General features: G+C 33.3%; 50 protein-coding genes (1 of these 50 running past the window's edge). 39 read left to right on the top strand and 11 right to left on the bottom strand.

From position 1 onward, the window contains the following. A protein-coding gene (locus tag ACR9ES_RS02980; protein ID WP_435255033.1) for an SIR2 family NAD-dependent protein deacylase crosses the window boundary here: on the bottom strand, positions 1-227 show its 5' end (the start). It extends 457 nt beyond the left edge of the window; the window shows 227 of its 684 coding nt (coding positions 1-227); its start codon is at positions 225-227; the stop codon falls past the left edge of the window. 87 nt (positions 228-314) lie between these two features. Here ACR9ES_RS02980 and ACR9ES_RS02975 point away from each other — a divergent pair, with 87 nt between their 5' ends. Continuing rightward, positions 315-986 (top strand): TrmH family RNA methyltransferase, encoded by a 672-nt coding sequence (locus tag ACR9ES_RS02975; RefSeq protein ID WP_435255032.1) that lies wholly within the window; start codon positions 315-317, stop codon positions 984-986. On the opposite strand, the gene ACR9ES_RS02970 is transcribed toward ACR9ES_RS02975, so the two are convergent. Continuing rightward, positions 979-3,306 carry a DNA topoisomerase 3 gene (locus ACR9ES_RS02970; protein WP_435255031.1) on the bottom strand — a complete coding sequence of 776 codons (2,328 nt, stop codon included), beginning with the start codon at positions 3,304-3,306 and terminating at the stop codon, positions 979-981. The two genes, ACR9ES_RS02975 and ACR9ES_RS02970, sit on opposite strands and share 8 nt — an antisense overlap. Before the next feature lie 319 nt (positions 3,307-3,625). On the opposite strand from ACR9ES_RS02970, the gene ACR9ES_RS02965 reads away from it, so the two are divergent. Further along, a complete protein-coding gene (locus ACR9ES_RS02965) occupies positions 3,626-4,303 on the top strand; it encodes a protein deglycase HchA (protein WP_435255030.1) in 678 nt (225 codons plus the stop codon). A 60-nt stretch (positions 4,304-4,363) separates the two neighbouring features. Here the strand turns inward: ACR9ES_RS02965 and ACR9ES_RS02960 are convergent, their stop codons facing one another. The 3 genes from ACR9ES_RS02960 to ACR9ES_RS02950 all read right to left on the bottom strand — a co-directional run bounded on the left by ACR9ES_RS02960 (position 4,364) and on the right by ACR9ES_RS02950 (position 5,973). Next, positions 4,364-4,729, bottom strand: a complete 366-nt coding sequence (locus tag ACR9ES_RS02960; protein WP_435255029.1) for a hypothetical protein — start codon at positions 4,727-4,729, stop codon at positions 4,364-4,366. 152 nt (positions 4,730-4,881) lie between these two features. After that, positions 4,882-5,295, bottom strand: coding sequence for a hypothetical protein (locus ACR9ES_RS02955; protein ID WP_435255028.1), 414 nt, complete (start codon positions 5,293-5,295; stop codon positions 4,882-4,884). 273 nt (positions 5,296-5,568) lie between these two features. Next, positions 5,569-5,973: a hypothetical protein gene (locus ACR9ES_RS02950; RefSeq protein ID WP_408035885.1), complete on the bottom strand. Its 405-nt coding sequence runs from the start codon at positions 5,971-5,973 to the stop codon at positions 5,569-5,571. A gap of 346 nt (positions 5,974-6,319) precedes the next feature. Here ACR9ES_RS02950 and ACR9ES_RS02945 point away from each other — a divergent pair, with 346 nt between their 5' ends. From ACR9ES_RS02945 to ACR9ES_RS02815, 27 genes are all read left to right on the top strand, one after another. Continuing rightward, the gene (locus ACR9ES_RS02945) at positions 6,320-7,432 is read left to right on the top strand and encodes a site-specific integrase (RefSeq protein ID WP_111126203.1); all 1,113 of its coding nucleotides are present in this window, start codon (positions 6,320-6,322) and stop codon (positions 7,430-7,432) included. Beyond that, the gene (locus ACR9ES_RS02940) at positions 7,425-8,429 is read left to right on the top strand and encodes a DUF6617 family protein (RefSeq protein WP_111126202.1); all 1,005 of its coding nucleotides are present in this window, start codon (positions 7,425-7,427) and stop codon (positions 8,427-8,429) included. The genes ACR9ES_RS02945 and ACR9ES_RS02940 overlap by 8 nt, the downstream gene beginning before the upstream one ends. Positions 8,430-8,640: 211 nt before the next feature. Continuing rightward, positions 8,641-8,937, top strand: coding sequence for a helix-turn-helix domain-containing protein (locus tag ACR9ES_RS02935; RefSeq protein WP_093026613.1), 297 nt, complete (start codon positions 8,641-8,643; stop codon positions 8,935-8,937). Positions 8,938-8,939: 2 nt separating this feature from the next. Then, entirely contained in the window at positions 8,940-9,236 is a 297-nt protein-coding gene (locus ACR9ES_RS02930; protein WP_093026612.1) for a helix-turn-helix domain-containing protein, read from the top strand. Continuing rightward, on the top strand, positions 9,223-10,131 hold the full coding sequence (locus ACR9ES_RS02925; RefSeq protein ID WP_148456726.1) for a BT4734/BF3469 family protein: 909 nt from the start codon (positions 9,223-9,225) through the stop codon (positions 10,129-10,131). Before ACR9ES_RS02930 ends, ACR9ES_RS02925 begins: the two co-directional genes overlap by 14 nt. After that, the gene (locus ACR9ES_RS02920) at positions 10,128-11,867 is read left to right on the top strand and encodes a DUF3987 domain-containing protein (RefSeq protein ID WP_262733143.1); all 1,740 of its coding nucleotides are present in this window, start codon (positions 10,128-10,130) and stop codon (positions 11,865-11,867) included. Before ACR9ES_RS02925 ends, ACR9ES_RS02920 begins: the two co-directional genes overlap by 4 nt. Before the next feature lie 163 nt (positions 11,868-12,030). Then, on the top strand, positions 12,031-12,324 hold the full coding sequence (locus tag ACR9ES_RS02915; RefSeq protein WP_262733142.1) for a helix-turn-helix domain-containing protein: 294 nt from the start codon (positions 12,031-12,033) through the stop codon (positions 12,322-12,324). 20 nt (positions 12,325-12,344) lie between these two features. Beyond that, positions 12,345-14,408, top strand: a complete 2,064-nt coding sequence (locus ACR9ES_RS02910; RefSeq protein ID WP_370104310.1) for a Piwi domain-containing protein — start codon at positions 12,345-12,347, stop codon at positions 14,406-14,408. Between the two features lie 58 nt (positions 14,409-14,466). Continuing rightward, positions 14,467-14,778 carry a DUF6660 family protein gene (locus ACR9ES_RS02905; RefSeq protein ID WP_105045957.1) on the top strand — a complete coding sequence of 104 codons (312 nt, stop codon included), beginning with the start codon at positions 14,467-14,469 and terminating at the stop codon, positions 14,776-14,778. Between the two features lie 117 nt (positions 14,779-14,895). After that, positions 14,896-19,230, top strand: a complete 4,335-nt coding sequence (locus tag ACR9ES_RS02900; RefSeq protein ID WP_435255027.1) for a CusA/CzcA family heavy metal efflux RND transporter — start codon at positions 14,896-14,898, stop codon at positions 19,228-19,230. Between the two features lie 4 nt (positions 19,231-19,234). After that, the gene (locus ACR9ES_RS02895; protein WP_435255026.1) at positions 19,235-20,440 is read left to right on the top strand and encodes an efflux RND transporter periplasmic adaptor subunit; all 1,206 of its coding nucleotides are present in this window, start codon (positions 19,235-19,237) and stop codon (positions 20,438-20,440) included. 2 nt (positions 20,441-20,442) lie between these two features. Further along, positions 20,443-20,856, top strand: coding sequence for a Fur family transcriptional regulator (locus ACR9ES_RS02890; RefSeq protein WP_036122963.1), 414 nt, complete (start codon positions 20,443-20,445; stop codon positions 20,854-20,856). Positions 20,857-20,917: 61 nt separating this feature from the next. Beyond that, entirely contained in the window at positions 20,918-21,511 is a 594-nt protein-coding gene (gene merTP / locus ACR9ES_RS02885) for a mercuric transport protein MerTP (RefSeq protein ID WP_036122966.1), read from the top strand. Further along, positions 21,511-21,717, top strand: a complete 207-nt coding sequence (locus tag ACR9ES_RS02880; protein ID WP_084176750.1) for a GDCCVxC domain-containing (seleno)protein — start codon at positions 21,511-21,513, stop codon at positions 21,715-21,717. Before merTP ends, ACR9ES_RS02880 begins: the two co-directional genes overlap by 1 nt. A gap of 11 nt (positions 21,718-21,728) precedes the next feature. Further along, positions 21,729-23,678: a heavy metal translocating P-type ATPase gene (locus ACR9ES_RS02875; RefSeq protein WP_435255025.1), complete on the top strand. Its 1,950-nt coding sequence runs from the start codon at positions 21,729-21,731 to the stop codon at positions 23,676-23,678. A 71-nt stretch (positions 23,679-23,749) separates the two neighbouring features. Next, complete coding sequence (locus ACR9ES_RS02870) at positions 23,750-24,163, top strand: HYC_CC_PP family protein (RefSeq protein WP_036122971.1); 414 nt, start codon at positions 23,750-23,752, stop codon at positions 24,161-24,163. Between the two features lie 107 nt (positions 24,164-24,270). Then, the gene (locus ACR9ES_RS02865) at positions 24,271-28,017 is read left to right on the top strand and encodes an efflux RND transporter permease subunit (protein ID WP_115839037.1); all 3,747 of its coding nucleotides are present in this window, start codon (positions 24,271-24,273) and stop codon (positions 28,015-28,017) included. Further along, positions 28,014-29,249, top strand: a complete 1,236-nt coding sequence (locus ACR9ES_RS02860) for a TolC family protein (RefSeq protein ID WP_435255024.1) — start codon at positions 28,014-28,016, stop codon at positions 29,247-29,249. The genes ACR9ES_RS02865 and ACR9ES_RS02860 overlap by 4 nt, the downstream gene beginning before the upstream one ends. A gap of 3 nt (positions 29,250-29,252) precedes the next feature. After that, complete coding sequence (locus ACR9ES_RS02855) at positions 29,253-31,526, top strand: multicopper oxidase domain-containing protein (protein WP_036122979.1); 2,274 nt, start codon at positions 29,253-29,255, stop codon at positions 31,524-31,526. 14 nt (positions 31,527-31,540) lie between these two features. Continuing rightward, positions 31,541-34,036, top strand: coding sequence for a heavy metal translocating P-type ATPase (locus ACR9ES_RS02850; RefSeq protein ID WP_221258485.1), 2,496 nt, complete (start codon positions 31,541-31,543; stop codon positions 34,034-34,036). Positions 34,037-34,040: 4 nt separating this feature from the next. Continuing rightward, on the top strand, positions 34,041-34,832 hold the full coding sequence (locus ACR9ES_RS02845; RefSeq protein WP_435255023.1) for a cation transporter: 792 nt from the start codon (positions 34,041-34,043) through the stop codon (positions 34,830-34,832). Between the two features lie 26 nt (positions 34,833-34,858). After that, a complete protein-coding gene (locus tag ACR9ES_RS02840; protein ID WP_106678902.1) occupies positions 34,859-35,344 on the top strand; it encodes a DUF305 domain-containing protein in 486 nt (161 codons plus the stop codon). After that, on the top strand, positions 35,331-37,109 hold the full coding sequence (locus ACR9ES_RS02835; protein ID WP_147130664.1) for an efflux RND transporter periplasmic adaptor subunit: 1,779 nt from the start codon (positions 35,331-35,333) through the stop codon (positions 37,107-37,109). Before ACR9ES_RS02840 ends, ACR9ES_RS02835 begins: the two co-directional genes overlap by 14 nt. A gap of 32 nt (positions 37,110-37,141) precedes the next feature. Next, on the top strand, positions 37,142-37,636 hold the full coding sequence (locus ACR9ES_RS02830) for a heavy-metal-associated domain-containing protein (RefSeq protein WP_051881039.1): 495 nt from the start codon (positions 37,142-37,144) through the stop codon (positions 37,634-37,636). Between the two features lie 850 nt (positions 37,637-38,486). Then, positions 38,487-38,783 (top strand): helix-turn-helix domain-containing protein, encoded by a 297-nt coding sequence (locus ACR9ES_RS02825; protein ID WP_111126185.1) that lies wholly within the window; start codon positions 38,487-38,489, stop codon positions 38,781-38,783. Positions 38,784-39,029: 246 nt separating this feature from the next. Next, complete coding sequence (locus ACR9ES_RS02820) at positions 39,030-39,503, top strand: DUF6943 family protein (protein ID WP_111126184.1); 474 nt, start codon at positions 39,030-39,032, stop codon at positions 39,501-39,503. Between the two features lie 88 nt (positions 39,504-39,591). Further along, positions 39,592-40,233, top strand: coding sequence for a DUF6266 family protein (locus tag ACR9ES_RS02815; RefSeq protein WP_111126183.1), 642 nt, complete (start codon positions 39,592-39,594; stop codon positions 40,231-40,233). Between the two features lie 215 nt (positions 40,234-40,448). Here ACR9ES_RS02815 and ACR9ES_RS02810 read toward each other — a convergent pair whose 3' ends face one another. Next, positions 40,449-41,105, bottom strand: coding sequence for a hypothetical protein (locus ACR9ES_RS02810; protein ID WP_408035868.1), 657 nt, complete (start codon positions 41,103-41,105; stop codon positions 40,449-40,451). Positions 41,106-41,410: 305 nt separating this feature from the next. Here ACR9ES_RS02810 and ACR9ES_RS02805 point away from each other — a divergent pair, with 305 nt between their 5' ends. Both ACR9ES_RS02805 and ACR9ES_RS02800 read left to right on the top strand, forming a co-directional pair. Next, a complete protein-coding gene (locus ACR9ES_RS02805; protein WP_435255022.1) occupies positions 41,411-42,844 on the top strand; it encodes a hypothetical protein in 1,434 nt (477 codons plus the stop codon). A 12-nt stretch (positions 42,845-42,856) separates the two neighbouring features. Further along, entirely contained in the window at positions 42,857-43,819 is a 963-nt protein-coding gene (locus ACR9ES_RS02800) for a succinylglutamate desuccinylase/aspartoacylase family protein (protein ID WP_299003322.1), read from the top strand. Positions 43,820-43,897: 78 nt separating this feature from the next. On the opposite strand, the gene ACR9ES_RS02795 is transcribed toward ACR9ES_RS02800, so the two are convergent. Beyond that, positions 43,898-44,740 (bottom strand): DUF2911 domain-containing protein, encoded by an 843-nt coding sequence (locus ACR9ES_RS02795; RefSeq protein ID WP_299035203.1) that lies wholly within the window; start codon positions 44,738-44,740, stop codon positions 43,898-43,900. Between the two features lie 112 nt (positions 44,741-44,852). Between ACR9ES_RS02795 and ACR9ES_RS02790 the strand changes: the two genes are divergently transcribed. Both ACR9ES_RS02790 and ACR9ES_RS02785 read left to right on the top strand, forming a co-directional pair. Further along, the gene (locus ACR9ES_RS02790) at positions 44,853-45,518 is read left to right on the top strand and encodes an MIP/aquaporin family protein (protein WP_435255021.1); all 666 of its coding nucleotides are present in this window, start codon (positions 44,853-44,855) and stop codon (positions 45,516-45,518) included. After that, positions 45,505-46,263, top strand: a complete 759-nt coding sequence (locus ACR9ES_RS02785) for an NAD(P)-binding domain-containing protein (protein ID WP_435255020.1) — start codon at positions 45,505-45,507, stop codon at positions 46,261-46,263. The genes ACR9ES_RS02790 and ACR9ES_RS02785 overlap by 14 nt, the downstream gene beginning before the upstream one ends. 54 nt (positions 46,264-46,317) lie before the next feature. On the opposite strand, the gene gldG is transcribed toward ACR9ES_RS02785, so the two are convergent. From gldG to ACR9ES_RS02765, 4 genes are read right to left on the bottom strand one after another with little or no spacing between them, the layout of a single operon-like run. After that, positions 46,318-47,958: a gliding motility-associated ABC transporter substrate-binding protein GldG gene (gldG, locus tag ACR9ES_RS02780; RefSeq protein WP_435255019.1), complete on the bottom strand. Its 1,641-nt coding sequence runs from the start codon at positions 47,956-47,958 to the stop codon at positions 46,318-46,320. Continuing rightward, positions 47,951-48,670, bottom strand: a complete 720-nt coding sequence (gene gldF / locus ACR9ES_RS02775) for a gliding motility-associated ABC transporter permease subunit GldF (protein WP_435255018.1) — start codon at positions 48,668-48,670, stop codon at positions 47,951-47,953. Before gldF ends, gldG begins: the two co-directional genes overlap by 8 nt. Before the next feature lie 54 nt (positions 48,671-48,724). Then, positions 48,725-49,021, bottom strand: a complete 297-nt coding sequence (locus tag ACR9ES_RS02770) for a putative quinol monooxygenase (RefSeq protein ID WP_435255017.1) — start codon at positions 49,019-49,021, stop codon at positions 48,725-48,727. Positions 49,022-49,025: 4 nt separating this feature from the next. Then, positions 49,026-49,886: an SAM hydrolase/SAM-dependent halogenase family protein gene (locus ACR9ES_RS02765; protein ID WP_435255016.1), complete on the bottom strand. Its 861-nt coding sequence runs from the start codon at positions 49,884-49,886 to the stop codon at positions 49,026-49,028. Between the two features lie 119 nt (positions 49,887-50,005). Here ACR9ES_RS02765 and ACR9ES_RS02760 point away from each other — a divergent pair, with 119 nt between their 5' ends. The 6 genes from ACR9ES_RS02760 to ACR9ES_RS02735 all read left to right on the top strand — a co-directional run bounded on the left by ACR9ES_RS02760 (position 50,006) and on the right by ACR9ES_RS02735 (position 57,000). Continuing rightward, positions 50,006-50,959 carry a PhoH family protein gene (locus ACR9ES_RS02760; protein WP_274634972.1) on the top strand — a complete coding sequence of 318 codons (954 nt, stop codon included), beginning with the start codon at positions 50,006-50,008 and terminating at the stop codon, positions 50,957-50,959. Between the two features lie 63 nt (positions 50,960-51,022). Next, complete coding sequence (locus ACR9ES_RS02755) at positions 51,023-51,973, top strand: phosphoribosylaminoimidazolesuccinocarboxamide synthase (RefSeq protein ID WP_435255015.1); 951 nt, start codon at positions 51,023-51,025, stop codon at positions 51,971-51,973. Between the two features lie 114 nt (positions 51,974-52,087). Continuing rightward, on the top strand, positions 52,088-52,549 hold the full coding sequence (locus ACR9ES_RS02750; protein ID WP_120186915.1) for a (2Fe-2S)-binding protein: 462 nt from the start codon (positions 52,088-52,090) through the stop codon (positions 52,547-52,549). Positions 52,550-52,560: 11 nt separating this feature from the next. Continuing rightward, the gene (locus ACR9ES_RS02745) at positions 52,561-54,777 is read left to right on the top strand and encodes a molybdopterin cofactor-binding domain-containing protein (RefSeq protein ID WP_435255014.1); all 2,217 of its coding nucleotides are present in this window, start codon (positions 52,561-52,563) and stop codon (positions 54,775-54,777) included. Between the two features lie 131 nt (positions 54,778-54,908). Continuing rightward, positions 54,909-56,162: an aminotransferase class I/II-fold pyridoxal phosphate-dependent enzyme gene (locus ACR9ES_RS02740; protein ID WP_435255013.1), complete on the top strand. Its 1,254-nt coding sequence runs from the start codon at positions 54,909-54,911 to the stop codon at positions 56,160-56,162. Between the two features lie 106 nt (positions 56,163-56,268). After that, positions 56,269-57,000 carry a DUF4294 domain-containing protein gene (locus ACR9ES_RS02735; protein ID WP_435255012.1) on the top strand — a complete coding sequence of 244 codons (732 nt, stop codon included), beginning with the start codon at positions 56,269-56,271 and terminating at the stop codon, positions 56,998-57,000. Positions 57,001-57,671: the final 671 nt, after the last annotated feature.

Genomic DNA, 57,671 nt, shown 5'->3' with positions numbered 1-57,671 from the left:
AAATCAGCTAAATTTAAATGTGCTTTGTTAGGAGCTACTTCCAAAAGTTGCCTTCTACGTTGGTTGTAAAAATCTAAAACTAATTCTGGGTTAGCTCTAAATCCTTCAGGAGAAGCTACTTCATAAATATCATGTCCTTCCCATAAACCATCAGCATCTCTAAAGGTTTTTAAACCACTCTCAGCACTCATACCAGCTCCTGTTAATACTACCAAACGTTTTTTCATAATATAGATTTCGTTGCAAGTTTAAGAAAATAAATACTTAGCTATCTCCTTGCGATTAAAAATAGGAAAAATTACTATGTTTGTTGTATGATTGATGAAGGATTATTAACCTATTTGGAAGGATATATTACTGAGAATAGGAAGGAAACGTTTGAAAAGGTATTAAGCGAGCGAACACGTCATTTTACAGTAGTTTTAGAAGATATTTACCAACCGCATAATGCCAGTGCAGTAGTGAGAAGTTGCGATATTTTTGGTGTACAAGATGTGTATGCTATCGAAAATAGTTTTACCAATAAAGTGTCAAAACACGTTGCTAAAGGAAGTCAGAAATGGTTGAATATACAGCGTTTTAAAGAAGATGGTGATAATACCAAAGCATGTTTAGATGATTTAAGAAAAAAAGGGTACCAGATTATAGGAACTACACCGCACACGGATTCTTGTGTTTTGTCTGATTTTGATGTAACTAAAAAATCAGCCTTTGTTTTTGGAACTGAAAAAGAAGGGATTTCTGATTACATAAAAAAAGAAGCCGACGGTTTTTTAAAAATTCCTATGGTAGGTTTTACTGAAAGTTTGAACATTTCGGTAGCAGCAGCAATTATTTTACAAGATGTTACTACTCGTATGAAGAAGTTACCAATTGATTGGAAATTATCGGATGTAGAGAAACAAGAGTTGTATTTTGAATGGATTAAAAACACGGTTAAAAATCCAGAGAAATTAATAGAACACTATTATAAAGGGCTTACTTAGAAGTTAAAATATTATAGACTAATTCTTTTGTCAATGGTTTTCCATTGGCAATTTTTTTGATGTTTTCAAACGTAAATACAAAGTCACAACCATTTTTGTATTCAGAGCACCCGTAGGCAGATTTCCCTTTTAAAACAGTTCCTTTGTTACATTTAGGACAGGCTAAAGTGTCTGAAATTGATTTATCTTTATCACTCGAAATGACATTTGAACTCGTTTTTTTGGGTTCAAACTTTAAATTGAAAGCATCATCAAAACGAACTAAACCTTCTATTTTTTCTGAACCTTGCTTGAAACCTTTCAAATTAGTTGTACATCCCTTGTCTAGTAATCGGATTAATTGACTTTCAGATATTTTTTTATTCATAAACTCAAATGGAAGTTTAAAATCACATCCGTTTTTATAAGAAGAACAACCATATGCAGTGCTACCTTTTAATAATTGTCCGTTGTTACACTTCGGACAACTTTTACCAACAACTTCTTTCTTTTTAGAAGTTGATTTTTTCTTGGTTTTAGTTGTGTTTGAAACCGTACTTTTTTCGGCAGATAATCGTACAGATTTAGTATTAGATCGTACTTCGTATACCAAACGATCTACCATTTTTTTCATTTCATTAATAAAATGCGCAGCACTGTATTCACCACGTTCAATTTCTTTCAAACGTTTTTCCCACAATCCAGTTAGTTCTGCAGATTTTAAGAGTTCGTTGTCAATCAAATCGATTAAGTCGATACCCGTTTTGGTAGGAATAATCAATTTTTTTTGACGCTCAATATATTTTCGTCTGAATAGGGTTTCAATAATACTTGCACGTGTAGATGGGCGACCGATACCATTTTCTTTCATCAATTCGCGCATTTCGTCATCATCTACTTGTTTTCCTGCAGTTTCCATAGCACGTAATAAACTAGCTTCGGTATAATTACGAGGAGGTTTGGTTTCCTTTTCTAAAAATGAGGGTTCGTGTGGGCCTTTTTCTCCTTTGATAAAAGTAGGTAAGACATCTTTTTCGGTATCTTTTTTAGGCTCTTTTCCGTATTCAAAAACTTCACGCCAACCTTTGGTCAAAATTTCTTTTCCTGTGGTTTTGAATGAAACTTTATCAGCTTCACCTATTACAGCAGTATTCGAAATATCACTATCAGGATAAAAAACGGCAATAAATCGACGAACAATAATGTCATACACTTGCTGCTGATTGTATTGCAAGTTGATTTCTATTCCCGTAGGAATAATCGCATGGTGATCGGTTACTTTTTTATCGTTAAAGACTTTACTCGATTTGCGTATTTTTTTTCCTAAAAGAGGTTGCGTTAAGGTTGCGTATTGCTTTAACCCTTTTAAAATATTCGGAACTTTTGGATAAATATCATTCGGTAAAAAAGTAGTGTCAACCCTAGGGTAGGTAACTACTTTCATTTCATAGAGTTTTTGAACAATTTTCAAGGTTTCATCCGCAGAAAATCCAAATTTGTTGTTACAGTATACTTGCAAACCAGTTAAATCGAATAGCTTAGGTGCGTATTCTTTTCCTTTCTTTTTGGTGACTGAAGTGATTTCAAAATCACTTTCTTTTACTTTATCAGCAAAGGCTTGTCCTTCTTCTTTCTTCAAAAAACGACCTTCTTCACAACTAAAAAGGGTGTTGCGATATAAGGTTTGAAGTTCCCAATAAGGTTCTGGTTTAAAATTTTGAATTTCTTTATAACGGTCTACCAACATTGCTAGGGTAGGAGTTTGTACTCTACCAATTGATAATACTTGTTTATAACCCCCAAATTTTACGGTATACAAACGTGTTGCATTTAAACCCAATAACCAATCGCCAATTGCACGAGAGTAACCTGCATAGTATAAGTTATTGTAATCGTCGTTGTCTTTTAGGTTGTCAAAACCTTCTTTAATGGCTTCTTCAGTAAGAGAAGAAATCCATAAACGTTGAATTTTACCTTTATAATTAGCTTGATTAATTACCCAACGCTGAATGAGTTCTCCTTCTTGTCCCGCATCTCCACAGTTAATCACTACATCAGCTTTTTCAAATAGAGATTTTACAATTTTAAACTGTTTTTGAATACCACTATCGTTGGTAACCTTAGTATCGAAGCGCTCTGGTAGCATAGGGAGGTTGTTTAAATCCCAGCTTTTCCAGTGCGGTTTGTAGTCTTTAGGCTCTAAAAGTGTACATAAATGACCGAATGTATAAGTAACCGCATAACCATTCCCTTCGAAATATCCATCTCGTTTGGTATTGGCTCCTAAGATATTAGCAATCTCACGGGCTACACTGGGTTTCTCGGCGATACAAACTTTCATAAAACAGAGTTTATGTGAACAATTATAATTATGTAAATGCTTGTAAATTAGTTTAAAGCATTATACATGTGTAATTATTAATAAGGGTATTTACAATACAATTTAGAAGGCCGAAATTACTAAATTATTTGTGAATGTTATAAGTTGATAGTAGAAAGAAGTTTTGAATTATAAACAAAACATTTTGAACATTTAGGAGTACTATTTAAACTTTAAGAGTTAATAAATGGTCTGTTTATATAATAGATTTGTAATGTTAATAAAGATTGTAACTTATAAATTAATTTTAAGTAGTAGAAAACTAGTAAACTGAATTAGTATGAGTAGTATAAAAAGTATGTTAGGGGTTGAACCAAAACAGGTTTCAGAAAATATATATTCTCCTTCAAAATTAGCTTTAAAACTAACTGTAGATAAAAAGACAGACTATGATCATTCAGTTTTTGAAGATAAGAATACAGATAGAAATCGAAAAATCTTAGTAATTGGAACAGAACAAACACTACTTGAAATGCAAAATGGAAAGAATTTTTTAAAAGGAAATCATCCTGTAGAAATGTTTGTGCCAATGTTACATTTTATGAAAGCTGGGTTTGAAAAGGATATAGCTACGCCAACAGGGAAACCATTAAAACTAGAAGAAAGGGCTTTTCCTGAAGAGGATAGAGAAGTAATGGCTATTTATGAGACGTTTAAATCACAAATTCTAGCACCTTTAAGTTTACAGGAAATAGTTACAAAATTAGATAAAAATAGTCCGTATACAGCGGTATATATACCAGGAGGACATAAAATGCTTCCGTTAACAGGATATATACCAGGAGCAATGCCTTGGTATTTTGGAGAAAGATTACAAGTATTGGGTGTAACTATTGTAAATAAAATGCCGAATGGAAAAGTGTGTCATGATCGTAAACTTATTACTGGAGATAGCCCAAAAGCAGCAAATAAATTAGGGAAACTAGCTGCAACATTAATGCTTTCAGAAACAGTATAAGAAATAAATTATTAGAACAAATAAATCGTAAAACAGAAAAAATGCCTGTATATTTTATTATTAGTTATGACATTGTAGATTTTGAATTGTTTCAAAATTAACTTGATCAATAAGGTATAATTCCTTTTCATTTCCAGTAAATTTTACCTCCTCGAAATCAAGAGTGAAATATTTTGTCTCTTGCCAATCACTTGATAAAAAACCACATTCATAATTTGGTTCGTAAGTGCTTTTAGGTTTTCCAAGCTTTTTAATTATTTCTGTTTTTGTTGAATAAAATTGAAGTCCATTATAACTTATTAAATCAAATTCAATAGTTTGAGTAAATCCAACCTGACTAACAATAGCTAATAATACTGTGATTAATAGGGTTCTCATTTTCAACTTGTGATTAGGGTTGTAGTTGTGTGCTATTGTTTGCTTCATTATACAAATTATATACTCAACGGCTTCGTTTATGGTTTAGTTGCGTTAGCACTAAGATAGCAAATAGGAGTGAACCTAATGTTTAGAAGCGACAGAAATTCCCGGTAGGAATTCAAAGCAATGAGTTATTCACGGTGTCGTAGCACTTTTTTTTATTTCTTTTCAGTTAGTATTAAATATCTATTTTTTCCAAATGTTATATAATACATTGGATATAAAAATGTAATTGCCATTATCCAAATCAAAAAATTTAAATCAAAATTTAGAGCATTTTTTCCAAGAAAATAAAGTAACATACTTCCGAAAATGATTGGTAAAATCCAAGTTCCGTATTTGAAACCGGTTAATTTTAGAATTGCTGTTTCGTTTTCCGCAACATTTAGTTCGATTTTTTGACTTCTGCACCAATCAATTTTTGCATAAACTTCGTGTTTCCCATTTTCAACTACATAATCTTGAGTTTCTCCATCATTTATAGTTCCGACTTTTTCTCCGTCAATATAAATTCCGATTTTACGAGCTTTATTATTCCATTCAGAATTTCTTTCTATTCTAATTTTTGTCATTGATTTCTGGTTTTTTTAAATGTGCTACAACGGTAACCTTTACTTTGATATTATTAAATTTAGCAAGAGTAGAGAAGAGAACTCGAACGGTCTTTAGGTAGTACCTATTACACGTAATAGTCCTCTCTACTTCTTGCACGACATTTAGTTGAGCTACTTGGTATACCTCAAGCAGTAATGTATCATTATTGAACCGCCGTATACGAGATCCGTACGTACGGTGGTGTGAGAGGCGAACTCCGTGCCTATTTGGGTGCGGAGCCGTCTACTCGATTAGGTAACGTTTTTATTTATTTTTTCATTCAATTTTTTATTTTCAGCTAGTATTTTTTCCTGCTGTTTTCCTCTGATATAAAATGAAATTCCACCAAAAGTTACTATTATTCCAAATAATAAAGAAATAAATACTAAAAGTAATATTCCTGCAATAGTCAGAAAAATTCCATAATTCATATTCTTTTTAGGGTTTAAGGATCCATTTTGAGACCTAGCATTTCCAGCTGCATCAAGTTTCATTTTTAGCTTTCTTTCAGCTTCTTTTTCGTCTTTCAAAAAGTCTCCACAACTGTCTTCAAATTGAGGTTTTTCATTCGTTAAAGAGCAAACTAATCCAGTTTTAAAGTCAACGTGTCTGTTTTGACAAATTTTGCAAAATTCAAGACATTCATTTAAAGTCATAATCAATTTTTTTAAGTATAATATTTGGTTTGAGTATATTCTAATTTTTCAAAGTCTTTCCTTTTACCTAGCAAATGTTACCTAACGGTTTGTGTATGATTTCGTTGCGTGATTTGGTTACTAATTTAGTTAAAAAAACAAAGGCATTAATTCAGTGCGAGTATTTTCCGAGAGGAAATTCATTATATTTCCTTTGTTTGTTATCTACCTATTAATCATTGGTTTATATAATATTTCACGTTCTTTTTTGTTGCCAAACTACCCTTTTTTGCTTATATTTGTTGCCGTATTGTTGCCCATATAACACTCTTAAAACGCATAGTATAACACAGTAAATATAAGGAAAATGAAAGTTACTTTACGCCAACGTAGAAAAGGGAAACGAATTAGTTTATATCTTGATTATTACGAAAACGGAAATCGTAAGTACGAGTACTTGAAATTATATTTAACGCCAGAACCCGACAAAGGGTCCTTAACTAAAGCGCAGAAATTAGAAAACAAGAAAATCTTACAACTTGCTGAAAGCATCAGAGCCAAAAGACATTTAGAGGTACAGAATAATATTTATGGTTTTGAAAATAAAGAAAAGAAACAAGGCAATTTTTTCGTGTATTTAGAACAATGGATTGAAAGACGTTCAGAAAGTAAAGGTAATTTAGGTGTATGGAATAGTACTCTAAAACATTTAAAAGATTATCATCCTACGGGAATTTCTTTTGAAAGAATAGATGAAGAGTGGGTAGAAGGTTTTAAAGAGTATTTAGACAAAAAAGCACTTTCCAGAAGTAAAAGACCATTAAGCCAAAACACAAAATCAGCATATTTTAAAAAGCTTTTAGCTGTATTACGACAAGCTGTTAAAGAAAAAGTAATTCAATACAATCCTGCTATTTCAGTTGAAAATTTTAAAGAAGAAGATACACATATGGAATTTTTAACTTTAGAAGAAGTTAGAAAGCTTTTTAATACAGATAGCAGACATCCACAATTAAAAAATGCTTTTCTATTTTCCTGCCTTACAGGTTTACGTTGGTCAGATATTACAAAACTTCAATGGTCTGAAATCCAATATTCAGAAACCTATGGAAATTTTATTAGATTTAAGCAAAAGAAAACTAAAGGAGCTGAAACCTTACCAATTTCCGAACAAGCATTTGAATTGTTAGGAGAAAAAGGCGAATCGACTAAAAAAGTTTTCGAGAATATTAATAACGTTCAGAGAAATTATGACCTACTAAAAGAATGGGTTGGTGATGCAGAAATTAAGAAGAATATCACGTTCCATTGTGCGCGACATTCATTTGCAACATTACAACTGACTTTGGGTACTGATATATATACAGTATCAAAAATGTTAGGTCATAAGAATTTGAAAACAACTCAAATTTACGCTAAAGTAATTGATGACAAAAAGAAACAAGCAGCTTACAGAATAAACCTTAACCCAAATGGCTAAAGACTTATTTATCGACTTACTGTATGTGGAAAAGGTTACTGATGATAAAAGAACCGAAAACCAATTTAAAGAGCTTTTAAAAGGCTTTAAAAAGCAATACCTCAATACAACGCCTAAATATGAAATCGACTTCAAAAAGGCGTATTCTAACAAGCGTAAATACTATTTAAAATTAATAGAAAACGAGTACATCAAAAATTTTAATCAAATTAATGATGCACTTGATGCAAACTCAACAGCTGATCACTTGTCTTTTCTATATGATAATGCTCACCGTAAATTTTTAAATTATTTAACCCAGATTAAAAATTACATTTCAGATAATGTTATTGTTGAAAGTTTGTCTTTAAAGCCAATTCAAAATGATAAATCTGATGAAGCCTATATCATTTCATTTTTAAAAGCAAATGCGATGATGCTTTTTATGGAACTTCAAGAACGATTTTCAGAATTAAGTGATGCTGAAATTTATACAATAGAAGAACTGCACGAAGTATTTTTTAATGAAGAACCACCTCAAGAGTTAATTGTAAAATCCTATTCCGGTGCAGAAATAAAAACGGTCAGGAAACAAGTAAAACAAAGTTCAATTTTCAACGCTATACAAGGTGATTTTAGAAAGGAAAACAATGATGTCTTATCCTATAACGCACTTATTAATAAGATTAAACAAAGAGAATTTGCAAAATTAGAGGAGCTATTAAATGAAAAAGGCATTATAGATGATGAATATAACTTCATAAAGGATAGAGGTAATAAAATATTACTTGCAGCTTTTATGGTTAAGTTAACAGAAACTAAATATTTTAATGAAAGAATATTTTTTGACAGTAAACCATCTAAAAAAATAGAGCCTAAACACATTTATAAATTCTTTGCTTATAGGTATGGACCAAGTAGTAATGCAGGTAAAGAATACCGTAGATTTTTAGGTACTGAAAAAAGAGCCTATCAAAAATTAGTTGAAGCCAATTTTTGGCTTGACCAAATCAAATAAAACTTCACCTTTTAAAAGTGGTATTTTCTCTACTTAATACCAAATAGATAATACCAAAAACGGTGTAAAACATTGTTTTGCAATGGTTTAATAATACCATTTTTTCTCTTTTCTGTTATACCAAACACCTTTTTCAATATTTGTTATGTCCTTGACAATCAAGGATGACTTTTGCGCAGAAGTCCATTTTTAAATTAAAATTTATAATAAGATGGACGTTAAAATAATTGAACGTTTAGAACGCATCGAAAAGTTGTTAGTAGAACAACAAACGTTGCAAAAGCAAGTATTGAATTTCAATGAAACTTGCCAGTATTTAGAACTATCACAATCGCACTTGTATAAACTTACAAGTACGGGAGCCATTCCACACTATAAACCGAATGGTAAAAAAATCTATTTCCAACGTCAGGAGTTAGACCAATGGTTACTGCGTAACCGTATGGATTCCCAAGATGAAATCGAGCAACAGGCAGCTAATTATTTAATCAAAAAAGGAAGGATTTAGTTATGACTGAAATTATCGATTTACTCTTGGCACTCTCACAAGAGATTAAGGATTTAAAAGCACGTATCGAATTAATAAGAGCTACGAGAGCAGAACGCTTAAAAGATATGTGGATTGATAATCAGGATGTAATGCAAACGCTACATATTAGCCAACGCACATTGCAAACATTCCGTTCAAATGGCACGATTCCATATAGCAAGATACAAGGTAAATTTTATTACAAAGTATCTGATATAGAGGAACTATTACAGAGCAATTATTATAACCCAAATTTTAAATGCGATGGAAATAAGTAAAGAAAGTATCTTAAAGAAAACGCATTACGGGTTAAATATTTATGCTTATGTATTAAGGCAGTATTATCCTAAATCAACAGTCCTTTCCTTAAAAGGAAGGGACTGTGGGATAACCCGCAATCCTTTTAACGGTGGTAAATCAACATTACAAATTAATGTTGTTGAAAATAAAGCAATCCATTACGACACAGAATTAACCGATTTTAAAGGCGATGTATTCGATTTTGCATCCTATCATTTTAAAAGTATTAATGAAGAAGAATTGTTACTTAAAATTAATGAGGAACTGCATCTAAATTTTGAAGTTAAAAAAGAAGATGAATTATCCTGGTTAGATGCACCCGATGATACTTGGTATGCTTACAGCAGTTTTTATAGAGCACCAATTAGAAATGTGTTTCCAACAGAAAAAGTAAGATTACATCAAATATTTGAGCGTATTACAAGCAATAAGTATAAAAGTATCACAGAGCAATTTAGAGCGATTAAAGACCCTAAAGAAGCACGGAAATTTAAAGCAAATCATTTTGATTATGTAACATTTTCAGGTGTGTTTTCTAAACGTAATGATGATAGCTTAATTGAGCATTCATCATTACTAACAATCGATTTTGACCATTTGCAGAATCTTGAAGAACTAAAACAACAATTATTGAACGATGAATATTTTGAAACCGAATTGTTGTTTACATCACCTTCAGGGGAAGGCTTAAAATGGATAATTAGAATCGATGTTTCCAAAGTGCCACACAACGAATATTTTATTGCGGTGGCCAATTACATAAAGCATACATATAACATAGAGGTTGACCAATCGGGTAAAGACATTTCCAGAGCGTGTTTTTTATCCCACGATCCATTGGCATACCTACATAAAAGACATCAAAAGATATGACAAAGATATTCAACCCGAAAGATTGGTTAGCTGTTCCAGAGCAAAAAGAAGTACCTAAAAAACCAATCAACAACTACCCAACAACGATTGTTGCAAATGATATAGAAACATATATCAACGCTTTAGAACAATCAGGTATAGATATTACAGATACTTATGAAAAGTGGCGTGATATTGGTTTTGCTATTTCAGAAGAATACGGAGAAGCTGGACGTGATTACTACCATAGAATTAGCAGAAATTATTCAGGTTACGACCATAAAGAATGTGACGAACAATATAACAAGTGTTTACAAGCAAAAGGGCACGGTATAAGCATAGCAACCTTATACCACCATTTGCATCAAGTAGGTATTAAACCTAAACAGCAACAACAAATTGTTGAAGTATTGCAACAGCCAGAGGAAGTAAAACAACCGTTGCCAACAATACCTACAACAGTTTACAACAACATACCAACATTTTTGCAACAAGTGGTACAACCATCAAGCAGTAATGAAGAACGTGATATTTTGTTGTTGGGTGCATTAACAGCATTTAGCGCTTGTTTCCCAAAATTGTTCGGTGTGTACGACCAACGTAAAGTGTTTAGTAACTTGTATTTATTTGTTACAGCACCAGCTTCAGCAGGTAAAGGAAGATTAAACCAAATTAAAAATTTGGTAAATCCTGTTCACAAACAAAAACGCGAACAATCCAAAACCCTAAAACAACAACATCAGGTTGAAATGGCTACTTATAATATGAATAAGGGCAAAAGTGAAACTATGGAAAAACCGAGTAAACCACCTGAAAGAATGTTGTTTATTCCGGCTAACAATAGTGTAACAGGTGTTTATCAATTAATATCTGACAATGAAGGTAGAGGGTTAATTTTTGAAACAGAAGGAGATACATTGGCACAAGCCTTTAAAAGTGATTACGGTAATTATTCCGATGGTTTCCGTAAAGCTTTCCACCACGAAACCATTAGTTACTATCGTAGAACCGATAAAGAATATGTAGATATTGAAAGACCTTGTTTGTCAACGGTACTATCTGGTACACCAAAACAAATTCAAGCATTGGTTCCAAGTGCTGAAAATGGGTTGTTTAGTCGATTTATGTTTTATTATATGAATATCAAACCTACTTGGAAAAACGTTTTTCAAACCGATACAACCAATGGTTTAGATGAATATTACGACCAGTTAGGAAATGAATTTTTTGGGTTATACAAAACCCTAAAAAACAATCCTGATATTGAAGTAAGGCTAACAACAGAGCAACAACAAAAGTTTAATGTGTTTTTTGAGAAGCTTCAAACAAAATACCTCAATCTTCAACCCGATGACTATATAGCAACAGTTAGACGTTTGGGGTTAATAGCATTTAGAATTATAATGTTGTTTTCTGTATTTCGCATTATGGAAGATGGTGATGTAAACCAAGTAAGATATTGTGAGGATATAGATTTCGAAAATACATTGGAAATGATAAGCGTATTAGTAAAGCACAGTAGTAAGGTGTTTAACGATTTACCTATCGAACAAAAAGAAGTAAAAAGAGCCAATCGTAAAGAACGTTTTTTAGAAGCACTACCTTATCAATTTTCAAGACAAGATTACCTAAATATAGCCGACAAAAACAAGATTCCTCATAAAACAGCAGAAGGCTATATTACTAAATTTGTTGATGCTAGTCTAATACATAGGGAAGCACATAACAATTATACAAATCCCACAAAAGCACAATAAGGATTTTGAGGATTTTAAGGAAACGAGGATTTATAAAAATACTTTATATCCTCAAATCCTTAACTTCCTCATTTCCTGTTTATAATTGTTAATATCTTTTTGTTAGTTCTTATTTTCTTTTTCTTACATTAGACAAATATTGACAAGTCAAAATATCCCCAAAATGACATTTGGCGAATACATCAGAGAAATACGAGAGGAACAACAATTACTATTAAGAGAAGTTGCTTCTCAAATGAATATTGATACGGCACTTTTAAGTAAAATTGAACGTGGTACTCGTATGGCTCGTAAAGAGCAAGCTGAAGCATTAGCCAAAGTATTAAAACAAAATAAAAATGAATTGCTTCAATTCTGGATGGCAGATAAAATTGTCTTTATGTTAAAAGATGAAAAGAACAGTACGGAAATCCTCAAAATTGTAGAACAAAAAATTAATAGATTGAGCAAGAAGTAGAATTAATAAACCCAAGTCTTATGAGTCAGGAACTTTATTTCAATATCATAACGTTTGATTTACCAGACAAACCAATAACTTTTTATTTAAGTAAAGAGAAAATTGGTAATGCTCAAAAGCTCTATAAAACAAAGTTTCCAACCAATATTGAAGAATTGTTTCCTGGTATAAAAGAAGAAAACCCTGATTTCATATACACATCGTTTATTTACGAAAAAGAAGGCTATCATCCCTTATCACTCAATCTAAAGGAACAACCAACCGACTTAATTAAACACTATTATAATTGGCGTATCAAAAAATTCTTTAATAGCATTAAAAAACTTGTTGGTCAAAACTTTGTGAATGATAATCAAATTTGGATAGGTAATAGATCATATCAAAATAAAAGTTTCGCGCAGTATTATAAGTTTACGGTCAAAGTACAAATTAAAGAAGTTAGTGAATATGGTGAGTTAGTTATTTCTTATGATGGTATGGCTAAAGTGTTTAAAAAACCTATTTCTGAAATTATAAAACATACCTCAACAACAAATCTTAATAAAGTTGTATATAAAATGAGGTTATTAAAATATCATAAGGAAAAGGAATTTATTGATGATAACACAAAGGCTTTTGCCATTTTGAATAACGATTTACGTAATGCGTTTAAAATTAAACCAGAACCCAAAGATGATTCCAATAAATATATTGGTTATAAACACAAAATTGATAAGTTTATTCAACATTTCATTTTAAGTGATGAATTTAAGAAAGTTATCCCTGTAAATAATGATGATTACCTGCCAGTAGAAATAAATCGCATTGGTGAAGTAACTGATGAAAGTAATGATTTATTGTTCCAAAATGGTGTTGGTAGAAATCCCAAAATAGATTTTAAGAACTTAAAACCTTTAAATCCTTGTCAGTTAGATAATGTGCATTTCTTCTTTATACATCATACAAGTTATGCTAAAGAAGTAGAAGCATTGCAAAAATTATTGGAAGATGGTACAAGTTGGTATAAAGGTTTAAACATTTATGCAGGTGTTTTAGCACATTTCGATAATGATGTCAATATAGTATTTGATGATTTAGAAAATCCATTACCTCAAATTTCACAAGGTATAAAAGACTTTAAATCAGACCCTAACATTAATTACGTTGCTATTTATTTAAGCCCTTTTAACAAGCACGAACCCAATCTTGAAAAAAAGTTAGTGTATTACAAGGTTAAAGAACAGCTTTTATATAAAAGAATTATATCTCAAGTAATAGAGTTTGATAGATTTAGAAGAAATCAACATAAGTTCATATACGATTTAACAAACATTTCATTAGCCTTATTAGCAAAATTAGATGGTACACCTTGGCAACTAAATGTCAAACCTAAAAATGAATTAGTTATTGGTGTGGGTGCATTTAAAAATACCGAAGAAAACATTCGATATGTAGCAAGTGCATTCAGTTTTAAAAATAATGGAAGGTTTAATGAATTTCATTATTTCAGTAAATCTGATGTTAAACAGTTAGGGGGTGCATTAAGTGATGCTATCTATCAATACGTACCAACAAACCAAATACCTGAAAAAATAGTTATTCACTTTTATAAGGATATGAAGGATGAGGAAATACAACCTGTTTTAGAAATGATGGATAAACTTAAATTGCCTTGTCCTTTATTTGTTTTAAATATCAATAAAACAAAATCTCAAGATATAATTGCTTTCGACCAAAATTGGAATGGTGAGCTAATACCTATGAGTGGTACTTTTATAAATATAGGCAGGAAAGATGAACACAAATATCTTTTATTTAATAATTTAAGGTATAAGACAACAGTTCAATACCCAAGTCATTCAAGTTACTCATTTCCAATAAAACTTAAAATATCAAGTCCTACACCAGAGGCTTTAAATGATAGTAAAATGATTAGAAAGCTAATAGAGCAAGTGTATCAATTTAGTAGGCTATATTGGAAATCCTTACGTCAACAAAACGTACCAATAACAATTAAATATCCTGAAATGGTTGCAGAAATAGCACCTCGTTTTGAAAGCAAGGAAATACCACCTTTTGGTCAAGAAACCTTATGGTTTTTATAATCCGAAGCCTTTTTTCTTTGCACAACCATTGCATTAAAAAATTCTTATATTTGCCTTAATGAAATTTTTAGCATTCATATTGTCAATCTATATCTTCACACTAAATTTAGTGCCTTGTGAAGATACAGGTACTTTTGACAATGAAGTTAAAACAGAAATTTCTCAAGATTTAGGTGATAACCACCAACATCAAGATGCAGATTTATGTTCCCCATTTTGTATTTGCCAATGTTGCCATTTAAACGTAACTTATTTCAAATTCGCAGAAATAAAATTTGAGTTTAAATACATTTCTTCTCAAGATTTTCTCTACTTAAACGGTATAAAAAAAGATTTTACCACTTCCATTTTACAGCCACCACAGGCATAATTCAGTTTTTTAAAGGATAGCTATATCCTTACGCAATGCTTTTTAACAAAAGCATTGCTTCGCTTTTATTTTGCGCGAAGCGCAAAATGATATGTTTAACTGAATTAAAATTTTACTATGATTAATAAAATCATTGATTTTTCAATCAATAACAAATTCATTATTGGTTTGCTTACGCTTACCATAATTGGAGCAGGTATTTGGAGTATGACCAAAGTGCCAATCGATGCTGTTCCAGACATTACCAATAACCAAGTACAGGTTATTACACAAGCACCTAATTTAGGTACAGAAGATATTGAACAATTTGTAACCTACCCTGTGGAAGTTGCAATGAGCAACCTGCCTGATGTAAAGGAAATTAGGTCAATCTCTCGTTTTGGCTTATCGGTTGTTACCATCGTATTCGACGATGATATGGGAACCTATCTACCTCGTCAATTAGTAGCCGAAAAACTAAACGAAGTCAAAGAACAAATTCCAGCTGGTTTTGGAGAACCTACTATGGGACCTATTTCCACAGGATTAGGGGAAATTTATCAATACACCTTAAAAGTAGCACCAGAGTATAAAGACAAATACGACATTGCAGATTTACGCTCAATGCAGGATTGGATTGTACAACGTCAAATGGCAATGGTAGAAGGTGTGGTTGAGGTTAACGCCATAGGCGGTAAAATTAAACAATACGAAGTCGCGGTTGACCCAAACGATTTAAACGCAATTGGATTGACCATTACAGATGTCTTTAATGCACTTGAAGCCAATAATCAAAATACAGGTGGTGCATATATTGAAAAGAACCATCAGGCTAATTTTATTCGTGGAGAAGGCTTGGTACGGAGTTTAGAAGACATTAAAAAAATTACGGTAAAAACCGTTAATAATATTCCTGTAACTATTAATGATATTGCAACTGTGCAATTCGGTTCTGCCATACGTTACGGTGCATTAACCCAAGATGGTGAAGGTGAAGTTGTAGGTGGATTGGTGATGATGCTAAAAGGTGCAAATTCCAATGATGTTATTGCCAATGTAAAAGAGCGAATGGCTCAAATTGAAAAGTCATTACCTGAAGGTGTAATTATTGAACCCTTATTAGACCGAAGTAAATTAATTGGAGAAACAACTTCTACTGTAACCACAAATCTTATTGAAGGTGCATTGATAGTTATTTTTGTGCTTATCTTCTTATTGGGTAATTGGCGAGGTGGTTTAATCGTTGCTTCAACAATACCATTATCCTTATTATTCGCTTTTATTTTAATGAACGTGTTCGATGTTTGGGTAAACTTAATGAGTTTGGGAGCAATAGATTTCGGTATTATAGTTGATGGCGCTGTAATTATTGTAGAAAGTACAGTATTTCTCATTGCATCACAAGTACTAAAAAAGAAACAGCTTACATCCAAAGAACGAGATAAAGTGGCGTCTAATGCTTCAAAAAAGATGATGAACGCTGCGTTTTTCGGTCAGTTGATTATCCTTATCGTTTTTCTACCCATTTTAGCCTTACAAGGTATTGAAGGAAAGATGTTTAAACCAATGGCATTGACCTTTATTTTTGCTATGATTGGTGCAATGGTACTGTGTTTAACCTATGTGCCAATGATGTCTGCTTTAGTGTTAAGAGCACCAAAAAATGATAAAAAATCTTATGGAGATAGATTTGTACATTGGGTTGAAGACAAATATCAACCTATATTGGCTAGAGCCTTGCGAAAAGGTAAATGGGTAATTGGTATTGCAGTTGTGTTGTTTGGGATAACCGTTTTTATGTTTTCAAGAATGGGTGGTGAATTTATCCCGCAACTCGATGAAGGTGATATTGCATTTCACGCAATATTAAAACCAGGTAGCTCACTTACAGAAACTATTGAAACTACGACCAAAATAGAACAAATAGTAAAAGCCAAATTTCCAGAAGTCGAAAAAATTGTGAGTCGTATTGGTGTTGCTGAAATACCAACCGACCCAATGCCAATGGATTTAGCTGATGTTTTTGTTATTCTGAAACCTAAAAGCGAATGGACAACAGCAGAGACAAAAGATGAATTGATTGAGAAAATGAAAGAAGCGGTTGAAATCGTTCCTGGTGTTAATTATGAATTTACTCAACCTATCGAAATGCGTTTTAATGAGTTGCTTGAAGGTGTGCGTGAAGATATTGCCATTAAACTCTATGGTGAAGACATTGACATACTATCCCAAAAAGCTGAAGAAATATCTAAAATTATTGCAGGTACTGAAGGTATTGGAGATATGAAAGCGGAAGCCACAACGGGTTTACCACAAATGACCATCAATTACAACCGGAATAAATTAGCACAATACGGACTTCAAATAAATACGCTCAATCAAACCGTACAATCTGCATTTGCAGGTGGTACAGCAGGTGTGATTTTTGAAGGTGAAAAACGCTTCGATTTAGTGGTGCGTTTAAGTTCTCAAAACCGAAAGGATATAACAGATGTTCAAAACCTGTACATCAATTTACCTTCAGGTGCTCAAATTCCTTTACGTGAAATTGCAGATGTAAGCTACAAAGCAGGACCAATGCAAATAAGTAGAGACAATACCAACAGAAGAACCTATGTAGGTATCAATGTCAGAGGTCGAGATGTAAAATCTTTAGTAACTGAAATAAAATCAAAATTAGATGCACAATTGGAACTACCATCGGGTTATTTTATTCGCTATGGTGGTGCATTTGAAAATCTGGAACGTGCCAGCAACCGATTACAAACCGTTGTGCCTATTGCATTGTTACTCATATTTATTCTAATATACTTTGCATTAAAATCTTTACCACAAACCTTAATGATTTACATAGCCATTCCAATGGCAACCATTGGTGGTGTTGTAGCCTTATGGTTGCGTGATATGCCATTTAGTATTTCAGCAGGTGTTGGTTTTATTGTGTTGTTTGGCGTTGCAGTTTTAAATGGATTGGTAATGATAAGTGGACTTAACGAATTAAAAGACGAAGGAGTAACCAACCTAAAAGACAGAATTGTTGAAGGCACTAAACGAAGAATCAGACCTATTATGCTAACTGCTTTTACAGATGTGTTAGGCTTTCTACCAATGGCGATTTCATCATCAGCAGGTGCAGAAGTACAACGTCCATTGGCAACTGTAGTTATTGGTGGATTATTAACTTCAACTTTGCTAACACTATTTGTGTTACCTATTTTATACCATTGGGTAGAAAATAAATCTTTTACGTTTAAGCCAAATAAAAAGTTAGTAACAGCAACAGCAGTTGTATTATTACTATTTGGCTTTTCACCACAAAGTAATGCGCAAGAGTTGAATGATACAATTCCCGAAATTTCATTACAGGAAGCTGTTAAACTCGCAAAAAGTAATTATCCATTATTGAAGCAAAAGCAGTTGGAAATTACAAAACAAGAACAATTAAAAGCGACTGCCTATGATTTCGGAACGACTCAAATTTTTACAGGTGGTGAAGAAATTAATAGTGGTAATGGCATCTATACAACCATAGGTGTTGGTCAATCCAACATTGATTTATTTGGAATTGGTACAAAAAAGAAGCTGCAAGAACAACGCATTCAATTGGCACAAAAAGCCTTTCAACTTTCCGAATTAGAACTGGAATTGGAAGTCAAAAAAGCGTGGTCAAAATGTTATCAAATGAAACGAAACTATGATTTGTATAAGGAATTGGATTCCATTTATTCCAAATTTGAACAAGCAGTAGCTTTAAATTATGAAGTCGAAGCCATTTCTAAATTAGAATATTCGGCAGCAAAAAATCAAGCGTTTCAAATTAAAAATAAAAAAGCGCAAGCCTATAGTGATTACCTTATTGCCTTACAGCAATTCAATTTGTGGTTGGTATCAGAAGAAATTTTTACAGTTTCAGATGAATTTGAGGTAGCGATAGATAGTGATATGGAAACGATTAGTATTGAAAACCATCCGTTGTACAGTATGTCGCAGAACATTGTAGATGAAGCGGAAGCTAAATATAAAGCTGCAAAAGCAGATAATTTGCCAAAGTTCAATCTTCAAGGTGGTATACAGAAAGTAAATGGCAATTCAGGGTTTTACACGTATCAAGCAGGTATTTCCATTCCGTTTTTATCAGGTACTAACAAAGCACAAATTAGAAGTTCCAAAATTGATAAAGAAATAGCAGAAACCAATGTAGCGTTCAAAAAACAGGAAGTACAATCAAGGTTTGTTCAGGCTAAAGAAAACTATATAAAATGGAAAACATCTTGGGAGTTTTACAAAGACCAAGTTTTACCATTAACAAAAGAGCAAAAAACAGGTGCATTACTGGCGTACAGAGAAGGCGAAATAGATTATACTGCATTTACGCAGTTGATAAAAGAAGCCATTCAATCGGAACTTGAAGCACAGACTGCATTAGTAAACTATTTAGAAAGCACATTTCAATTACAATATTTTAATCAATAAGACAATGAAAAATAAAATATATAAAATTCTTACCGTAATGGTGTTAACCATTTTTGTTTCAGCTTGCGGAAATAAAGAAAATCATAACGAGAATGATGGTCATTCCCACGATAAGGAAGAAAAAACAGAAGTTAATGAAGAACATAATGAAAGCGAAGAAGTAATGCTTTCACAACAGCAATTCGATGATTTAAAAATGAAAATAGATACGTTGGCATTACGTAATATGAGCGGCTATGTAGAAGCAAACGGAACGTTAGAAGTACCACCGCAAAATGAAGCTGCCATCACTACTGTTATTGGTGCTAATGTTGTTTCAATTGAAGTGATTGAGGGTGATAAAGTCAATAAAGGTCAAGTTGTGGCTTATCTATCGCACCCAAATATCATACAAGCGCAAACGGATTATTTAAACGCTTATAGCAATAGCGAGCTTGCAAAGAAAAATTATGAACGTCAACAAAAATTATACGATGCTGGTGTTGGTTCTGGTGCTAATTTCCAGAAAGCAGAAGCAGAATATCAAGCATCAAAAGCAATGGTTAATGGTTTAGAAGCGCAATTAAGAATACTCAACGTTAACACTACATCAGTTCGCAATGGAACAATTGCACAGCGCATAGCATTGCGAAGTCCAATAGAAGGCTTTGTGCAAAAAGTTGAAGTAAAAACAGGTCAATATGTAGAGCCACAAACCGAATTATTTGAAATTGTAAATACGCATCACGTTCACGCCGATTTAATGGTTTTTGAAAAAGATGTTTATAAAGTACAGAAAGGTCAGAAAGTTAACTTTACGGTACAATCCATACCAGATACAGAGCTTACCGCAGAAATCTATTCCGTGAGTAAAACGTTTGAAGACAGCCCGAAAGCAGTTCACGTTCACGCAGAAATAGAAAACAAAAAAGGTAATTTAATTCCTGGTATGTATATTCAAGGTAAAATTCAAGTAGATAATACCCAAACAAAAGCTTTACCAGAAAGTGCAATTATAAAAGAAGGCGAAAGATATTATGTGTTTTCAGTAGAAAAAGAAAATGACGATTGGAGCTTTAAACCTATCGAAGTTGTGTTAGGTACTAAAGATGGTGATTGGGTATCGGTTCAATTTATTGAAGATATAGAAAGTAACACACAATTTGCCTATAACAATGCTTATTACCTTAACGCAGAAATGAAAAAAGGAGAAGCAGAACACGAACATTAATTATGCAGACAATAGAACAATTATTAGAGTCAAAACAAATTCGTATTACAGCAATGCGTTTGCTTATATATAAGTTTCTTGCAGAAAAAGAAATAGCAGTAACATTAAGTGACATTGAAAATGCTTTTGAAAAAGCAGATAGAACTACCTTATACAGAACTATTAAAACATTTGAAGATAAAGGAATAGTCCATCAAATAGACGATGGCACAGGGATAACAAAATATGCGTTATGCGAAGAGGGATGTAATTGTGATATTAAAAACGATTTGCATTTACATTTTCATTGTAATAATTGCAATGAAACCATTTGCTTAACAGAACATAAAATACCTCAAATAAAAGTGCCAAATGGTTTTGTGTCAGAGAATGTAAATTTGGTGGTAAAAGGTATTTGCGATAAGTGTAGTGTCTAATTATTGCACTTCCATTGCACTGTTTTTAATTGCATTTTTGTAATCAAAGAATTAAGTAATTATGAAAAGTAAATTAGCGATAACAAGTTTGCTTACAGCAATTACAGCTTCATTATGTTGTATAGCCCCAGTTTTGGCTCTAATCGCGGGAACAAGTGGATTTGCTTCAACTTTTTCTTGGATAGAACCATTTAGACCTTACTTAATAGGGCTAACAATAGTAGTTCTTCTATTTGCTTGGTATCAAAAACTAAAACCAGAAAAAGAAATAGACTGTGAATGTGAAACGGATGAAAAACCAAAATTTATGCAGTCAAAAACCTTTTTAGGTGTTGTAACAGTATTCGCAATAGTGTTGTTGGCTTTCCCATACTACTCAAGTATGTTTTATCCCAATTCAGAGAAACAAATTGTTGTCGTTGATAAATCAAATATAAAAACAACAGAGTATAAAATAAGTGGAATGACTTGTGCCAGTTGTGAAGCTCACGTAAACCACGAAGTAAATAAACTTAACGGAATTGTAAACTCAAAAACATCATACGAAAATGGTAACGCAATCATTGAGTATGATAAAACTAAAACAAATGAAGCGGAAATTGAGAAAGCAATTAACGCAACAGGTTATAAAGTAACTGATAAAAAAGAAAATTAATGAAAACCATATTAAAATCGGAAATCACTTGCCCTAACTGCGGACATAAAAAAGAAGAAGATATGCCAACAAATGCTTGTCAATTCTTTTACGAGTGCGAGAATTGTAAAACGGTACTAAAACCAAACGAAGGTGATTGTTGTGTGTATTGTTCTTATGGTACAGTTCCTTGTCCACCAATTCAACAAAACAAAAGTTGTTGCTAAAACAAAACTAAATGAAAAAAAAGAAAGTCAATTTAAGAGATTTAAAACCAAATTCAGAAGTGCAACACACGCATAATGATGGTCATAATCACGGTAATGGAAGTGCATTCAAAACCTACGTGCCTGCAATAATAAGTTTTACAATGCTTATCATTGGTATAGGTTTAGATTATTTTGATGTTTCATTCTTTAAGGATTGGATTCGTATTGCTTGGTATGGTATTGCATATCTTCCTGTAGGGTTTCCTGTTGTAAAAGAGGGTTGGATTAGTATTAAAAAAGGTGATGTTTTTACAGAGTTCTTTTTAATGTCTATAGCAACCATTGGTGCATTTGTTATTGGTGAATATCCCGAAGGTGTTGCAGTAATGCTATTTTATGCAGTAGGCGAATTATTTCAAAGTGCTGCTGTAAATCGTGCAAAAGGAAATATAAAAGCATTATTAGATGTTAGACCTAAAGAAGCCAATGTATTTCGTGAGGGAGATTATAAAAGTGTTTCGCCTGAAGTTGTCAATATTGGAGAGAAAATTCAAATTCGTGTAGGTGAAAAAATTCCATTGGATGGCATTTTATTATCCGAAAAAGCATCTTTAAATACAGCTGCGTTAACAGGAGAAAGCAAACCAGATTCCATTCAAAAAGAAGCAAAGGTTTACGCGGGTAGTATTAATTTGGAAAGCGTTATTGAAGTTGAGGTAACCAACAAGTTTGAAGATAGTTCTATTGCGAGAATATTAGACTTGGTTCAAAATGCTACAGCTCGTAAGTCTAAAACAGAATTATTCATTAGACAGTTTGCTCGTATCTACACACCAATTGTAGTGTTCTTGGCTATTGGTGTTACTTTTATACCTTACTTTTTTGTAGATGATTATGTGTTTAGAGATTGGTTATACAGAGCATTAATTTTCTTGGTAATATCTTGTCCTTGTGCGTTAGTGATTTCAATTCCATTAGGATATTTCGGTGGATTGGGAGCAGCTTCAAAAAATGGAATCTTATTTAAAGGTGCTTCATTTTTAGATGCAATGACCAAGATAAATACTTTGGTAATGGACAAAACAGGAACCGTAACTAAAGGTGTTTTTAAAATCAAAGAAGTAAAAGCAATTGATTGGAAAGAAACCGAATTTATGCAATATTTAATGGCGATGGAAGAACAATCCACGCATCCAATTGCTAAAGCAATTTTAGAGTATAAATCAGAAGGAGAAGATTTTGAAGCTCAAGACGTTTCTGAAATTGCAGGTAAAGGATTAAAAGGAATTGTAAATAGTAAAACAGTTTTAGTAGGTAATAAAGCATTAATGATTGCTAATAATATAGAAGTCCCAGCGGAAACGGAAAATATTGTAGAATCTATTGTATTAGTTGCAATAGATAACAAGTTTGCTGGTTATGTGGTAATAGCAGACGAATTAAAAGAAGATGCCAAAGAAACAATTGTCAAATTACAAAAAGTTGGTATCAAAAATATTATGATGCTTTCCGGTGACAAAGATTCCATTACTCAACAAGTCGCTAAAGAGTTGAACATCGAAAATGCAAAAGGTGATTTACTTCCAGAAGATAAGTTAAACGAAGTTGAAATTTTAAAAAAGAATCCTGAAAATAAAGTAGCATTTATAGGGGATGGTATAAACGATGCGCCTGTTTTAGCAGCAAGTAACGTTGGAATTGCAATGGGTGGTTTGGGTAGTGATGTAGCTATTGAAACAGCAGACGTTATCATTCAAACCGACCAACCTTCAAAAGTAGTTAGAGCCATTAAAATAAGTCGTTCCACACGAAAAATTGTTTGGCAGAATATCATTTTAGCTTTTGGTGTTAAAGTCATTGTCTTAATTTTAGGAGCAGGTGGTTTAGCTACAATGTGGGAAGCAGTTTTTGCAGATGTAGGAGTAGCATTATTAGCAATTTTAAATGCAGTTCGATTGCAGAAAATGAAATGGGATTAAGCAGATTAATCAATTAAACTTCTGTTAAACAAAATCAATAGTTGTTAAAATTTCGTAACTTCGCAATCAATATGAAGCAGATTTTCCATAAAATAATGTCTTTAGCAATGACTTTTGTAGTGTTATTCTCTACAATGTCATTTACTGTGAATATGCATTATTGTGGAGATACTTTAGTAGAATCTGCTATCTTTCAAAAAGCCAAAGGTTGCGGAATGGAAATGGAAAAGCCTTCAACCGAAGAATGTTCTATTACCAAGAAAAATTGTTGTGATGATAAACAATTAGCAATTGAAGGTCAAGACGAATTACAATTGCAAGTTGACAAAATCACGTTTGAGCAACAAGTATTCATCGCTTCATTTGTTTATACTTACATTAACCTTTTTGAAGGTTTAGACAGTAATGTATCTACCTACGAAGAATACAAACCACCACTCGTCATAAGGCAACTCTACAAGATTGACGAGACATACTTAATTTGATTTTTAAACAATAGACTCTTTTATCCTATGACTGCAATGTCGTAAGGATAATTTACTGTATTCGGTGTTTTTACAACACTATTGTCTAATTGTTTAAAATCAATCATATGCTAAATAAAAGCATCAAATTTTTAATAGAAAACAAACTCGTTGCAGTTTTACTACTTGTCCTTTTTATTGGATGGGGAACTGTTAATGCACCTTTTAATTGGGATACAGGATTTTTGCCAAGTAACCCTGTAGCAGTAGATGCTATTCCCGATATAGGTGAAAATCAACAAATCGTATTTACCAAGTGGGATGGTCGTTCCCCACAAGATATAGAAGACCAAATAACCTATCCATTAACCACATCATTATTGGGTATTCCTGGAGTGAAAACCATTCGTAGTTCCTCTATGTTTGGGTTTTCAAGCATCTATATCATTTTTGAAGAGGATATAGAATTTTACTGGAGCAGAAGTCGTATTCTCGAAAAACTTAATTCCTTACCAAGTGGTTTATTACCCGAAGGTGTTAATCCAGCGTTAGGTCCAGATGCCACAGGATTAGGACAAATATTTTGGTACACACTTGAAGGTCGTGATGAGAACGGTAATGTAACAGGTGGTTGGGATTTACACGAATTACGTAGTATTCAAGATTACTATGTTAAATATGCTCTATCTTCTGCAAGTGGTGTTTCAGAGGTTGCTTCTATTGGTGGCTATGTTCAGGAGTATCAAGTGGACGTAAATCCAGAACTAATGCGTCAGTATAATATTGGATTGCATCACGTTGTAAAAGCGGTTAAGGAAAGTAATAAGGATATTGGTGCACAGACTTTGGAAATTAACCAAGCCGAATATTTAGTGCGTGGTTTGGGTTATGTGAAATCCATTTCAGACATCGAAAATGCAGTAGTCACTTCAGAAGATTATACTTCAATTAGGATAAAGGATATTGGTAAAGTTTCATTAGGTCCTGCAACAAGACGTGGTTTATTAGATAAAGAAGGTGCAGAGGTTGTTGGTGCTGTTGTGGTGGCTCGTTATGGCGCAAACCCAATGGAAGTTATCAATAATGTGAAAGAGAAGATTAATGAATTAAGTGCAGGATTACCTTCAAAAGTATTGGCGGATGGTAGAACTTCCCAAGTAACAATAGTCCCATTTTATGACAGAACAGAACTGATACAAGAAACTTTAGGTACACTCAATGAAGCATTGACTTTAGAAATCTTAATTACCATCCTGGTAATTATCATTATGGTATTTAATCTTCGAGCTTCCATACTAATTTCTGGACTTTTACCAGTAGCGGTTTTAATGGTGTTTATTGCGATGAAACTCTTTGGTGTTGATGCTAATATTGTGGCATTATCAGGTATTGCTATTGCTATTGGTACAATGGTCGACGTAGGTGTCATACTATCAGAAAACATTATAAGGCATTTGGATGAAAACGAAAATGTCATTCCGACAGAGCAAGGAACGAGCGACGAGGAATCTCATAAAAAGTTACCCATAAACACAGTAGTCTATAACGCAACAGCTGAAGTGTCTGGTGCAATCGTAACCGCAGTTATGACAACTATTATCAGTTTCATTCCTGTATTTACAATGATTGGAGCGGAAGGAAAACTATTCAGACCATTAGCCTTCACAAAGACTTTTGCATTAACAACTTCTATAATAGTAGCGTTGTTTTTAATTCCACCGTTTGCTGCATTTTTATTCAGAAAGAAAAACATCAAAAACACTTTTAAATATGTTTTAAATGGTGTTTTAATAGCATTGGGAATCGTAGCCATAGTCTATGGATATTGGTTAGGATTAATTTTAATTGCGTTTGGGATTACAGCATTTCTCAATCTTCAAAGTAAGATAACAGACAAGCAAGCTAATCTTATCAATATCATTATTTCGGTATCAGCTATTGTATTCTTGTTAGCCGAATATTGGAGACCATTAGGCGTTGATAAAAGCATTTTTTGGAATCTCATTTTTGTGAGTGTTATTTGCTTTGGTTTATTAGGTGTTTTCTCATTATTTATAAAATACTACACACGTATTTTAAGGTGGTGTTTAGATAATAAGTTATTGTTTTTATCTGTACCAACGGCTATTGTAATTGCAGGTTTTTTCATTATGAAAAATACAGGCAAAGAGTTTATGCCCTCATTAAATGAAGGCTCATTTCTACTAATGCCAACCTCGATGCCTCATTCTGGCGTGGAAGAAAATAAACGTGTTTTACAGCAATTGGATATGGCAGTAGCTAGTATTCCAGAGATTGAAACCGTAGTTGGTAAAGCAGGTAGAACAGAATCAGCGTTAGACCCAGCACCTTTGTCGATGTATGAAAATATCATTCAGTATAAACCAGAATATATGCTGAATGAAAACGGAGTACGCCAACGCTATAAAGTCAATGATGATGGTGAATATGTGTTAAAAAACGGAATGTCATTGCGAGCGGAACAGCGTGAAGCGTGGCAATCTCTTAAAGCAAAAGAACAACTCATTCCAGACGATGATGGCGAGTTCTACCGTAATTGGCGACCAGAAATACAGTCACCGGACGATATTTGGAATGAAATCGTAAAAGTCACGAAATTACCTGGTGTCACTTCTGCACCTAAACTACAACCTATTGAAACCCGATTGGTAATGCTTCAAACAGGAATGAGAGCACCTATGGGAATTAAAGTAAAAGGTCAAGACTTAAAGCAGATTGAAGCGTTTGGTGTGCAATTAGAAAACATCATCAAGGAAGCTGAAGGTGTTAAAAAAGAAGCTGTTTTTGCAGACCGTATTGTTGGTAAACCCTATTTGTTAATTGATATTGATAGAGAGAAAATTGCACGTTATGGCATTTCGATACAAGATGTTCAAGATGTATTAAAAGTAGCAGTTGGTGGTATGGTCTTAACCCAAACGGTAGAAGGTCGAGAGCGATATGGTGTACGAGTACGATACCCAAGAGAATTACGAGCAAACCCAACAGACTTACAACAGATTTATGTGCCAGTTGAAAAAGGAAGTCCTGTGCCTTTAAGCGAATTGGCAACTATAAGTTACGAACAAGGTCCACAGGTCATTAAAAGTGAAGATACCTTTTTAGTTGGCTATGTATTGTTCGATAAACTAGATGGTTTTGCCGAAGTCAATGTAGTTGAAAGCGCACAAGCTCTAATTCAGCAAAAGATAGATAGTGGCGAATTAGTAGTTCCAAAAGGTATTAACTACCAATTTACAGGAACATACGAAAATCAGTTGCGAGCCGAAAAAACCTTGTCGGTTGTTGTGCCTTTAGCATTGGCCATCATTTTCTTAATTCTGTATTTCCAATTCCGTTCTGTAGGTACGTCATTAATGGTATTTACAGGTATTGCAGTAGCATTTGCAGGTGGTTTTATTATGATTTGGTTGTATGGTCAAGGATGGTTTTTAAACTTTAATTTCTTTGGCGAAAATCTACGTGATTTATTCCAAATACACCCGATTAATTTAAGTGTTGCAGTCTGGGTAGGGTTTATTGCACTATTCGGAATTGCAACCGATGATGGTGTAGTTATGGCAACCTATTTAACTCAAACATTCGGTAGAAATACACCGGAAAACAAAAAACAGGTTAGAGCATCAGTTGTTGAAGCTGGTGAAAAACGAATCAGACCGTGTTTAATGACTACAGCTACGACCATTTTAGCATTATTACCAGTATTAACCTCTACAGGTCGAGGAAGCGATATAATGATACCTATGGCAATACCAAGTTTTGGTGGAATGCTTATAGCCTTAATCACTTTGTTTGTTGTACCAGTATTGTATAGCTGGAAAGCAGAAGTTCAACTTAAAAGAACATCAAAATGAAATATAAATCAATACATATAAAAATCGTCTTGGCTCTTGGCTCTTGTTTCTTGAGTCTTTTTGCGAACGCTCAACAATTAGAAATACTTATCGATGAAGCCTTAACAAACAATCCAGAAATTCAAAAGTTTGAGTTACAATACAAAAGAGCTTCCGAAAAGGTAAACGAGGTCAACACCATTCCTAATACCGAATTTGGTGTTGGTTATTTTGTGAGTGAGCCAGAAACACGAACAGGTGCACAACGCTTTAAAGTATCTGCTAAACAAATGTTACCGTGGTTTGGGACTATTACTTCGAGAGAAAATTACGTGAGTTCATTGGCAGATGCTAAATACGAAGACATTGTCATCGCAAAGCGAAAACTAATGGCTTCGGTATCACAATCCTATTATAATCTATACGCTAACAAAGCAAAGCAAGAGGTTTTAACTGAAAACATCAAACTATTAGAAACTTATGAAACGTTGGCATTAACTTCTGTAGAGGTTGGTAAAGCATCCGCAGTAGATGTGTTGCGATTGCAAATGCGTCAGAACGAAATGCAACAATTAAAAGATGTATTGCAACAACAGTTTTTAGCAGAACAAACTAACTTCAATAATCTATTGAATAGAGATAATGATGTTACCGTGAATGTGGTAGATAGTTTAATGATACCTTCTGAAGACTTTGATATTACTTTTGAAAAATTAGCATTACATCCTGAATTACTAAAATTTGATAAACTCTATCAATCCATAGAGCAATCAGAATTATTGAATCAAAAAGAAAGCAGTCCAATGATTGGTTTTGGATTAGATTATATCAATGTTGCTGAAAGACCAAATATGGATTTTAGCGACAACGGAAAGGATATTGTAATGCCAATGGTTTCGGTATCTATCCCAATTTTCAATAAGAAATATAAATCCCAAACCAAACAAAATGATTTGCAACAGCAGGAAATTACTGCTCAAAAACAGGAACGTTTAAATGCATTGGAAACGCTTTTAGACAAAGCGAATAACGAACGCATTTCTGCAAGAATAAGTTATGCTACCCAAACCAAAAACCTACAGCAAGCCAAAGATGCAGAAGACATTTTAATCAAAAGCTATGAAACAGGAACGATTGATTTTAATGATGTTTTGGATATTCAAGAGTTGCAGCTAAAGTTTCAAATGAACCAAATAGAATCTGTGAAGACCTACTATGTGCAAAGTACAATCATTAATTATTTAATTCAGTAAACAATGAAAACATTTAACACAATATTTCTCTTGTTTCTAACTTCAATGGCATTTGCCCAAGTTGGTACAAATGGTCAAGATAGAAAAGAAGAAGGCCGAAACATACAAGAGTATAACCTTACTATAGAAGAAAATGAAATAACTCTTTCAGGTGTAACCGCCAAAGGAATGACAATTAATGGTGGAATTCCAGGTCCTACATTAGAATTTAATGAAGGTGACCTCGCTATTATTAACGTAACCAATAAAATGGATGAAGAAACCTCTGTACATTGGCACGGTTTAATACTTCCTAATTTTTATGATGGTGTACCTTATTTAACTACGCCACCTATAAAACCAAACACTACATTTCAATATAGAATACCTATAAACCAATCTGGCACATATTGGTATCATTCCCACACGATGTTGCAAGAGCAAAAAGGAGTTTATGGCTCAATAGTCATTCATCCTAAAGAAAAGACCTTGGACTATGATAAGGATTTAGTCGTAGTCCTTTCAGATTGGACAAATGAAAAACCAATAAATGTACTGCGAAACCTTAAACGAGGAAATGAGTGGTATCAGGTTAAAAAAGGAACAGCGGTACCATTAAGCAGAGTTATAAAAGAAGATGCATTAGGCGCACAATTCAAATTTTGGCGCGATAGAATGGAAGGTGCAGATATTGCAGATATCTACTATCCTGCGTTTTTAGCCAATGGTAAAAAAGTTGCAGAATATCCAGAGTTTAAAGCAGGTGAAAAAGTACGACTACGTTTTATTAATGCATCTGCTTCATCTTATTATTGGCTGGATTTTGGTGGTGGTAACCCGATGATTGTAGCGAGTGATGGTGTGGATGTAACACCAAAATATAAAAACCGATTTCTTTTTGCAATTGCCGAAACCTATGATGTGATTGTAACCATTCCAGAAGGCACATTGGAAATTACCGCAACAGCACAAGATGGTTCTGGTAATATGTCCATTCGTTTAGGTAGCGGAAAACTGTATCCAGCAACAGTTATAGACAGACCAGATAAAGTAGCTATGATGAAGCAAATGGCAAAAATGGATATGAAGATGGGTGCACCTGCTTTAGTAGGAAATAAAAACAGTAACACACCAGAAGTCCTAATGCAGAAATATGGGATGAAGATGAATATGGATATGAAAGATGGACAGATGGAGAATGAAATGAATATGGAAATGAAAAAGGATGTGATGCCAATGAATCATAAGATGATGCAAAAGGACACCACTTCATTTAATTATGACACACGTAAAACCTATTTCAATTATGATTTTTTAAAGGCAAAAGAAAACACGACTTATAAGGCAGACATACCTGTAACCGACCTTTTACTTAATCTAACAGGTAATATGCAACGTTATGTTTGGAGTTTGAATGGCATACCACTTTCGGAAACAGACAAAATTAAAATTAAAGGTGGAGAGGTTACTAGAATTACTTTGAATAACCTAACAATGATGCATCATCCAATGCACTTACACGGACATTACTTTAGGGTCATCAATGAAAATGGCGAACGTTCCCCATTAAAACATACCGTCAATGTACCACCTATGCAAAAAGTGGTCATCGAATTTTATAACGAAGAATATGGTGATTGGTTCTTTCATTGTCACGTGTTATATCATATGATGGGTGGTATGGCAAGAGTATTTAGCTATGATACACCACGCGATGAAAGGATGAAACCTTATCCAGTTCAAAAACTAATTGATGAAACTGACCATTATTACTCTTGGGGAGCTGCACGTGTAGGTTCAAACTTTAATGAACTTTTATTGATGTCAAGCAACATTCGTAACGAATTTGGACTACGTGCCGAGTTTGATTATAACCAAAATGCCGAGATAGAAGTAAATTATAACAGGTATCTCAATGATTGGGTACGTGTGTATGCAGGTGTAAATACTGAAACTTCTACACCAAATTCTTATGATACATTTAATACTGTAGGATTAGTTGGAGTTAAATATTTCACGCCTTACAGATTTAATGTGGATGTGAGTATGGACCATCAACTGCGCCCAAGAATACGTTTGGACAGAGAACTATTGATTTTTCCTAGAATTTTTCTCGAAGGAGAATACGAGTATAGAGCGGATTTTGGATGGGTCAATGATTTAGAAAACAACAATTCTTATGAAGGTGAAACTCAATGGTTAATTGGAGCATCGTACATCTTATCTCGAAATTTTTCAATTCAAGGGAATTATAACAACCGATATGGTTGGGGTGGTGGACTTTCAATTAGATTTTAAATAAAATTATAACAATGAAACACACATATCACATACACGGAATGACTTGCAACGGTTGTCGCAGTCACGTTGAGGAAACGCTCTCTAAAGTAGGAGGTGTTTCAAAAGCAACAGTCGATTTAGATAAGGCAGAAGCTAACATAGAAATGGAATCACATATTCCCATAGAAACATTTCAAGAAGCCTTAAAAAAAGATGGTGGTACATATAGCATTCATAAACAAGGTGAACACCATCAGCATTCAGAAGCTAAAAAGGAAAAGCAACCTAAAGGTACAGGCACATTTTATTGTCCTATGCATTGCGAAGGCGATAAAACTTATGATAAACCAGGCGATTGTCCTGTTTGCGGAATGGATTTGGTGGAAGAACAAAATCTATCAGCAACTTCAAAGGAACAATGGACGTGTCCGATGCATCCAGAAATTGTCAAAGACGAAGCAGGTTCGTGTCCTATTTGTGGGATGGATTTAGTGCCAATGGAAGCAGATAGTTCAGCAGAAGAAAAAACGTATAAAAAGCTATTAAAGAAATTTTGGATTGCCACAGCATTTACCTTGCCCATTTTCTTAATGGCTATGAGCGAAATGCTCAATAACAATCCGTTGTACGATATAATGGAACAGAAATATTGGAACTGGATTCAGTTTGCATTATCAATTCCAGTAGTGTTTTATGCCACTTGGATGTTCTTTGAACGTGCCTATAAAAGCATTAAGACTTGGAATCTCAATATGTTTACACTTATTGGGATTGGTGCAGGTGTGGCGTGGTCGTTTAGTGTTTTTGGTATGTTCTTTCCAGACGTATTTCCAAGTCAATTTAAAACAGAATCAGGTGCAGTTCACGTCTATTTTGAAGCAGCAACTGTGATTTTAACGTTAGTGCTTTTAGGTCAATTGTTAGAAGCTCGTGCACATAGTAAAACCAATTCGGCAGTAAAAGAACTGTTGAAATTAGCACCTAATAAAGCCATAAAAATAGTAGATGGTGAAGAAGTTGAAGTCAGTATTGACGAGATAGAACTTAATGATATTCTAAAAGTGAAACCAGGAGATAAAATTCCTGTGGATGGTGTGATAACTGAAGGCGAAACAACTATTGATGAATCTATGATTACAGGCGAACCTATTCCTGTAAACAAATCTCAAGAAGATAAAGTAAGTAGCGGAACCATTAATGGGAATCAATCCTTTTTAATGAAAGCAGAAAAGGTAGGAAGTGACACTTTATTATCACAAATCATTCATATGGTTAATGATGCCAGTAGAAGTCGTGCACCTATTCAAAATTTAGCAGATAAAGTTTCAGGCTATTTTGTGCCAGTTGTAGTTCTTATTTCTATTATCACATTTATTGTATGGTCTATTTGGGGACCAGAACCAGTTTATGTGTATGCGTTTGTCAATGCAATTGCAGTACTAATCATTGCTTGTCCTTGTGCTTTAGGTTTAGCAACACCAATGTCTGTAATGGTTGGTGTGGGTAAAGGTGCTCAAAATGGTGTATTGATTAAAAATGCTGAAGCTCTTGAAAAAATGGATAAGGTAAATACGCTTATCGTTGACAAGACAGGAACAATTACCGAAGGAAAACCAACAGTTGAAACCGTTGGAGCTTTTAATGATGCTTTAAACAAAAATGAGCTACTTCAATACATCGTTTCATTAAATACCAATAGTGAACATCCTTTGGCAGAAGCGACAGTTAAATATGGCAAAGAACACAACGCAGAAATTTTAAAGTCCGAAGATTTTAGTGCTGTTACAGGAAAAGGTGTTGAAGCTAAAATTGATGGAAAAAATGTAGCATTAGGTAATCCTAAAATGATGGAATATGCTAAAGCGGATATTACTTCTAAAATGAAAGACGAAGCTAAATCTTACCAAGAACAGGGTAAAACAGTTTCTTATTTGTCAATAGATGAAACCGTAGTTGGATATGTAGTTATAGGCGATAAAATAAAAGAAACAAGTGCTAAAGCCATTAAAGCACTTCAAGATAAAGGCATTGATGTTATAATGCTTACAGGCGATAATCACGATACTGCAAAAGCAGTAGCATCAGAACTTAATCTCGCAGATTTTAAAGCCAGTATGCTACCAGAAGATAAACTCAAAGAAGTAGAGAAACTGCAAGAAAAAGGGAAAGTGGTTGCTATGGCAGGTGATGGTATTAATGATGCACCAGCATTGGCAAAAAGTGATGTAGGTATTGCAATGGGAACAGGAACAGATGTAGCGATAGAAAGTGCTATGATAACTTTAGTAAAAGGCGATTTACACGGTATTGTAAAAGCAAAAAATTTGAGTAATGCTGTAATGAAGAACATTAAGCAAAACCTATTTTTTGCACTTATCTACAACACTTTAGGTGTACCTATTGCAGCAGGTGTGTTGTTTCCATTCTTCGGAATACTACTCTCGCCAATGATAGCAGCTTTAGCAATGAGTTTTAGCTCGGTTTCGGTAATAGGTAACGCATTACGATTAAGAACAAAAAACATTTAATTATATGCAGAAAACAGTTTTCAAAATATCAAAAATGGATTGTCCTTCTGAAGAAAATCTAATTAAGATGAAGCTATCTGATATAGATGGTATCAAACAACTTGATTTTAATTTAGAAGAAAGAATCTTAACACTATATCATAATTCAAATGTAAATGAAATTGGTAATGCCTTAAATGAATTAAAATTAAATGAAAGTTTAATCAGTTCAGAAGATACAGACACAATTATTACTGAATCTACAAGGAGTCAATCCAAACTGTTGTGGACAGTTCTAATCATCAATTTTGCATTTTTTATTATCGAAATGAGTACAGGACTTATTTCAAAATCAATGGGATTAGTTGCTGATAGTTTAGATATGTTGGCAGATTCATTTGTTTACGGATTGAGTTTAATAGCGGTTGGTGGTACAGTTTTAAAAAAGAAACGGATTGCAAAATATGCAGGCTATTTTCAGATAACACTTGCAATTATCGGAATCGTTGAGGTAATACTTAGATTTTTAGGCTATGAAGCTTTACCTGTATTTTCAACAATGATTATAGTTTCAGTATTTGCTTTGATTGCAAATGGCATTTGCTTGTACCTCTTACAAAAATCTAAAAGTCAAGAAGCACATATGCGTGCCAGTATGATTTTTACCTCTAACGATATTATAATAAATCTTGGCGTAATTACAGCAGGCGTTTTAGTCAATTGGCTGCATTCTGGTATTCCAGATTTAATTATAGGAATCATTGTATTTGGATTGGTGATACAAGGTGCATTCAGGATATTAAAATTAAGTAAGTAAAAAGTTTAACTATAAAATCAAAAAATATGGAAAATTCAAAAGAACACTCAAACAAAGGAAATTACAAAACCTTCTTTATAATGTTGGCTTGCTCATTTGTAGCAATGTACATCACAATGTATTTAAACACCTATTCCATAGACCACGTATGGTTTAGTCTAACACGATTCTATATGACGTGTTTAGGGATTTCAACAATGGCAGTAATAATGTGGTTTTTTATGCGAAAAATGTATAATGATAGAAAGAAAAACATAGCAATTCTTGCAGGTAGTTTTATTCTGTTTATAGGGGCTTTGGGGTTAGTAAGAGCACAATCACCAATAATTGGTGATGTCCTTTGGATGAAAGCAATGATACCGCATCATTCTATCGCTATTTTAACAAGTGAAAGAGCAGATATAAAAGACCCAGAAGTAAAAAAACTGGCAGAAGATATTATTGAAGCACAACGCAAGGAAATAGAAGAAATGAAAGCAATGATAAAACGATTAGAAAATGAAAACAAATAAAATATTAATCTATTTAGGATTATTAGCAGTTGGTCTATTATTGGGTTGGTTGCTTTTCGGTGGTTCATCAAAAGAAGAAGCAGACCATAATCACAATGAAGTTGAACAAACCAATCAAATGTGGACTTGCTCTATGCATCCACAAATTATGCAGCCTGAACCAGGCGATTGTCCTATTTGTGGGATGGACTTAATTCCTGCCGAAAGTGGAGCAGATGGTTTAACAGCAGATCAGTTTAAATTAACCACTAATGCTATGGCTTTAGCAAACATTCAAACCACGGTGGTTGGTAATGGTTTAGTAGAAAATGGAATCATAAAACTTTCAGGAAAAATTGCCGAAAACGAAGAAGCCAATGCAGTACAGGTAAGTTATTTCGCTGGAAGAATTGAACGTTTGAATGTGAGTTTTACAGGCGAAGAAGTTCGTAAAGGTCAATTATTGGCAACCATTTATTCGCCAGAACTCTATGCAGCACAACAAGAATTAATCACAGCAGCTTCTTTAAAAGAATCTCAACCTGCTTTATACAAAGCAGTCCGTAATAAATTGAAATTATGGAAACTCTCTGAAAATCAAATCAACCAGATTGAAGAAACAGGAAAAGTAAAAGAAAACTTTCCTGTTTATGCAACCGTTTCGGGTACTGTTACAGAAAAATTGGTAGAGCAAGGCGATTACATCAAACAAGGACAACCCTTATTAAAAATTGCCAATCTCAACACAGTTTGGGGAAACTTTGATGTGTATGAAAATCAGATTGACCGCTTTAAAAAAGGACAGGAAGTGATGATAACAACCAATGCTTATCCTAATAAAGAGTTTAAAGGTAAAGTTGATTTCATTGACCCAGTTTTAAACACGAAAACAAGAACTGTAACCTTACGTGTTGTTTTAAGCAATAAGGACGATGTATTTAAACCAGGAATGTTTGTAACCGCAAATATTGAAGGCAGTACAGCTAAAAATGATGAAGTAATATCAATTCCTGCATCTTCTGTATTATGGACAGGTGAACGTTCTGTGGTGTACCTTAAAACAAATCCAGACCAACCTATTTTTGAAATGCGTGAAATTAAATTAGGCAATCAAATTGGTAATGAATATGAAGTTGTAGAAGGTTTATTTGTTGGAAATGAAATAGTGACTAACGGAACATTTACGGTTGATGCAGCAGCACAATTACAAGGCAAAAAGTCTATGATGAATAAAGATGGTGGTAAAGTAATGACTGGACACGAAGGTCATTTAGGTATGGATAACAATGCATCTAACAAAGAAAGTGACCACACTAATATGAATGAGCGTTTGGAAGTATCAGAGAAATTTCAACAACAGTTAAATAGTGTTTACAATGCGTATATCAATTTAAAAGATGCTTTAGTAAAAGAAGATTCAATAAGTACTTCAGCAAACGCAACAACTTTATTAAATAAATTGAACAAAGTAGATATGAAATTGTTGTCAGATAATAAGGCGCATAACCATTGGATGTCATTAGAAGGCGAAATAAAATCTTCTGCAACTTCAATTTCTGAAACGTCCGATATAAAATCACAAAGAGACCATTTTAAACATTTATCATCACATCTAATCAATGCTGTACAACTATTTGGTATCAATGAAAAGGTCTATGTAGAATTTTGTCCAATGGCAGATAACAATAATGGTGCTTATTGGTTAAGCAAAGAAGAAAAAGTAATCAATCCATATTTTGGCGAAGCAATGCTAACCTGTGGTGAAGTAAAACAAGTAATAGAATAATAAATCAAGTAATAACAATTAAATTTTAAACAATGAATTTTTCAAAGAAAAATCACGAACACAAAAACAAAAATGTAATCGACGTGAGTAAAAAAGTAATTTTAAGTGTAGCTGTAATAGCAGCATTAGGTTTAACAAGTTGTAAAAACGAAACCAAAAAAGAAACAGAAACCACAACTACTGAAATGTCAAAAGATATGGCAATGACAGACCTGTCTTTTGGTGTAAGAGGAAATTGCGGAATGTGTAAAAACACTATCGAAAAAGCAGCTAACGGTGTTGAAGGTGTTGCAAGTGCTAATTGGGATGTCGATAAAAAGAAGATTGATGTGTCTTTTGATGATACAAAAACCGATGCAATGGCAATCCATAAAGCAATCGCAGCTTCAGGATATGATACCGAAAAAGTAGCAGGTGATGAAGAAGCATATGATGGTTTACCAGGTTGTTGTAAATACGACCACGAAATGATGATGAATCAATCTGGTGAAGAAGAAAGTGATGACCATTCAAATCACGACCATTAAGCAATAATGAAAGAGTCTTTTTCGGAAGGCTCTTTTTTATTCCCCACAACCCAAAACCCAGTTTTTTCGTACCTCAAAATCCTCTGTCTTTTGTGTTGTTCCGCGCGCCAATGCATAATTGGTTTTATGTCATAATACTTGTATCTAAAGCTATAATGGCACATTGCTTGTTTTATTTAAACGTCGTTATTTTATAAAATTGGTACAATAAAAAAGCAAAGAGCCATTGCCAACGCACAAACAACTATTACGCCACAAAACCAATCCCAAGCTATGTTACATAATAGAAGTTATAGTAGCAAACGGCACTTTTCAAAGGTTTGCTATCGCAGTGTTAATGCATTTTGTAGCTATAACTGGTATTATGTAAAATATCCGCTATTCCAACGCTCAAATCCGAACATATAACGATATTTTGGAAAAGCATTAAACAGTAGTAAATTAAAAAGGTTGAATTAGTTATGTATTATATTCGTTATCTCATTCAAGCTGCACAAAACCATCGTTAAGTCCAAGTATTCCTTACCTCAAGTCTTTGTTTGTTTCATTTCGTTAACAAATATAAAAGTCCACTTTTCCCCACCACCCAAGTCAGCGGTTTTAAAAAAATAGGTTCATAATATGCAGTAATACGACATAGCATATTGCTTTTTCTCGTGCCTCAAAAAAACAAAAAGCTATTGCCTAAAAGTCCTGTATAAGTAGCTTGTTTAAATGCTGTTTTATCAAACAACTATTTAAAACGCTACCCATACAAACGCTTCACCCCACGCTCAAATTGGAAATAACCTATTTTTTTAAGAGTTTATGCCCCAAAAAGTGTTGTTCAATAAATTAAATACATTTCAATATGATTACAAAAACAATCCAAATTACAGAAGTCACAGTTGATGAATTAGCGGATAAGGTAGCAGATAAATTATTGTTTAAAATTGAAGATTACCTTAAAGAACTATCAAAATCAAAAAATGATGAATTACTAACAAGACAAGAAGTAGCCGAATATTTAAGAATCAGTTTGGTAACAATACATTCTTGGAATAAACACGGAATTTTAAATCCAATTCGTATGGGCAACAGAATCTTATATAAAAAACAAGATATTTTAGATGTTTTAGAAGAACAGTCAATAAATAAAAAAAGGTAGCAAATATATGTGGCTACCACAGCCAACGCGCAAGGCTATAAAGGTCAAGCCCTACGGGTTTTGAATAAAACTTTTTTCAAAAGCATTTTTCACAATCATTAAACAATTAATCTCAAAAAACTTTTATCCAAAAACCTTGACAGCCTTATCCACGCCACAAGAGCATTAGGCTTTCTTTTTTTATTGTTTTTCTTTTAAAAAATTAATGGTGCGAAGCGTAGCGAAGCAATTTTAAATTGGATAGCTATGTCAACTTTTGAACTAAAAACACACCAAATCGGAAGAATCTACTCGCAACCTCATTTTTTTATCCTGAACAAAGGGCAAAACAGCGGAAAGCCTTTAATAAATCCTTGTCCTAATTGTTTTGTTGTATCTACATCAACCGAGGAAGATAAACAAACCCTTTACCATTTATCAATGATGTTGCAAATAGGCGGTTTTTATGCTTATTATTTAAAAGGGAGTGTTATTCCGTTTATCTCAATAGATGATTGTAGAAACACCTTAAATAATAGTTACACCTCGTTGTTAAGTGATGAGTTTGAGTTACAAAAGCATATTAATATAGTGTCAGCAATTTGTAAAAAAGAAGCTGAACTTCAAAAAGTAATTTCAAAAATGGCAGATTTAAAAGTGTCATACATACAAAATCTATTTTCTAAAAAGCAAAATCGGGCAACAAAGGGCAACAAAAACCAAATCAATCTATTAGCATAGTATTTGCCATATATTACTTGTGTTGGTTAAAGACCGTACCAAGTCCGTACCGACTTCGAACAAGTATTAATTTTAAATTTTATATACAATGGGTGTTATTTCACAAGGAATCCTGGGCGGTGTATCAGGTAAAGTAGGAAACGTAGTTGGTGCTTCTTGGAAAGGTATTGACTATTTGAGAATTAAGCCTTCAAATGTGACAAATCCACGAACAGAAGGACAAGTTAACCAAAGAAACAAGTTTACTGTTACTTTGGAGTATCTTCAACCGAATTTAGGTTTTATCAAGAAAGGGTATAAATCTTATGCGGTGCAAAAAACAGAGTTTAATGCAGCAATGTCTTATGTATTGAATAATGCGATTACAGGAGCTGCACCAAACTTTACTGTAGATTATTCTTTAGCTTTATTAAGTAGAGGTAATCTATCTGGAGCATTGAACCCTGCAACAGATTTAGCAACTGCGGGACAAGTAGAATTTACTTGGGATGATAACTCTGCTGAAGGTAATGCAAATGCAACTGATAAAGCAATGATTTTAGTTTACAATCCAAGTAAAAAAGAATCGATGTATATTCTTGATGGTGCTGATAGAACTGTAGGATCTCAAATCATTACAATTCCAAGTACCTACGCAGGGGATACTGTTGAGCTTTTTATGGCATTTATTACTACTGATGGTAGTACTGTGTCAAATAGCGTTTATTTAGGCTCTGGAACAGCTAATTAACGGTTGATGTTTAAATTATAAAACCGTTCTACACGAACGGTTTTATTTTATCGTTTAATAAGTTCTTAATTTTATCTATTATTTCTTTCCTTTGATTAGTTCTTATAATCAAATATTTGTTGCCTTATTGTTGCCTTTTTAACTTAAACCCCTTATAAATAAGGGTTTTTTAATTTCCGTTGAGGAAAGTCAGAAGCAATGAACTATAGCCGGTGTTACCTGCTGGCTTTTAATTTTTCCATTTCTAATTTCTGTTCCTCGGTTAATTCAATATTGTACAATGAAATTGACATAGAGAAGTCAGTTACTTTTTCAAGAGATATATTCTTTATTTTTTCTTTTTTAACTAAATCAGCAACTTTTTGAGTGCAAAACCTAAACATATTAGAGTTTCCATTTTCATCGGGGTTACACATAAACAAGTCCGAACCATCCCAATAATCGTCTTTAAAATAAAAACCTTTGGAATGTGGTTCTGTTGTGATTCCGATTTTATCCATTATTATTGAGTTTTTCGAATAGTCACGATATCCGCAACGTCCAGTTATAATCAATCCGTAGTATTTTTGGTCAATAAACTCATTCTTTTTTGAGTAGATTTCCACGTTGTAAGTTTTCCAACCCGAAATTCCGTTTGATTTGAATAATTCAATGATTCTTTCACTAACAATAAGAGGGAAAGCATTAGTAGTCCAAATGATGTCATAAAGAGATTTTCCGCCCATTGAGTGTTTGATAGGAATTATTTCAAGAATCTCTTTTTCTCCTCTAGAAATATCAGGTTCAGCTAAGTCAAAATTCTCAATTTCTCCTCTAAATGGTCGATTGGAATGTGTTTCTCCTATCTTATATATTTTTTCGTAGTTCAGCATTTCGTTCAGCTTGCAGGTAACTTGTTATATGCGTTATAAATGTTCTTTTATCCCTAAAAAAGATAGGGATACTACTATTTTTTTATGTTCTTAAAAGAAATATGAAATTAGGATTGAGAAATTCATAGCCTTTTTCCATTTGCAATTTTTAAGAGCTGCTAAAATACATGTTTTTTATAAATTATAGTAACAAATAGGAGGTGAATAAATTAACATAGATAAGCATATTCTAGTTGTATTTTTTTCTATTTTTAATTTATCAAGTAATGTATGCGTAAGCAAAAAATAAAATAGACAAACCAAAAATGAAAGCAGTAGAGCTTATACAACCCAATACATTTAATAACGAAAACCACTGGTATCCTAAAGCGTTGAATGCCACGATTCACCCTATGGTAAATTTCTTTTTAAACTTAGATAAAGAACGAATTATAGCTAGGTATTGCCATTTACACCCTAAAGTAAATGCAGAAAAGTTACGAGAAATTTTGTCGTATGAGTGTAAGTATTTTTTGTGGGGTGGTGCCGATTTAATCAATTCTACTTCGGCAGATGGAGATAAAAACATGGTTATTATTGAAAATAATTCATGTCCGTCAGGGCAAAAGTCAATGCCTTTGTTAGATGATAATAAAGAAGATGGAGCGTATCGTTTGCTTATAGAACGTACATTCAAACGTATTTTAGATAAAAAACGTAAGCTAGTTAAAGACGGTAGATTAGCAGTGTTTTACGATAAAAATTATATGGAAACTTCAGGATACGCTGCTGTAATTGCAGATGTTTTTAAAGAAGAAGTGTTCTTGGTTCCATTTTTTTCAAATGAAGAGAATACACATGTTAAAATAGAGGATGAAATTTTTTATTTGAAACAAGACGAAGAATGGATTCCGTTACGAGGAATTTTTAGATATGTAACTCAAAAACCATGGAATCGTTTTCCTGTAAATAGCAAAACAAAGATTTTAAATCCGATTATTACGTGTTTAGCAGGAGGAAGAAATAAAATGGTTGCAGCCAAAGCGTATGATATTTACAACACGGAGTTAGAAGAACACGGAATGAAAATTAACATACCTGATACGATTTGGGACGTGAGTAAGAATGAAATTCCACTGTGGGTAAAGAAAATGGGCGGACAAGCAGTTATTAAAATTCCATATAGTAACGCGGGTCAAGGGGTATATACCATTGTAAACGATGAGGAATTAGAGGAGTTTATGAAGCAGGATATCGAATATGAACGTTTTATTGTTCAGAGTTTAATTGGTAATTACAATTGGAGTTCGGTAAGCACCAAAGGGAAATACTACCATGTTGGTACAATGCCAAATGCTAAAGGAGAAACCTATGTGTCTGATATTCGAATGATGATTAGTAGCACCAAAGACGGTATTAAACCTTTGTGTATGTATTCGAGAAGAGCCTTGTTGCCTTTGGTAAATGATTTAGAGGATAGTAAGGATTCTTGGCAGATGTTGGGTACTAATTTATCGGTTAAATTAGGAGAAAATCAATGGACATCTGATACTAATCGTTTGTTAATTATGGATAGAAGAGATTATAACAAATTAGGTTTGGGGATTGATGATTTAATAGAAACATTTATCCAGACAGTGCTTTCTACTATTGCGATTGATAAAATGTGTATTAGCTTAATCAACGCTAATAAAAAGTTTAAAAAGAAATTATTTACATCTTTAAATAATGACAGTACGTTATTGAATGAGTTGTACTAACTGATAAAGTTTATGGGACACCAAATTGACTATATTACAGAGTTTGATGTAAATCAAACACCACAAAATTCTATTAAGAATTACTGGTTAAAAGTAACTTCAAATGCATTAGGAATTGCTACATGCATACCTATTATGGTTGCAAGAGGTAAGGAAGATGGTATTGTGTTGGGGCTTACAGCTGCGGTTCATGGAAATGAATTAAACGGAATATCAGTTATACAGCGATTGTTTAAAGATTTAGATACAAACAATTTAAAAGGAACGATTGTAGGAATTCCTATTGTAAATGTACCTTCTTTTGTTAGAGGAACCCGTGTTTTTAGTGATGGTGTAGATATTAACAGAATTATGCCAGGGAAGCATGATGGAAATACAAGTGAAGTATATGCCAATCGTTTTTTGAATTTAGTAGTAAAAAAGTTTGATTATTTGTTAGACCTTCACACTGCTAGTTTTGGTAGGGTAAATTCGTTTTATATTAGAAGTGATATGAACAATGAGGTTACTAAAAAATTAGCCTTATTACAAGATGCAGAAATCATAGTGCATACACCACCTTCAGACGGAACTTTACGTGGAGCTGCTGAAGAATTAGGGATTCCATCTATAACTATTGAAGTTGGTAATCCGCATAGTTTTCAAAAGAAAATTATAAAGAGTGGGTTAGCAGGAGTGCATAATGTATTGACTCATTTAGGAATTACCGATGATGAATATGAAACTTCTAAAAGAAACACAGTAGTTTGTAATAAATCGTATTGGATATATACTCAAGAAGGAGGATTGTTAACGGTACATGTCGATTTGAGAGATATTGTAGAAGAAGGAGATCATATTGCCACTCTAAGAGATGTTTTTGGTAATACAATTAAGAAATATTACGCACCAGAAAAAGGAATTGTGGTGGGTAAAAGTGTTAACCCTGTAAATCAATCAGGAGGACGTATTATTCACTTAGGAATTATGAGGTAAAAGTAAAAAAAGACTGCTTCAGCATATAAATAATGGTGAAGCAGTCCTTTTTATTTAATGAAACTATATATTTGAAAATTACTTCATTTCAGCAATAAACTCTTTGTTCATTTTCACGTAATCAGCATTTCCAGCTTTTTCAGCACCAGCTAATGAAGCTTTAGCAGCTTTAATAGCTCCTTTTTTATCTCCAGCTTTAGCAAGGATTAACGATTGTTGACGTAAGTACCAAAAACGAGGTTGATCTTTAGTCATATCAACTGCTTTGTTAATCCATTCTTTTGCTTTGTTAATGTCTTTTCCTTCTTGTAAATAGTAAACAGCAGAAGAAAAATAGTCGTTAGCAGAAGGACCTCCCATTACTTGTGCAATACTTTCTTCAACAGCTTTATCTGTTGGAGTATTGAATTTTACACCAACGTAAGCATTTTCCCAAAAGATACCTAACACAGCAGAATCGTTTGTTAAATCGTCAATAGACATTGTAAACGTTTCAATTTTCATTGGCATAGCCTCAACTTTAGCAGAAGTAGACACAGCTACTTTTGCGTCGTCCCACTTTTTAGGAGTTCCCCAGTTATTAGTATCAGAATAAAAAATTACTTCCCAAGAATTTTTTCCTGGTTTTGTATATAAAGCATATGTACCTTTTTTTAATGTTTTACCGTCAATAGTAACATCATCGCTAAAAGTAACTTTAGTGTTTTGATTAGCTCCTGTTCTCCAAACTTTTCCAAAAGGAACCAAATCTCCAAAAATGGCTCTTCCTTTCATGCTTGGTCTTGAATATTCAACAGTAACATCGGTTAAACCTACTTTTTGCTCTATTTTAGAAGCAGGACTCGGAGCTGGTGTTTTTAATTGGGCAGTAATGTTTGTTGATAAGGCAACAACAAACAAACTCAAAAGTATTTTTTTCATAATGATTGGTTTGTTTTAAATTTAGTTTTGTTAAAATTACAAGGAATTCTTCGGATTAATGTTAACAAAAACTTAAAATACGGTAGGTTTGTTTTAATTGATATTTGCAATCATGAAAAAATATATTTCTGAATTTATAGGAACTTTTGCCCTTATTTTCTGCGGAACAGGGGCGATGACTGTTAATGAGGTTACTAACGGAGCAGATTTAACGCATACAGGAGTGGCAATTACGTGGGGTTTGATAGTTATGGCGATGATTTATGCTTTTGGAGAAACTTCAGGAGCACATTTTAATCCTGCAGTAACTGTTGCCTTTGCCTATGCAAAAAAGTTCTCTTGGAAAGAAGTTCCTAAATATATCATAGCTCAAATATTAGGAGCTTTATTTGCAAGTGTAATGCTTTGGGTGTTGTTTCCTACAAGTGAGTTTTATGGTGCAACCATTCCGTCTATAGATCCGTGGCGCGCTTTTATATTAGAGTTACTTTTGACGTTCTTTTTAATGTTGACCATTGTTAATGTATCAACAGGAAGTAAAGAAGTAGGAGTGATGGCAGGAATTGCCATTGGAGGAGTGGTTTTATTAGAGGCTATGTTTGCTGGTTCTATGACAAAAGCATCTATGAACCCTGCTCGTTCTATTGCACCAGCATTGGTTTCTGGTCACTTAGAGCATTTTTGGTTATATATACTGGCTCCAATTTTGGGTGCTTTGTTAGCGGTGGTTTCTTGTAAATTAGTAAAAGACGATAATTGTTGTGATGAAAAGTGTTAGCATATTAGGTTGTGGATGGTTAGGAAAGGAACTAGGAATACAATTAATTAAGAAAGGATATACCGTTAAAGGTTCAACAACCTCAGTAGCAAAGTTAGACGAATTAAAGGCAGTTCATATTTACCCTTTTTTAGTAAATATTTCTGAAGATACTGAGATTACGGAATTTTTAGATACTGATGTATTGCTAATAGCAATTACATCTAAAAATATTGATGACTTTAAAAGAGTGATTTCTAAAATTGAAAAGAGTAATGTAGCAAACGTTATTTTTATCAGTTCAACTTCAGTATATCCAAGCTTAAATAAAGAAATGACAGAGGAAGATGATACTGTAGATTCTCCACTAGCTGAAATAGAAAACTTGTTTAGAAATAATGAAAATTTTCAAACAACGATACTTCGTTTTGCAGGGTTGTTTGGAGGGAACAGACAACCAGGGAATTGGTTTGTTGACAGAAAAATTCCGCATCCAAAAGGGTATGTAAATATGATTCATCGTGAGGACTGCATTGCAATCATACAACAAATTATAGCGCAAAATGTTTTTGGAGAAGTGTTTAATGCTTGTGCAAACCATCATCCAACAAGAGAGAATTTTTATATTAATGCAAGAAAGTCACTTGGAAAACCAATTCCTGAATTTGATGATTCAAAATCATTAGAGTATAAAATAATCAGTAGCGAAAAACTTCAAAAAGTATTGAACTATCAGTTTATACACAGTGATTTATTGAGTATTTAACATTTTAGCCAATAGCCAATAGCCAATAGCCAATAGCCAATAGCCAATAGCCAATTACTGACACTTCTTTTTTCTCCAATAATTAAATCCGAAACCAAACAGCGCTAACAACACTAACGGAATACCAATATTGATAAACTGCCAGTAACTTTTTTCAGCAAAAGCACGTTGTTTATCTAACAAGTTAATTTGAATAGTTTTATTACGAAGTTGAATCAATCCTGAGTCGTCTAGTAAATAATCAATCGCATTGATTAAAAATTCTTTGTTTCCAAATTGTTCTCCTGTCCATTTATCTAACGATAAATCGTGTGGTTTTCCTTTTAAAATTTGGTTGCTTCCTATATCACCATCAGCAATTACAATCATTTTGTTGGTGCCACTTTCAGGTATAAAATCAGGAGTATTAAAAGGTTTTATTCTGTTTTTATAAGCAGAAGGAATATTTCCTTCTAACAACACAGCTAATAATTGCGGACCAGCAGCAAATTCATTTTCTTGCGGCTCTTTAGCGATGCTTTGTAGCTCTACAAAATTTGGAGTCCCAATTTTTTTGGTAAGCACCGAGGTAACTAATAAAGGAGTCTTTTTTAAGTTTCCTTTTAACGTATCTATTTGTGTAGTGAATCGGAAACGAACAGGTAATACATTTTTGGTAATTGGGTGATACGGATTTCCATTTACCAATGGATGATAAAACCAGTTTAAATGTTGAAATTGGGTTTGGTTTCCTACATTTCCTGTAGCTAACGGAATTTTAGCAGCATATAAATCCTGAATCAATTTATTGTTTACACGAACTTGATATCCAAATAATAAATCAGTTAGGTTTAAGTCACGAGGGAAAGCCAACATTTTACCTTCATTATATAAACTATCGGTATCAGCGTAATTGTTATCAATCATCCACAAACTTTTTCCTCCGTTGGTAATAAACTGATCTACTGTGAATTTTTCTTCTTCGGTAAAACGTTCAGTTGGTTTTGCAATAATTGCTAAATCGTAATTTCTTAAATCTTTTAATGTTTTTTGCGGATTACTAGCAACACTATCTAGTGTAAACTTGGCCAAACGATATTTTTTACCAACTTCACTTAGTAAACTGTATTGATAAATATCTTGCAATTCACCATTACCTGCTAAAACAGCTATTTTTTGTCTTTCTTTTTGCGTAATGTTATGCAAAGCGTTAGCAAATGAATATTCTAACTTTTCAACAGCGTTTTGTAATTGAGCTTCTTGTGTTTTTGCAATGGTATTTGGTAGTAACGAAACTAATTCAGTTTTTTTACCATAAGAAACTTCAGCCCAGGGAAAAATAATAGCTTCGGATAGTTTTCCGTCTTCTTCAACAGTTAATTGACTAGGCATCATTCCTTTTTTTACCAATTGCTCACGAATATTATCAGGATTGATAAAACGGAAACGAATATTGGTATTTTTAGCTTGTAATTCTTCTAAAAACTGACGAGTTTCAATTTGCAAGCGTTTAAATTCTGCAGGAAATTCTCCTTCTAAATATACATGTATAGTTAACGGAGCATCAATTTTATCAATAAGATTTTCACTTACTTCAGATAAAGTGTAGCGTTTGTCTTGTGTTAAATCGAAACGTTTGTATACTGAGTTGGCTATATAGTTAACAACTAATAGTCCAATTAAAGCCAATACGATGTGTTGAAATTTCTTATTCATTTTTTAACTGTTGTTTAGTGATGAATAAAAAGAAAACTGTAACACTGATAAAATAGATGATATCACGTGTATCTACCACACCACGACTAATACTTTTAAAGTGTTCGTTAATACCAAACTGTTGTAAGGTGTATCCTGAGTTTCCTAAAGAAGAACTTACAGCATCAAATCCGTAGAACAAGGCAAAAGTGATGAATACACTCAGAATAAAAGCTACAATCTGATTTTTTGAAAGTGTAGAAGTAAATAACCCTACAGCGGTATAAGTTGATGCTAAAGATAACAAACCTAAATAGGATCCGATAGTACTACCTACATCTAAATTCCCAACAGGATTACCTAATTGGTATACGGTATAGGCATACGTTAGTGTTGGTAATAATGCAATAACAACTAATAAAAGCGAGGCAAAAAATTTACCTAAAACAATTTGCCAATCGGTAAGAGGTTTGGTTTTTAAAATTTCGATAGTTCCACTATTAAATTCATCTGCGAAACTTTTCATAGTAATTGCGGGAATAAGGAATAAAAACAACCATGGAGCTAAATAAAAAAAGCTGTTTAAATCAGCAAAACCAGCATTTAAAATATTGAAGTTATCTTTAAAAACCCATAAAAATAAGCCATTCACGAGTAAAAATACTCCAATTACCAAATAGGCAATAGGTGAGGCAAAAAATGAGTTAAATTCTTTTTTTAGTAATGGAAACATACTTAATGTTAAATGTTTAGTTGTTTTATAAGGCTATCGTCTAATGCCTAACGGCTATGGTATCGAAGCTACTTTATCAACACTCCAAGCAAGAGGTTTGTCATTAAATAATACTTTGGTTTGTGCCCAAACACCTTTAAATAAATCAGAATTTCTATAATTTTCTAAATCTTGTTCAGCATCCCAATAGCTGTAAGTAAAAAAAATGTTTGGATTAGTCTTATCTCTGTACAGTTCTAATAAACGACAACCCGGTGAATTTCGTATAAATTCTTTTTTAGTATTGAAGTTGTTTAAAAATTCTTCAATCTTTTCTGGTTGAAAGCTCATCTTTACTATTCGTACAAACATATCGTTAATTTATAGGTGTAAATTCTGGTGTAACTGGGTTTTCAAATTCAACAGTAATAGTATCACGATACTCTAACCCAAGTAAGGTAGAAGCACCTCCAACAGTTTCTAAATTACTTCGATAGATGGCAATTTCTAAAAAACCTGCAGAGTTAAAAATAGCCAATTTTTCTCCGTCATGCTGACCATTGTTTTCAATCGAATAATCGACAATTTCATTATATCGGCTAAAAATTTTGGTAAAGGTATAACGTCTGGCAGTAACTTTAAAATCACGACCTTTCCCAACTGTGTTAAATAATTTTTGGCTAATATTAGTAATTACATTTCCGTAGTTATCAATGTAAATAACACCGCCAGCAATACTAGTTTTTTGTTCGTTTACTTTTGGCTGAATTTCAATAATCTGCTTATAAGAATCAATCTCTCTACCAATAACACTTAAACTACCGCCACGAGCAATATGACTAGCAACTTGTACAAACACATCTAATACAGGAAAACTACTTTCTACACGATTATGAATATTGATTTCAAAAATTTTAGTAGGTTTAATTTCTGAAGCAATCATAGAAATTAATCCGTTATCAGGACAAATAAAATAATGATTGTCCAGTTCTAAAGCAATGTGTTTATTTTGAATACTTAATTCAGAATCAACTCCAATTACATGAATGGTTTTATCAGGAAAACTCTTGTAGGCGTTTTTTAAAATATAAGCCGTTTCTGTAATGTTAAAAGGAGAGATTTGATGCGTTATATCTACGATCTTAGCATCAGGTAATTCTGAGTATATAGCCCCTTTTACAGCCCCTACAAAGTGGTCTTTAGTTCCAAAATCAGTAGTTAATGTGATAAGAGACATTAAGTTAGGTATTTGTTAATTAGTTTGTGAAAAATTATGCTGAATTTTTAAACAAAACTACGCATTTCGACAAAAATAATCATTATTTTTAGAGTGAATAATCTTAAAACTTTTGTCATTTGAACGAACGCATAATTGAATTAACAGAAATCAATCCAAATGATTTCTTTGGAGCTCAAAATAGCACAATTACTCAGTTAAAAACCTTCTTTCCTAAAGTAAAAATTGTAGCAAGAGGAAACAAATTAAAGATTTTTGGTGAAGCAGAATTATTGGACGAGTTTGAAAAGCGCTTAGAAATGCTTATCAAATACTTCAATAGATATAATAAACTTGATGAAAATAGTATTGAACGTATTTTAACATCAACTGGTAAAGAAGAAGAAATTCGTAGATCAGGAAATTCAAAAGATGTTTTAGTACACGGTGTTAGCGGAAAGCTAATCAAAGCGCAAACAGCTAATCAACACAAAATGGTGGAGTTAATGCAAAAAAACGATATGTTATTTGCAGTTGGTCCAGCAGGAACAGGAAAAACATATACAGCGGTAGCATTAGCGGTAAAAGCATTAAAAGAAAAAGAAGTTAGACGTATTATTTTAACAAGACCCGCAGTAGAATCGGGTGAAAACTTAGGGTTTCTTCCAGGAGATTTGAAAGAAAAGTTAGATCCGTATATGCAACCTTTATACGATGCGTTACGAGATATGATTCCGCATGAAAAACTACAAGCGTATCTTGAAAATGGAACGATTCAAATAGCTCCTTTAGCATTTATGCGTGGTCGTACACTAGATAATGCTTTCGTAATTTTAGATGAAGCACAAAATACAACGCATTCGCAAATGAAAATGTTTTTAACACGTATGGGAATGCACGCTAAGTTTATCATTACAGGCGACCCTGGTCAGATCGATTTACCACGAAGACAAGTATCAGGATTAAAAGAATCATTGTTGGCTTTGAAAGATATTGATGGAATAGCTCAGGTATATTTAGATGATAAAGATGTAATCCGTCACCGATTGGTTAAAAAGATTATCACAGCTTATAAAAGTATAGAAACCGAGTAGTTTTTAGTTGTCAGTATTTTGCGATTAGTTTACATTTGCGGGCAACAACACAACAACAAGAAAATGAATACAATTAACGAAACTAACTTTCAGTTTCCAGGGCAAAAGACAGTTTACAAAGGAAAAGTAAGAGAAGTTTACAATATCAATAATGATTTATTGGTAATGATTGCTTCAGACCGTCTTTCTGCATTTGATGTAATTTTACCACGTCAAATTCCTTTTAAAGGGCAAATTTTAAATCAAATTGCTACCAAAATGATGAATGACACTGCAGATGTTGTTCCGAATTGGTTAATAGCAAATCCAGATGAAAATGTAGCAGTAGGTCATTTATGTGAACCTTTTAAAGTAGAAATGGTTATCCGTGGATATTTGTCGGGTCACGCAGCTCGTGAATACGCAGCAGGAAAAAGAACACTTTGTGGTGTTGCTATGCCTGAAGGAATGAAAGAGAATGATAAGTTCCCTCAACCAATCATTACACCTTCAACAAAAGCTGACAATGGAGAGCATGATGAAGATATCTCTCGTGAAGATATTTTAGCTAAAGGAATTGTTTCAGAAGAAGACTATTTAGTATTAGAAGACTACACAAGAAAGTTATTTCAAAGAGGAACCGAATTGGCTGCTAAAAGAGGATTGATTTTAGTAGATACCAAATACGAGTTTGGAAAAACGAAAGATGGTAAAATTGTATTGATTGATGAAATTCATACACCAGACTCTTCTCGTTATTTTTATGCGGATGGATATGCTGAGCGCCAAGAGAAAGGAGAAAAGCAAAAACAATTATCTAAAGAGTTTGTACGTCAATGGTTAATTGAAAATGGTTTTCAAGGAAAAGAGGGACAACAAATTCCTGAAATGTCAGATGCTAAAATCAATGAAATTTCAAATAGGTATATAGAGTTGTACGAGCAAATTACAGGAGAAGCTTTTGTAAAAGCAAATACAGAAGATGTACTAGAAAGAATAGAAAAAAATGTAACTACATTTTTACAAAACAGATAAGAAAAGAGAAGCAAACGCTTCTCTTTTTCATTTAAAATTATCTTAAAACTATCTTGTTAATCAGGTGGCATTTATTTTTTTCGTAACTTTTACGAATTCTAAAAACTACCCAAAATGCCAAATTACACATTAAAAATTAACGGAAAATCGGTATCCTTTACAGCAGATGCTGATACACCATTGTTGTGGGTTTTACGTGATGAACTCGATATGGTAGGAACCAAATTCGGTTGCGGAATAGCGCAATGTGGTGCTTGTACCGTTCATGTAGACGGAACAGCAATGAGAAGTTGTCAATTACAAGTTTCTATGTTGGATGGTGAAGAAATAACAACCATTGAAGGGTTATCAACTGAAGGCAATCATCCATTACAAGAAGCTTGGAAGGAAGTAGATGTCCCACAATGTGGATATTGCCAAGCAGGTCAAATAATGACAGCCGCTTCTTTTTTAAAGGAAAATCCAAATCCTTCAAAAGAAGAAATAAGAGAAGCAATGCAGGGAAACATTTGTCGTTGTGCTGCATATAACAGAATAGAAAAAGCAGTTGCTTTAGCAGCAGAAAAAATGTCTTAAATTTTTCAATTATGAGCACACAAGAAAACAAGTATACTTTTAGTAGAAGAAATTTTTTAAGAGCCTCAGCATTGGCTAGTGGAGGAATCATGATCGGATTTAATTTATTCACAGCATGTAAGCCTAATGTAAAACCATCTGTTGACGTTGAAAATTTAAATTTCAATGACTTTAATGCGTTTATAAAAATATCTGATGAAGGTTATGTAACTATTTACTCTCCCAATCCAGAAATAGGGCAAGGGGTAAAAACTTCAATGCCGATGATTATTGCTGAAGAATTAGATGTAGATTGGGATAAAGTACATGTAGTACAAGCCCCACTAGATACTAAAAATTATACTCGTCAATTGGCAGGAGGAAGTCAGTCTATTCGTCATGGATGGACTGCTTTGAGACAAACAGGAGCTACAACAAAGCAAATGCTGATTAATGCAGCAGCTGTTAAATGGGGGGTAGATGCAGCTACTTGTTCGGCATCAAAAGGTGTAATTACCAATGCGAATGGAGATAAGTTAGGATATGGAGAAGTAGTAAAAGAAGCAGCAGCGATAGAAGTTCCAGAAAATGTAACATTAAAAAATCCTTCGGAATTTTCTATCATAGGTAAAAACGCTACAAACGTAGACTTAGATAAAATAGTAACAGGTAAACCATTATTTGGATTAGATTATAAAGAAGAAGGAATGGTATATGCTGCGGTTGTAAGACCTCCTTCTTTTGGTGAAGAATTAGAATCGTTCGATGCGTCTGAAGCTAAAAAAGTTTCAGGAGTTATCGATGTTGTTACTATTGGAGAAAAAGCAAGAAACTTTATTGAATCTGGTAAAAATAACTGGACTTTCAAATTGTCAAAATCAGACAAGGTAGTTGTGCTTGCAGAAAATACTTGGGCAGCAATCAAAGGAGCAAAAGCGATTAAAGCTAATTGGAAACCAGGATCTCAACTTGAAGATACAAAACTTCATGATGAAAAGCTGTTAAGTCTATTAGATGGAAATAAATTTGATATAAGAAGAGAAGATGGAGATGTGAATAAGGCATTTTCAGAAGCTGATAAAGTTATAGAACGTACATATCATTCGCCTTTCTTACCACATAATTGTATGGAGCCTATGAATTTCTTTGCGAATATAACTCCTGATAAAGTCCATTTGGTAGGGCCTGTGCAAACTCCAGAGTACGCAGCTCAAGTGGCATCAGAAATGTTAGGTAGAGATTTAGAACAAGTCCATGTAGAAATGACTAGAATGGGAGGTGGTTTTGGAAGAAGATTGTATGGCGATTTTGTATATGAAGCACTCGAAATATCTGATAAAATTAAGAAGCCAATAAAAATGGTTTCGACAAGAGAAGAAGATATAACAAGTGGTATTTATCGACCAGCAATTAAATATAGAATAGCAGCATCAATAAAAGACGGGAAAATAACAGGATATCATTTAAAAGAAGCAGCAATTAATGATAATATGTATGATTTAATTCCACATTTTTTCCCTGCAGGATGTATTCCAAATTATAAAGTTTCAACAGCTAATTATAGGAGTAATATTACTACAGGCGCTTGGAGAGCACCATATACCAATTTCCTAGGATATGCTGAACAATCATTTTTTGATGAATTAGCAACTGAGTTAAATCAAGATCCAGTTCAGTTGCGTTTAGACTTATTAGAAAATGTAAAAGGCACTGAAGATAAAAGAATAGAATATTCAGGGAAGAGAATGCAAGATGCGATTCGATTGGCTGCGGAAAAAGGCGGTTGGGGAAAAGCCAAAGAAGGAGTTTTTCAAGGTTTCTCTGCATATTATAGTCATAATTCACATGTAGCAGAAGTAGCAGAAGTAGAGGTGAAAGATGGAATTCCTGTGGTAACAAAAGTAGTAGCGGCGGTAGATTGTGGTATTGTTGTAAATCCTACTGGTGCGATCAATCAAGTAGCTGGTGGAGTTATCGATGGTATAGGACATGCAATGTATGGAAATTTAACTTTTGAAGATGGGAAGCCTTCTAGTAGAAACTTTGATAGTTATAGATTAATACGAATGAATGAAACTCCAAAAGTAGAAGTTCACTTTGTTCAAAACGAGTTGTCTCCAACAGGTTTAGGAGAACCAGGTTTACCACCAGCAGGTGGTGCTGTAGCGAATGCAATTCATAAAGCTTTAGGAAAGAGACTATATAAACAGCCATTTATAGAAGAACTAAAATCAAACGTTTTAGGTTAAAAAATAAAAAAGAAGTAAAAGGTGCCTAATTAGGCACCTTTCTTCATTATATATTAATTATGCTACAGACAATTTTTGAAAATCTGTTAAAAAAGCACTATTTTCGCAACCTATAAAAATCAAAAATAATAATGGTTAAAGATTTATTTGAAAGAATTAAGGGGGATAAAGGACCTTTAGGAAAATGGGCAGATAAAGCAGAAGGATATTATGTGTTTCCTAAATTAGAAGGACCAATTTCTAACCGTATGTCTTTCAATGGAAAAAAAGTAATTACTTGGAGTATCAATGATTATTTAGGATTAGCAAATCATCCAGAAGTATTAAAAGCTGACGGAGAATCTGCAGCAGCAGATGGTTTAGCATACCCGATGGGGGCTCGTATGATGTCAGGTCATACAAAATACCATGAGCAACTAGAAAAAGAGTGCGCTGAGTTTGTTGGAAAAGAAGCTTCTTATTTAGTAAACTTCGGGTACCAAGGTATGGTGTCTGCGATTGATGCTTTAGTTTCTAAAGACGATATTATTGTATATGACGTAGATACGCATGCTTGTATTATTGACGGTGTTCGTTTGCATGCAGGTAAACGTTTTGTTTACCGCCATAACGATATTGAAAGTTGTGAGAAAAACTTACAACGTGCTACTAAAATGGCAGAAAAAACTGGAGGAGGAATTTTATTAGTTTCTGAAGGAGTTTTTGGTATGCGTGGTGAGCAAGGACGATTAAAAGAAATCGTAGCTTTAAAAGAAAAATATAATTTCCGTTTATTAGTAGATGATGCTCATGGATTCGGAACTTTAGGTGAAGGAGGAAGAGGAACAGGATTCGAGCAAGGAGTTCAAGACGGAATCGATGTGTACTTCGCTACTTTTGCTAAATCTATGGCAGGTATCGGAGCATTTTTTGCCGGAGATAAAGATGTAGTACAGTACTTACAGTACAATATGAGATCTCAAATGTTTGCGAAATCATTACCAATGCCAATGGTAAAAGGAGCATTAAAACGTTTAGATTTAATCCGTACCCAACCTGAATTAAAAGATAAACTGTGGGAAGTAACCAATGCTTTACAATCAGGGTTACGCAACGCAGGGTTTGATTTAGGAACGACACAAACATGTATCACTCCTGTATATTTAAAAGGAGATATTCCAGAAGCTATGGCAATGGTGAATGATTTAAGAGAAAATCATGGAGTTTTCTGTTCAATCGTTGTGTATCCTGTAATTCCAAAGGGATTAATTATTTTAAGATTAATTCCTACAGCACGTCATACAATGGATGATGTTACGGAAACAATCGAAGCATTTACAGCTATCCGTGAAAAATTAGAAAACGGAACATATAAGAAAGTAGCTGAATCAATAATGGCTGAATAATCCAAAATTGAAAAATAGAATAAAAAACTCATGAAATATTTCATGAGTTTTTTTGTTTTAAAACAGAAATGATACATTTGGAATTCTTTTTGTACATAAAAATTACATGAAAAAACTCCTTTATCTATATACAATATTATTTGCAGTAGCAATACAGGCACAAATAAAAGATTCGCTGCCAAACTTTAACGATGAGTACATTCTTATTAAAGAAGGAGACAGTTTAATGATAAGGTTAAATGAAGTAACCGTCTTACCAAAACATAAGTTTAAAGAGAAAAACGATATCTTATATTATTATTGGTTGCGAAAAAAAGTATTCAAAGCATATCCTTATGCAATTTTAGCAGCAAAAAGAGTAGATAGTGTTAATGTGCGTTTAGAAAGAATAGATTCTAAAAGAAAAAAGCGTGAATATGTAAAACGTGTTCAAAAATACCTAGAAGAAGAATTAACAGCGCCATTAAAAAAACTAACAAGAACAGAAGGAAGAATTTTATTGAAGTTAATTCATCGCCAAACAGGAAAAACAGCTTTTGATAATGTGAAAGAAATACGAAGTGGATGGAAGGCTTTTTGGTATAACACTACAGCAAATATGTTTAAGTTGTCATTGAAATCCGAATACCAACCAGAAACCGAAAATGAAGATTATTTGGTTGAAGATATTCTTCAACGAGCCTATATAGATGAAAAGTTAGAGTACCAATATCCAAAACTACAAAAAGACTACATGGTTATTGTGTCAAAGAGTAGGGGCTATGTAGATGTTTCGGAGTACAAGGCTATGTTTTCGAAGCTGCAAAAGAAGCGAGATCGCAAGAAAAAGAAGAAGTAGTTGTTGGTAACTTAAGCAGAGATGTTACATCACCCCTAATTTTTAGAGTTTTTAAGTAGGCTTACAAAGTTAATAAATGAAGGAAGAGTCCTTAAAAAGGGAGATTTATTAAAGAGATCCAAGCTCAAAACCAAAAAACTTCCGAACGTAAAGCATTAATTTTTAAAGTATTAAAAAAGGCTTGTAAAAAAAGGCAAAAAAAGTGCTTGTTATAAGGAAAAAGGTATCTATATTTGCATCCGCAAACGGAAAAGCGGTAAGCTTAAGAAGTTAGTAATAGTTCATTAAAATAGGGAGTAAGATACGTAAAGAAAAGGTTAAAAAATATTATAATTTTTTCTTGTTTTATTAAAGTTAAACGTAGTATCTTTGCAGTCCGATTTTAACGGGAAGAGTTCATTAAAATAGTGCAGTAAACAAACAAAAAAAACTTCAAAAAAGTTTTTGTCAGAATAAAAAGAGTTTGTATGTTTGCACCCGCTTTAAGAGAGCGGTTACGATCAGAGAGATTTTGGAAAGCGATAAGCTACTAGTTCGAGTCTAGTGTTTCTACAAGAAGGTTGAGTTAAAGAGATGAGTTTAAGGCTTGTTATTGGCGACTCGCCACGTTCATTGAAAATATTGAAATTGACAGCGTAATTAAAAGAGTAGAATTACCACGGATAATCTAA

It is taken from the genome of Tenacibaculum sp. A30, assembly GCF_051200845.1.
Classification (GTDB): Bacteria; Bacteroidota; Bacteroidia; order Flavobacteriales; family Flavobacteriaceae; genus Polaribacter.
This window is presented reverse-complemented; position numbering and strand designations above follow the sequence as displayed.

Excerpts from the sequence above, each read along its gene's own strand:
- ACR9ES_RS02850 (WP_221258485.1), top strand. The coding sequence starts at position 31,541 with ATGAAACACACATATCACATACACGGAATGACTTGCAACGGTTGTCGC.
- ACR9ES_RS02755 (WP_435255015.1), top strand. The coding sequence starts at position 51,023 with ATGAATACAATTAACGAAACTAACTTTCAGTTTCCAGGGCAAAAGACA.
- ACR9ES_RS02800 (WP_299003322.1), top strand. The coding sequence starts at position 42,857 with ATGGGACACCAAATTGACTATATTACAGAGTTTGATGTAAATCAAACA.
- ACR9ES_RS02785 (WP_435255020.1), top strand. The coding sequence starts at position 45,505 with ATGAAAAGTGTTAGCATATTAGGTTGTGGATGGTTAGGAAAGGAACTA.
- ACR9ES_RS02740 (WP_435255013.1), top strand. The coding sequence starts at position 54,909 with ATGGTTAAAGATTTATTTGAAAGAATTAAGGGGGATAAAGGACCTTTA.
- ACR9ES_RS02875 (WP_435255025.1), top strand. The coding sequence starts at position 21,729 with ATGAAAAAAAAGAAAGTCAATTTAAGAGATTTAAAACCAAATTCAGAA.
- ACR9ES_RS02915 (WP_262733142.1), top strand. The coding sequence starts at position 12,031 with ATGACATTTGGCGAATACATCAGAGAAATACGAGAGGAACAACAATTA.
- ACR9ES_RS02815 (WP_111126183.1), top strand. The coding sequence starts at position 39,592 with ATGGGTGTTATTTCACAAGGAATCCTGGGCGGTGTATCAGGTAAAGTA.
- ACR9ES_RS02895 (WP_435255026.1), top strand. The coding sequence starts at position 19,235 with ATGAAAAATAAAATATATAAAATTCTTACCGTAATGGTGTTAACCATT.
- ACR9ES_RS02965 (WP_435255030.1), top strand. The coding sequence starts at position 3,626 with ATGAGTAGTATAAAAAGTATGTTAGGGGTTGAACCAAAACAGGTTTCA.
- ACR9ES_RS02960 (WP_435255029.1), bottom strand. The coding sequence starts at position 4,729 with ATGAAGCAAACAATAGCACACAACTACAACCCTAATCACAAGTTGAAA.
- ACR9ES_RS02825 (WP_111126185.1), top strand. The coding sequence starts at position 38,487 with ATGATTACAAAAACAATCCAAATTACAGAAGTCACAGTTGATGAATTA.
- ACR9ES_RS02905 (WP_105045957.1), top strand. The coding sequence starts at position 14,467 with ATGAAATTTTTAGCATTCATATTGTCAATCTATATCTTCACACTAAAT.
- gldG (WP_435255019.1), bottom strand. The coding sequence starts at position 47,958 with ATGAATAAGAAATTTCAACACATCGTATTGGCTTTAATTGGACTATTA.
- ACR9ES_RS02860 (WP_435255024.1), top strand. The coding sequence starts at position 28,014 with ATGAAATATAAATCAATACATATAAAAATCGTCTTGGCTCTTGGCTCT.
- ACR9ES_RS02945 (WP_111126203.1), top strand. The coding sequence starts at position 6,320 with ATGAAAGTTACTTTACGCCAACGTAGAAAAGGGAAACGAATTAGTTTA.
- ACR9ES_RS02855 (WP_036122979.1), top strand. The coding sequence starts at position 29,253 with ATGAAAACATTTAACACAATATTTCTCTTGTTTCTAACTTCAATGGCA.
- ACR9ES_RS02920 (WP_262733143.1), top strand. The coding sequence starts at position 10,128 with ATGACAAAGATATTCAACCCGAAAGATTGGTTAGCTGTTCCAGAGCAA.
- ACR9ES_RS02925 (WP_148456726.1), top strand. The coding sequence starts at position 9,223 with ATGGAAATAAGTAAAGAAAGTATCTTAAAGAAAACGCATTACGGGTTA.
- ACR9ES_RS02840 (WP_106678902.1), top strand. The coding sequence starts at position 34,859 with ATGGAAAATTCAAAAGAACACTCAAACAAAGGAAATTACAAAACCTTC.
- ACR9ES_RS02770 (WP_435255017.1), bottom strand. The coding sequence starts at position 49,021 with ATGTTTGTACGAATAGTAAAGATGAGCTTTCAACCAGAAAAGATTGAA.
- ACR9ES_RS02735 (WP_435255012.1), top strand. The coding sequence starts at position 56,269 with ATGAAAAAACTCCTTTATCTATATACAATATTATTTGCAGTAGCAATA.
- ACR9ES_RS02870 (WP_036122971.1), top strand. The coding sequence starts at position 23,750 with ATGAAGCAGATTTTCCATAAAATAATGTCTTTAGCAATGACTTTTGTA.
- merTP (WP_036122966.1), top strand. The coding sequence starts at position 20,918 with ATGAAAAGTAAATTAGCGATAACAAGTTTGCTTACAGCAATTACAGCT.
- ACR9ES_RS02845 (WP_435255023.1), top strand. The coding sequence starts at position 34,041 with ATGCAGAAAACAGTTTTCAAAATATCAAAAATGGATTGTCCTTCTGAA.
- ACR9ES_RS02865 (WP_115839037.1), top strand. The coding sequence starts at position 24,271 with ATGCTAAATAAAAGCATCAAATTTTTAATAGAAAACAAACTCGTTGCA.
- gldF (WP_435255018.1), bottom strand. The coding sequence starts at position 48,670 with ATGTTTCCATTACTAAAAAAAGAATTTAACTCATTTTTTGCCTCACCT.
- ACR9ES_RS02765 (WP_435255016.1), bottom strand. The coding sequence starts at position 49,886 with ATGTCTCTTATCACATTAACTACTGATTTTGGAACTAAAGACCACTTT.
- ACR9ES_RS02745 (WP_435255014.1), top strand. The coding sequence starts at position 52,561 with ATGAGCACACAAGAAAACAAGTATACTTTTAGTAGAAGAAATTTTTTA.
- ACR9ES_RS02835 (WP_147130664.1), top strand. The coding sequence starts at position 35,331 with ATGAAAACAAATAAAATATTAATCTATTTAGGATTATTAGCAGTTGGT.
- ACR9ES_RS02880 (WP_084176750.1), top strand. The coding sequence starts at position 21,511 with ATGAAAACCATATTAAAATCGGAAATCACTTGCCCTAACTGCGGACAT.
- ACR9ES_RS02940 (WP_111126202.1), top strand. The coding sequence starts at position 7,425 with ATGGCTAAAGACTTATTTATCGACTTACTGTATGTGGAAAAGGTTACT.
- ACR9ES_RS02935 (WP_093026613.1), top strand. The coding sequence starts at position 8,641 with ATGGACGTTAAAATAATTGAACGTTTAGAACGCATCGAAAAGTTGTTA.
- ACR9ES_RS02955 (WP_435255028.1), bottom strand. The coding sequence starts at position 5,295 with ATGACAAAAATTAGAATAGAAAGAAATTCTGAATGGAATAATAAAGCT.
- ACR9ES_RS02830 (WP_051881039.1), top strand. The coding sequence starts at position 37,142 with ATGAATTTTTCAAAGAAAAATCACGAACACAAAAACAAAAATGTAATC.
- ACR9ES_RS02970 (WP_435255031.1), bottom strand. The coding sequence starts at position 3,306 with ATGAAAGTTTGTATCGCCGAGAAACCCAGTGTAGCCCGTGAGATTGCT.
- ACR9ES_RS02790 (WP_435255021.1), top strand. The coding sequence starts at position 44,853 with ATGAAAAAATATATTTCTGAATTTATAGGAACTTTTGCCCTTATTTTC.
- ACR9ES_RS02750 (WP_120186915.1), top strand. The coding sequence starts at position 52,088 with ATGCCAAATTACACATTAAAAATTAACGGAAAATCGGTATCCTTTACA.
- ACR9ES_RS02805 (WP_435255022.1), top strand. The coding sequence starts at position 41,411 with ATGAAAGCAGTAGAGCTTATACAACCCAATACATTTAATAACGAAAAC.
- ACR9ES_RS02975 (WP_435255032.1), top strand. The coding sequence starts at position 315 with ATGATTGATGAAGGATTATTAACCTATTTGGAAGGATATATTACTGAG.
- ACR9ES_RS02890 (WP_036122963.1), top strand. The coding sequence starts at position 20,443 with ATGCAGACAATAGAACAATTATTAGAGTCAAAACAAATTCGTATTACA.
- ACR9ES_RS02900 (WP_435255027.1), top strand. The coding sequence starts at position 14,896 with ATGATTAATAAAATCATTGATTTTTCAATCAATAACAAATTCATTATT.
- ACR9ES_RS02950 (WP_408035885.1), bottom strand. The coding sequence starts at position 5,973 with ATGACTTTAAATGAATGTCTTGAATTTTGCAAAATTTGTCAAAACAGA.
- ACR9ES_RS02930 (WP_093026612.1), top strand. The coding sequence starts at position 8,940 with ATGACTGAAATTATCGATTTACTCTTGGCACTCTCACAAGAGATTAAG.
- ACR9ES_RS02820 (WP_111126184.1), top strand. The coding sequence starts at position 39,030 with ATGTCAACTTTTGAACTAAAAACACACCAAATCGGAAGAATCTACTCG.
- ACR9ES_RS02795 (WP_299035203.1), bottom strand. The coding sequence starts at position 44,740 with ATGAAAAAAATACTTTTGAGTTTGTTTGTTGTTGCCTTATCAACAAAC.
- ACR9ES_RS02910 (WP_370104310.1), top strand. The coding sequence starts at position 12,345 with ATGAGTCAGGAACTTTATTTCAATATCATAACGTTTGATTTACCAGAC.
- ACR9ES_RS02810 (WP_408035868.1), bottom strand. The coding sequence starts at position 41,105 with ATGCTGAACTACGAAAAAATATATAAGATAGGAGAAACACATTCCAAT.